The sequence below is a fragment of the Flavobacterium aquatile LMG 4008 = ATCC 11947 genome (assembly GCF_000757385.1).
Classification (GTDB): Bacteria; Bacteroidota; Bacteroidia; order Flavobacteriales; family Flavobacteriaceae; genus Flavobacterium; species Flavobacterium aquatile.
On sequence record NZ_JRHH01000002.1, the window covers coordinates 461,371 to 519,041 of the forward strand.

Annotated in this window: 53 protein-coding genes (1 of these 53 running past the window's edge); 16 read left to right on the plus strand and 37 right to left on the minus strand. The window is 33.3% G+C overall.

The window, feature by feature from the left end:
• A protein-coding gene (locus LG45_RS05050; RefSeq protein WP_035124989.1) for an RrF2 family transcriptional regulator crosses the window boundary here: on the plus strand, window positions 1-425 show its 3' portion. 10 nt of this gene lie to the left of the window's left edge; 425 of the gene's 435 nt are visible here — the last part of the coding sequence; the start codon falls outside the window, past its left edge; it ends in the stop codon at window positions 423-425.
• 81 nt (window positions 426-506) lie between these two features.
• On the opposite strand, the gene LG45_RS05055 is transcribed toward LG45_RS05050, so the two are convergent.
• The 3 genes from LG45_RS05055 to LG45_RS05065 all read right to left on the minus strand — a co-directional run bounded on the left by LG45_RS05055 (window position 507) and on the right by LG45_RS05065 (window position 2,988).
• A complete protein-coding gene (locus LG45_RS05055) occupies window positions 507-1,061 on the minus strand; it encodes a fasciclin domain-containing protein (RefSeq protein ID WP_035124990.1) in 555 nt (184 codons plus the stop codon).
• A gap of 65 nt (window positions 1,062-1,126) precedes the next feature.
• Window positions 1,127-2,401, minus strand: a complete 1,275-nt coding sequence (locus tag LG45_RS05060; protein ID WP_052087496.1) for a hypothetical protein — start codon at window positions 2,399-2,401, stop codon at window positions 1,127-1,129.
• Complete coding sequence (locus LG45_RS05065) at window positions 2,401-2,988, minus strand: Crp/Fnr family transcriptional regulator (RefSeq protein WP_035124991.1); 588 nt, start codon at window positions 2,986-2,988, stop codon at window positions 2,401-2,403. The genes LG45_RS05060 and LG45_RS05065 overlap by 1 nt, the downstream gene beginning before the upstream one ends.
• A gap of 144 nt (window positions 2,989-3,132) precedes the next feature.
• On the opposite strand from LG45_RS05065, the gene LG45_RS05070 reads away from it, so the two are divergent.
• From LG45_RS05070 to LG45_RS05080, 3 genes are all read left to right on the plus strand, one after another.
• Window positions 3,133-3,510 (plus strand): hypothetical protein, encoded by a 378-nt coding sequence (locus tag LG45_RS05070; protein WP_081932042.1) that lies wholly within the window; start codon window positions 3,133-3,135, stop codon window positions 3,508-3,510.
• A gap of 166 nt (window positions 3,511-3,676) precedes the next feature.
• Window positions 3,677-4,531 carry a hypothetical protein gene (locus LG45_RS05075; RefSeq protein ID WP_035124992.1) on the plus strand — a complete coding sequence of 285 codons (855 nt, stop codon included), beginning with the start codon at window positions 3,677-3,679 and terminating at the stop codon, window positions 4,529-4,531.
• 61 nt (window positions 4,532-4,592) lie between these two features.
• Window positions 4,593-6,614 (plus strand): TonB-dependent receptor plug domain-containing protein, encoded by a 2,022-nt coding sequence (locus tag LG45_RS05080; RefSeq protein ID WP_035124993.1) that lies wholly within the window; start codon window positions 4,593-4,595, stop codon window positions 6,612-6,614.
• A gap of 564 nt (window positions 6,615-7,178) precedes the next feature.
• On the opposite strand, the gene LG45_RS05085 is transcribed toward LG45_RS05080, so the two are convergent.
• Complete coding sequence (locus LG45_RS05085) at window positions 7,179-7,496, minus strand: Cif family virulence factor (protein WP_035124994.1); 318 nt, start codon at window positions 7,494-7,496, stop codon at window positions 7,179-7,181.
• A gap of 20 nt (window positions 7,497-7,516) precedes the next feature.
• Window positions 7,517-8,311, minus strand: coding sequence for an SDR family oxidoreductase (locus LG45_RS05090; RefSeq protein ID WP_035124995.1), 795 nt, complete (start codon window positions 8,309-8,311; stop codon window positions 7,517-7,519).
• 122 nt (window positions 8,312-8,433) lie between these two features.
• On the opposite strand from LG45_RS05090, the gene LG45_RS05095 reads away from it, so the two are divergent.
• Together LG45_RS05095 and LG45_RS05100 are read left to right on the plus strand one after the other, a co-directional pair.
• Entirely contained in the window at window positions 8,434-8,802 is a 369-nt protein-coding gene (locus tag LG45_RS05095; protein ID WP_035124996.1) for a winged helix-turn-helix transcriptional regulator, read from the plus strand.
• 15 nt (window positions 8,803-8,817) lie between these two features.
• On the plus strand, window positions 8,818-9,729 hold the full coding sequence (locus LG45_RS05100; protein ID WP_035124998.1) for a hypothetical protein: 912 nt from the start codon (window positions 8,818-8,820) through the stop codon (window positions 9,727-9,729).
• Window positions 9,730-9,822: 93 nt separating this feature from the next.
• On the opposite strand, the gene LG45_RS05105 is transcribed toward LG45_RS05100, so the two are convergent.
• The 5 genes from LG45_RS05105 to LG45_RS05125 form a co-directional block, all read right to left on the minus strand.
• Window positions 9,823-10,260, minus strand: coding sequence for a RidA family protein (locus LG45_RS05105; RefSeq protein ID WP_081932043.1), 438 nt, complete (start codon window positions 10,258-10,260; stop codon window positions 9,823-9,825).
• 55 nt (window positions 10,261-10,315) lie between these two features.
• Window positions 10,316-11,224 (minus strand): alpha/beta fold hydrolase, encoded by a 909-nt coding sequence (locus LG45_RS05110; protein ID WP_035125001.1) that lies wholly within the window; start codon window positions 11,222-11,224, stop codon window positions 10,316-10,318.
• Window positions 11,225-11,324: 100 nt separating this feature from the next.
• A complete protein-coding gene (locus LG45_RS05115; protein ID WP_035125002.1) occupies window positions 11,325-12,146 on the minus strand; it encodes an alpha/beta fold hydrolase in 822 nt (273 codons plus the stop codon).
• Between the two features lie 218 nt (window positions 12,147-12,364).
• Window positions 12,365-13,189 carry a helix-turn-helix domain-containing protein gene (locus LG45_RS05120; protein WP_035125003.1) on the minus strand — a complete coding sequence of 275 codons (825 nt, stop codon included), beginning with the start codon at window positions 13,187-13,189 and terminating at the stop codon, window positions 12,365-12,367.
• 107 nt (window positions 13,190-13,296) lie between these two features.
• On the minus strand, window positions 13,297-13,671 hold the full coding sequence (locus tag LG45_RS05125; protein ID WP_035125004.1) for a DoxX family protein: 375 nt from the start codon (window positions 13,669-13,671) through the stop codon (window positions 13,297-13,299).
• Window positions 13,672-13,767: 96 nt separating this feature from the next.
• Here LG45_RS05125 and LG45_RS05130 point away from each other — a divergent pair, with 96 nt between their 5' ends.
• A complete protein-coding gene (locus tag LG45_RS05130; protein WP_035125005.1) occupies window positions 13,768-14,112 on the plus strand; it encodes a winged helix-turn-helix transcriptional regulator in 345 nt (114 codons plus the stop codon).
• Between the two features lie 184 nt (window positions 14,113-14,296).
• On the opposite strand, the gene LG45_RS05135 is transcribed toward LG45_RS05130, so the two are convergent.
• Window positions 14,297-15,295: a GntR family transcriptional regulator gene (locus LG45_RS05135; RefSeq protein WP_035125007.1), complete on the minus strand. Its 999-nt coding sequence runs from the start codon at window positions 15,293-15,295 to the stop codon at window positions 14,297-14,299.
• 126 nt (window positions 15,296-15,421) lie between these two features.
• Here LG45_RS05135 and LG45_RS05140 point away from each other — a divergent pair, with 126 nt between their 5' ends.
• The 7 genes from LG45_RS05140 to LG45_RS05170 are packed head-to-tail and all read left to right on the plus strand — an operon-like array spanning window position 15,422 to window position 24,971.
• Window positions 15,422-16,474 (plus strand): aldose epimerase family protein, encoded by a 1,053-nt coding sequence (locus LG45_RS05140; RefSeq protein WP_052087497.1) that lies wholly within the window; start codon window positions 15,422-15,424, stop codon window positions 16,472-16,474.
• A 2-nt stretch (window positions 16,475-16,476) separates the two neighbouring features.
• Window positions 16,477-17,547, plus strand: coding sequence for a glycoside hydrolase family 53 protein (locus LG45_RS05145; protein WP_035125008.1), 1,071 nt, complete (start codon window positions 16,477-16,479; stop codon window positions 17,545-17,547).
• Between the two features lie 2 nt (window positions 17,548-17,549).
• A complete protein-coding gene (locus tag LG45_RS05150) occupies window positions 17,550-18,560 on the plus strand; it encodes a glycoside hydrolase family 53 protein (protein WP_035125010.1) in 1,011 nt (336 codons plus the stop codon).
• A gap of 4 nt (window positions 18,561-18,564) precedes the next feature.
• Window positions 18,565-20,997 carry a beta-galactosidase GalA gene (gene galA, locus LG45_RS05155; protein ID WP_052087498.1) on the plus strand — a complete coding sequence of 811 codons (2,433 nt, stop codon included), beginning with the start codon at window positions 18,565-18,567 and terminating at the stop codon, window positions 20,995-20,997.
• Window positions 20,998-21,034: 37 nt separating this feature from the next.
• On the plus strand, window positions 21,035-22,204 hold the full coding sequence (gene galK, locus LG45_RS05160; RefSeq protein ID WP_035125012.1) for a galactokinase: 1,170 nt from the start codon (window positions 21,035-21,037) through the stop codon (window positions 22,202-22,204).
• 42 nt (window positions 22,205-22,246) lie between these two features.
• Complete coding sequence (locus LG45_RS05165) at window positions 22,247-23,299, plus strand: UDP-glucose--hexose-1-phosphate uridylyltransferase (RefSeq protein ID WP_035125014.1); 1,053 nt, start codon at window positions 22,247-22,249, stop codon at window positions 23,297-23,299.
• Window position 23,300: 1 nt separating this feature from the next.
• Window positions 23,301-24,971 carry a sodium/sugar symporter gene (locus LG45_RS05170; protein WP_035125015.1) on the plus strand — a complete coding sequence of 557 codons (1,671 nt, stop codon included), beginning with the start codon at window positions 23,301-23,303 and terminating at the stop codon, window positions 24,969-24,971.
• 4 nt (window positions 24,972-24,975) lie between these two features.
• Here LG45_RS05170 and LG45_RS05175 read toward each other — a convergent pair whose 3' ends face one another.
• The 18 genes from LG45_RS05175 to aspS all read right to left on the minus strand — a co-directional run bounded on the left by LG45_RS05175 (window position 24,976) and on the right by aspS (window position 42,198).
• Entirely contained in the window at window positions 24,976-25,416 is a 441-nt protein-coding gene (locus tag LG45_RS05175) for a LexA family protein (protein ID WP_035125017.1), read from the minus strand.
• The gene (locus tag LG45_RS05180; protein WP_035125019.1) at window positions 25,407-26,681 is read right to left on the minus strand and encodes a Y-family DNA polymerase; all 1,275 of its coding nucleotides are present in this window, start codon (window positions 26,679-26,681) and stop codon (window positions 25,407-25,409) included. Before LG45_RS05180 ends, LG45_RS05175 begins: the two co-directional genes overlap by 10 nt.
• Window positions 26,682-26,797: 116 nt before the next feature.
• Window positions 26,798-28,177, minus strand: a complete 1,380-nt coding sequence (locus LG45_RS05185; protein WP_035125022.1) for an NADH-quinone oxidoreductase subunit N — start codon at window positions 28,175-28,177, stop codon at window positions 26,798-26,800.
• A 13-nt stretch (window positions 28,178-28,190) separates the two neighbouring features.
• Window positions 28,191-29,627 carry a complex I subunit 4 family protein gene (locus LG45_RS05190; RefSeq protein ID WP_035125025.1) on the minus strand — a complete coding sequence of 479 codons (1,437 nt, stop codon included), beginning with the start codon at window positions 29,625-29,627 and terminating at the stop codon, window positions 28,191-28,193.
• A complete protein-coding gene (gene nuoL, locus LG45_RS05195; RefSeq protein ID WP_035125026.1) occupies window positions 29,627-31,531 on the minus strand; it encodes an NADH-quinone oxidoreductase subunit L in 1,905 nt (634 codons plus the stop codon). Before nuoL ends, LG45_RS05190 begins: the two co-directional genes overlap by 1 nt.
• A 6-nt stretch (window positions 31,532-31,537) precedes the next feature.
• Complete coding sequence (gene nuoK, locus LG45_RS05200; RefSeq protein WP_035125028.1) at window positions 31,538-31,858, minus strand: NADH-quinone oxidoreductase subunit NuoK; 321 nt, start codon at window positions 31,856-31,858, stop codon at window positions 31,538-31,540.
• Complete coding sequence (locus LG45_RS05205; RefSeq protein ID WP_035125030.1) at window positions 31,858-32,370, minus strand: NADH-quinone oxidoreductase subunit J family protein; 513 nt, start codon at window positions 32,368-32,370, stop codon at window positions 31,858-31,860. The genes nuoK and LG45_RS05205 overlap by 1 nt, the downstream gene beginning before the upstream one ends.
• 2 nt (window positions 32,371-32,372) lie before the next feature.
• Window positions 32,373-32,918 carry a NuoI/complex I 23 kDa subunit family protein gene (locus tag LG45_RS05210; protein WP_035125033.1) on the minus strand — a complete coding sequence of 182 codons (546 nt, stop codon included), beginning with the start codon at window positions 32,916-32,918 and terminating at the stop codon, window positions 32,373-32,375.
• An 11-nt stretch (window positions 32,919-32,929) separates the two neighbouring features.
• The gene (gene nuoH, locus LG45_RS05215; RefSeq protein ID WP_035125034.1) at window positions 32,930-33,961 is read right to left on the minus strand and encodes an NADH-quinone oxidoreductase subunit NuoH; all 1,032 of its coding nucleotides are present in this window, start codon (window positions 33,959-33,961) and stop codon (window positions 32,930-32,932) included.
• On the minus strand, window positions 33,954-35,009 hold the full coding sequence (locus LG45_RS05220) for an NADH-quinone oxidoreductase subunit G (protein ID WP_035125036.1): 1,056 nt from the start codon (window positions 35,007-35,009) through the stop codon (window positions 33,954-33,956). Before LG45_RS05220 ends, nuoH begins: the two co-directional genes overlap by 8 nt.
• Window positions 35,010-35,093: 84 nt before the next feature.
• Window positions 35,094-36,461 carry an NADH-quinone oxidoreductase subunit NuoF gene (gene nuoF, locus LG45_RS05225; protein ID WP_035125038.1) on the minus strand — a complete coding sequence of 456 codons (1,368 nt, stop codon included), beginning with the start codon at window positions 36,459-36,461 and terminating at the stop codon, window positions 35,094-35,096.
• A 4-nt stretch (window positions 36,462-36,465) separates the two neighbouring features.
• Window positions 36,466-36,996: a complex I 24 kDa subunit family protein gene (locus LG45_RS05230; protein ID WP_035125041.1), complete on the minus strand. Its 531-nt coding sequence runs from the start codon at window positions 36,994-36,996 to the stop codon at window positions 36,466-36,468.
• Between the two features lie 81 nt (window positions 36,997-37,077).
• Window positions 37,078-38,313: an NADH dehydrogenase (quinone) subunit D gene (nuoD, locus tag LG45_RS05235; RefSeq protein WP_035125043.1), complete on the minus strand. Its 1,236-nt coding sequence runs from the start codon at window positions 38,311-38,313 to the stop codon at window positions 37,078-37,080.
• A gap of 63 nt (window positions 38,314-38,376) precedes the next feature.
• Window positions 38,377-38,904: an NADH-quinone oxidoreductase subunit C gene (locus LG45_RS05240; RefSeq protein ID WP_035125044.1), complete on the minus strand. Its 528-nt coding sequence runs from the start codon at window positions 38,902-38,904 to the stop codon at window positions 38,377-38,379.
• 1 nt (window position 38,905) lies between these two features.
• Window positions 38,906-39,445 carry an NADH-quinone oxidoreductase subunit B gene (locus LG45_RS05245; protein ID WP_035125420.1) on the minus strand — a complete coding sequence of 180 codons (540 nt, stop codon included), beginning with the start codon at window positions 39,443-39,445 and terminating at the stop codon, window positions 38,906-38,908.
• An 11-nt stretch (window positions 39,446-39,456) separates the two neighbouring features.
• Window positions 39,457-39,822: an NADH-quinone oxidoreductase subunit A gene (locus tag LG45_RS05250; protein ID WP_035125046.1), complete on the minus strand. Its 366-nt coding sequence runs from the start codon at window positions 39,820-39,822 to the stop codon at window positions 39,457-39,459.
• Between the two features lie 204 nt (window positions 39,823-40,026).
• Window positions 40,027-40,227 carry a cold-shock protein gene (locus LG45_RS05255; RefSeq protein WP_035125048.1) on the minus strand — a complete coding sequence of 67 codons (201 nt, stop codon included), beginning with the start codon at window positions 40,225-40,227 and terminating at the stop codon, window positions 40,027-40,029.
• Between the two features lie 219 nt (window positions 40,228-40,446).
• A complete protein-coding gene (gene aspS / locus LG45_RS05260; protein WP_035125421.1) occupies window positions 40,447-42,198 on the minus strand; it encodes an aspartate--tRNA ligase in 1,752 nt (583 codons plus the stop codon).
• Window positions 42,199-42,371: 173 nt separating this feature from the next.
• Here aspS and LG45_RS05265 point away from each other — a divergent pair, with 173 nt between their 5' ends.
• Both LG45_RS05265 and LG45_RS05270 read left to right on the plus strand, forming a co-directional pair.
• Window positions 42,372-43,370, plus strand: a complete 999-nt coding sequence (locus tag LG45_RS05265) for a TlpA family protein disulfide reductase (RefSeq protein ID WP_035125050.1) — start codon at window positions 42,372-42,374, stop codon at window positions 43,368-43,370.
• Between the two features lie 191 nt (window positions 43,371-43,561).
• On the plus strand, window positions 43,562-43,909 hold the full coding sequence (locus tag LG45_RS05270; RefSeq protein WP_035125051.1) for a toxin-antitoxin system YwqK family antitoxin: 348 nt from the start codon (window positions 43,562-43,564) through the stop codon (window positions 43,907-43,909).
• Between the two features lie 182 nt (window positions 43,910-44,091).
• Here LG45_RS05270 and LG45_RS05275 read toward each other — a convergent pair whose 3' ends face one another.
• The 8 genes from LG45_RS05275 to LG45_RS05310 form a co-directional block, all read right to left on the minus strand.
• Window positions 44,092-46,809: a T9SS-dependent M36 family metallopeptidase gene (locus LG45_RS05275; RefSeq protein WP_035125053.1), complete on the minus strand. Its 2,718-nt coding sequence runs from the start codon at window positions 46,807-46,809 to the stop codon at window positions 44,092-44,094.
• A 79-nt stretch (window positions 46,810-46,888) separates the two neighbouring features.
• Entirely contained in the window at window positions 46,889-48,232 is a 1,344-nt protein-coding gene (locus tag LG45_RS05280; protein WP_035125422.1) for a deoxyguanosinetriphosphate triphosphohydrolase, read from the minus strand.
• Between the two features lie 40 nt (window positions 48,233-48,272).
• Window positions 48,273-48,722: a GNAT family N-acetyltransferase gene (locus tag LG45_RS05285; RefSeq protein ID WP_089046965.1), complete on the minus strand. Its 450-nt coding sequence runs from the start codon at window positions 48,720-48,722 to the stop codon at window positions 48,273-48,275.
• Between the two features lie 7 nt (window positions 48,723-48,729).
• Window positions 48,730-48,951: a hypothetical protein gene (locus LG45_RS05290; RefSeq protein WP_035125055.1), complete on the minus strand. Its 222-nt coding sequence runs from the start codon at window positions 48,949-48,951 to the stop codon at window positions 48,730-48,732.
• Between the two features lie 255 nt (window positions 48,952-49,206).
• The gene (locus LG45_RS05295) at window positions 49,207-51,660 is read right to left on the minus strand and encodes a ribonucleoside-diphosphate reductase subunit alpha (RefSeq protein ID WP_035125057.1); all 2,454 of its coding nucleotides are present in this window, start codon (window positions 51,658-51,660) and stop codon (window positions 49,207-49,209) included.
• 286 nt (window positions 51,661-51,946) lie between these two features.
• Complete coding sequence (locus tag LG45_RS05300; RefSeq protein WP_035125059.1) at window positions 51,947-52,924, minus strand: ribonucleotide-diphosphate reductase subunit beta; 978 nt, start codon at window positions 52,922-52,924, stop codon at window positions 51,947-51,949.
• A gap of 416 nt (window positions 52,925-53,340) precedes the next feature.
• The gene (locus tag LG45_RS05305; RefSeq protein WP_035125061.1) at window positions 53,341-53,976 is read right to left on the minus strand and encodes a hypothetical protein; all 636 of its coding nucleotides are present in this window, start codon (window positions 53,974-53,976) and stop codon (window positions 53,341-53,343) included.
• Window positions 53,977-54,194: 218 nt separating this feature from the next.
• Window positions 54,195-57,596, minus strand: coding sequence for a hypothetical protein (locus LG45_RS05310; protein ID WP_035125062.1), 3,402 nt, complete (start codon window positions 57,594-57,596; stop codon window positions 54,195-54,197).
• Window positions 57,597-57,671: the final 75 nt, after the last annotated feature.

Consider the following 57,671-nt stretch of genomic DNA (forward strand, 5'->3'; position numbering starts at 1 on the left):
AGAGTTGTGAATATGGAATAAGAGCTACTATTTTTATAGCTTCACTATGTTATAATGACACAAAAGTTGGGATAAAAGAAATTGCTCAAGAAATAGATTCTCCAATGGCTTTTACAGCAAAAATTTTGCAAGTATTAGTTAAAAATGATATCATTAAATCGAGTAAAGGAGTACGTGGAGGATTTATGGTTTTAAAAGAAGATTTGAAACGCATAACACTGTCTCAGATTGTTGTTGCAATTGATGGAGATTCGGTATTTTTAAGATGCGGATTGGGATTAAGTAATTGTTCAGAAGATCATCCGTGTCCTGTTCATGAAAAGTTTAAATTTGTAAAGCAAGATTTAGCTTTCATGTTAGAGAATACTACACTTGAAGAGGTATCTATAGGGATAAAAAAAGGAACAACTTTCTTAAAATATTAAAAAAAAAGCGTGAAGTACAACAATTCACGCTTTTCTGGCTTAATTAAAAAAGAAAAACAATATTTGAATTAATAATTGATTTTATTTAGGTAAAAGTACATCACCAATAACATGAATTATTCCATTTCCTGTAGGAATTGAAGCAACAATTTCTGAACCATTTACAAAAGTTTTATCATCTTTTTTGGTGATTTTAACTTTTCCTCCGTAAACCATGTCAAACTCTTGTCCGTCATTCATGTATTCAATTTTCAATGTTCCAACATAAGTATGATACCCTAAAATGTTTTCTAAATCACCTTTTTTCTCTGGTTTTAACAAACCTTCAACAGTTCCAGCAGGTAATTTATCAAAAGCTGCATTTGTTGGTGCAAAAACCGTAAATGGACCAGCATTACTTAACGAAGTTACTAATCCTGCCGCTTTTACAGCAGCTACTAATGTGGTATGATCTTTACTTCCGGCGGCTGTTTGAACAATGTTTGGTGTAGAAGTTTCGTCCACAACATTTTCTTGTCCACCCGATGTAACTTCGGTTGTTTCTGATGTCGCTTCAGTAGCAGCTTGATCACTTTGTTTGCAACCAATAGCCATAAATAAAATGGCCAATAACAATGATTTAATTGATTTTTTCATAATATATACTTTCAAATTATATATACAAAGTACCTAATTATGAAATAGTTATTTTATGAGTACAATCATAATAACGGAAGATTTTTAACTTTTTTTATGGAATAAAAAGCAGTGATTCCGATACCAATAACTAAAACAATTGCAGCTCCAAATAACATTTCGTTCACATACGGAATTGGAGTGTAGCTAAATGAGGCAACACCTTGAATAGCAAGAATTATTTCGTTTAACAAAACACCTATTGAGAAAGTAATTACACCAATTTTTATTTGTCTATTGAAATGAATCAAGTGATTGGCATAAACATAAAAAAGTAAAAACAAACTAATAATTGCCAATAAAACTAAGTGCAAATAAGCGATTACAATAGGTCTAAAACCAAAAGCTAATGTACTTAATACAGGAATTGTCGAACCCAATTGAAGCAGAAATTTTATACTCAATGCACAAGCGACAAAAAGCAAAATATAACGCAAAAAGAAAGGAAAATTGTACAGAAACTCTCTTTTTGTTTTGATAATTATAATCAAAAATCTAAACCAAGCATAAACTTGAATAAATGCTGCCACAACAGTAATAAGGTAAATCCAAATTGGCAAATCCCACCAAAGAGTTGATAAAAAATAGGCAGGAATACAAGATGAAAAGAACAACCAAAATGCTCTTTTAAAAAATGGATTTTCAGATGATTTTAATTGTAAAAAAGAGAATAATAATCCCATGCAAACAAAGAAAAACCAACCATTATATTGAAAGTGCAAATAATAATAGATGGATGCTAAATATTCATTCTGAAGAATGTTTTTTGAAATCATCATATAAGCCAAAGCAAATGTACCGAACGATGAAATCACATTGAAAAATAAAGCTGTTTTGAACCAATTTTTAGATAAATCATCATCAGAAATTAATTTTAAATCTTTTACGAAATAATAAGCAAAAACACAGGATACTATAATCGAAGATGTCGAAAAAATTATAGAAAATAATCCATAACCTTGAATGATAAAAAACACCAACATTCCATAAGCACAAATCAAATTGGCAGATAATATTGAATTGTATTTTTTAAAAAATCTATTTTCTATTTTCTTTTCTCTATTGTCATCCTGAGCTTGTGGAAGGACTTTTTTCTTCTCTAAAAAAACAATCATCAACACCATCAAAGTATGACTAATCCAACCTGAAAAGGCAAAATGAGAATGAGAATGTTGTAAATGTTTTTGGTCAAAAAAAGGAAATTCAAATCCAATTTTGTAACGCATTAGAAGCCCGATAAGTGCTACAATTAATAAATTTAATAGTGAAAATTTCAGCCAAAACTTGCTGTTTAAATGCATTAGAAATAGATTTTATGATTATTATTTTCAATTTTGTTGGCTGCTTTCAATTTTGCAAAAGCTCTAATTACCGTTTCTACTCGTAAGCCAGTGAAATTGGCTATTTCCTGTCTTGTAAATGGCACTAATTCTTTTATATCACCATTACCTTTTTTGTGTGCATTTAAGAATGCTAAAATTCTAAATTCAGGTTTTTGATTGATGATGTCTTTTGATGTTTTTGCCTTTCCGTGAAGACGTTTTGCCATTAATATCAAAAAATGCTTTTGAATGGAAGGATACTCATCTAGAATCTTCAAAAATTTTTCTTTAGAAAGTTTAATGATTTTACAATCTTGAAAAGCAACAGCAGTTGCAGGATATTTCTCGTCAATAAATAATGGTGGTTCACCAAAACTTTGTCCGTTACAAAAATGTCCTTGTGTAAACTCTTTTCCTTCATCGTTAGAATTAAACATTCTAACACAACCTTCAACAACTTGATAGTAGAAATGAGCTACTTCATCTTCACTAATTATTATATCATTTTTCTTGTATTCCTTGGCAATAGCGCCCCAAGTATACAGTAAATCTAAATCTATTTGCATGATTGAAACAGTGTGTTTTAAGTTAAAAAAAGCATTGTTTAAAAGCGATTTTAACTTATGGATACAAAATTACTTTTTATAAATTTACTAAAAATATGACCACAATCATATAAAATTGCTTTTTTCTCATTGTAAATTTGCCTAATGAAAAAAATACTAATCATAGTAATCCTTTCAATTTTTCTAAAACCAATTCTTCCGGTTATAGATTATATTGTTAATTATGATTATATCTCTAATGTTCTTTGTGAAAACAAAGCTAAACCAGAACTTAAATGTAATGGTAAATGTCATTTAATAAAAGAGTTAGCAAAAGCATCAAACGATGATAAGCCCATCAATTCAGACAAAAAAAATAATTTAATACAAGAAGTCGAGCTTTTATTCTGCAATGAAATAGCAGAAATATCCTTTAGACAAATTTATTTTCATAATAAAACTTCCATTGGTGACAACTATGCCAACTTATACTTTCACTCGGTAAGTTGTTCCGTTTTTCATCCGCCCACAATTATTTCTTAAACACTATAATAAGTCTTATTTAGCTTAAGCTTATCTCAAAAATCAAATTACTTCAAAATTGAATTTAATTTTCAATTCATAAAAATGAATTGACAGGATTTTTATATCCTAAATTGATTAAAAAAAATCTTTTAGATTCATCGTATAATAAACTTTAATTAAAAAAATGAAAACTATTTTAAAAAATATATTTACCATTCTAGTCATGGTAATAGCTCTTACCTCATGTTCAAATGATGACGAAAATACAAATCCAACAGTGAACGAATTGGATGGACTGACAAAGTTTAAAGAAATTACAAATACTACGCATACTATTGAGTTATATTCTCATACAGGAGCAACAGTTCAAGGTTATAATGAAATTAAATTAAGGATTAAAAACAACGCTAACAATCAATATATAAAAAATGCAGAAGTTACTTGGATGCCAATCATGCACATGGCTATGATGAATCACTCCTGCCCAAAATCTACAGTTGAAAAAATTTCAATGGATGGAACTTTATATGAAGGATATATTATGTTTCAAATGGCTCAAAACACTACTGAATATTGGGATTTAAAAATCGATTATACAATTGATAATGTAGATTATACAATGACTTCTGTAATTGATGTCCCTGCTTCTGCAAAAAGAACTGTTAATACTTTTACAGGATCTGATGGTGTGAAATATTTGGTGGCTTATGTTGATCCTCATCATCCAAAAGTAGCTGTAAATGATTTAGTTGTTGGTGTTTGGAAAATGCAAGATATGATGACGTTTCCTGTTGTTGATGGTTATACTGTAAAAATTGACCCAAGAATGCCAAGCATGGGAAATCATAGTTCACCAAATAATGTAAATGCAACTCAACCAACGACAGGCAATTTATACAAAGGAAAATTATCACTTACAATGACAGGTTATTGGAAAATCAATCTTCAATTAGCAAAACCTGATGGCACAATTCTTAAAGGTGAAGAAATTACAGAAACTGTTACATCAAGCAGTATTTATTTTGAAATAGAATTCTAATTGAATTATTATAAAAAAGTCAAATTCAATTCTGTTTTTGACTTTTTTAATTTTTACTCTAATGAAAAAATTACTCCTTTCAACTTTTTTAATGCTTCTTTCCACAATTATTTCTGCTCAAGACACGAATAATAGCATAATGAAAGAGCAATCAAAAAAAGATACCATAAAACCAATTCAAATGCAAGAAGTCATAGTAATTGGAAAAAAAGCACAACTATCAGATAAGCAATCAAAAACATTAACATCAATAGACGACTATTTACAAAAATCTGCAAAAGTTGACATGATAAAGCGAGGTGCTTACGCTTGGGAACCAATTATCAATTCTATGCCTACTGAACGTACTCTAATAACCATAGACGGAATGAGAATTTTTGGTGCTTGTACTGACAAAATGGATCCAATAACATCTTATGTAGAAGTATCTAATCTATCTGAAGCTACTATTTGTTCAGGTCAAGAAGGTGCTTGTTTTGGAAGTACAATTGGAGGTTCAATTGACTTAAAAAGAAACAAAAATAACTTCGGAAATAAAAAATGGAATTTTAATATAAATTCAGGTTTTGAAACCAACAATCAACAAAATATCATTGGAACAGCCATAAATTATACAGATGATTTATTTTATGTTGATACCGATTTTATGCTGCGAAATGCAGAAAATTACACAGCAGGAAATAATAAAGAAGTTTTATTTTCTCAATTCAAGAAATTGAATTTTTCATTTACATCAGGTTTTAAATTAAGTAAAAACAAGTTGATTGAAGGTTCGTTAATTTATGATAAAGCTACCGATGTTGGTTATCCTGCTTTACCAATGGATGTTTCCATTGCAGAAGCAATTATAACTTCTTTAAAATATGAGTACATCCCATTAAACTCTATTGTAACTAATTGGGAAACAAAACTTTATTTTAACAAAATAATGCATAAAATGGATGATACAAAACGACCGTTTGTTCCAGTTCACATGGACATGCCAGGTTGGAGTAAAACCTATGGATATTATTCAAAAATTAAAGCTAAATATAATAAACACAACTTATTACTAAACTTAAGTTCATTTTATAACAAATCACTTGCCGAAATGACCATGTATCCAGCTGATCCAAATGAAAATCTGATGTTTATGCTAACTTGGCCTGATGTTGTAACTTTTTATAATGGATTATTTATTGAAGACTATTATGATTTAAACTGTCATTCAAATATAAAAGTTTCAGCTTCAATTGGTAATCATTATAATAAAATAGAAAGTGAACTTGGATTAAATAGTTTGCAAATTCTTTATCCTGAAATGGAAGCACAAAAGACCCGATTTTTAAAAAGCTTTTCTGGAAATTATAATTCTTCCAAAAATGGATTTGAGTATGGATTTGGTGTAGCTTATGGAGAAAGAGCACCTTCAATAACAGAAGCTTATGGCTTTTACTTGTTTAATAGTTTTGAGAATTATGATAATATTGGAAACCCAAATTTAAAAAACGAAACTTCAATAGAAGGAAATGCTTTTGTTGGTTTAAAAAAAGAAAAAATTAACCTAAAAATTGCATCATCATATTTTCATATTTCCAATTATATTGTCGGAAAACCTGATACTAGCTTGATCCCAATGACAATTGGTGCAACAGGAGTAAAAATTTATACAGCACTTGATTATGCTACCATTTTCAATATTAGTTTAACTTCTGAAATCAAGTTTTCTAGACAATTAAAATGGAATTCGCAGTTAGTTTACAGTAGAGGAAAAGACTTTAAGAATGTGAATTTACCTTTTATAAGTCCTGTAAGCTACTTAACATCATTGGCATATTTAAAAGAAAAATTTTCAACAGAAGTTGTTCTTCAAGGAAATGCAAAACACACTAATTTTGGAGCTATATATGGAGAAGACGAAACGCCTGACTATGCAATAATTAGCGCAAATTTCGGTTATAAATTCAACATTAATAATAATAAATTAATCACAAAATTTGGAGTTGAAAACATTTTTGATTCTTATTATTCAACATTTTCCGATTGGAACAATTTCCCTAGACAAGGAAGAAATTATTTTGTAAATCTATCTATAAATTTATAAAAAGTACGACTAAGAATTTAAGGCAATTGTAATCCTACTTTTAATAAAGGATATTTTTAATGAAGTGATGCGCTTTTTTATCAAAAAGTAAATCACTTTATTGATTTTTACCAAACATTTTTCTCTAAGATTGATAGAAAGTTACTGTCATGTTTAATAATGTTTTTATCAATAAGCTTCTAAACTCACATCTTCACTTTTTTTAGCAAAGGGTGTCAAATAATAGAATGTTAAGGTTAAAGAGATCTAATGCTATTTAAATATGATGAATTGATTGTTTAGATAGTAAAGTATAATTGCGGGTTAAACTATATTTATAAAGTCTATAAACTTATCAAAATCAATCAACAATTGGTTAGATATTTTGACTGATTCGTGTACTGTACTTGACTCACTGCTTTTTAAGTAGTGAGTTTTTTGTTTTTTAGAATCACAACCTTCTTTAAATGAGCTTGTTAGAGTAAATAAACTGTTAACTTTACTGGTTCGATTTTGTAGAAGTTTTTTTTAATTAATTCTCTATCTTTTTTTAGGTTACTTTGAAAAAGATAAGTACAGATTTTTTTAAACAATTTTTAGGGATTGAATTTGCTGATTGACAATTTCAAATTCATAAGTCAATACAAGTGGACTTCCTGGAAAGTTTCCAGAAATTTCAGCTTTCAAGATTTGATTTATTTCAGAATATTCAATAGGTTTCATGGTAACTTGATAGGTCTCATAGGCTTTTTTTATCCAACTTCGAATTGCAGCCTTTCCATTGTGTGTTTTTCCTTCGTCAAAAACTGTTGCTGTTTCTGAAAAACAATTGGCATAAGCATCACTATTAAAATGACCTTGAGCATGAACTAAATCTGTAATTACTTTAGGTAAATTTTTCATATTATTTTTATTTTGAATTATTAAATTGTTGGTATGGTTCCGCCATCGATTACATATTCAGTTCCTGTCAAATAATTGGCTCTTGGCGATACTAAAAAACCAACAAGTTCAGCAATTTCTTCTGGTTCTGTTGGTCTACCCATCGGAATTCCTCCTAAAGCATTCATTACGCTTTGAGTTGCTTGCTCTAAAGTTATATTGGAGCTTTCGGCAATGCGTTCCATCATGGCTTTAGATGCTGTTGTATTAATCCAACCAGGAGAAACCGTAAGCACTCGAATACCTTTTGAAGCAACCTCATTAGACAATCCTTTGCTGTAATTGATTAATCCGGCTTTTGCAGCAGCATAAGGCAAAGTAGAATCATATAATGGTAACGTTCCTTGAATAGAAGCAATGTGAATGATTACACCACTTTTTTGTTCAATCATTTGAGGTAAAAAACCACGATCTAATCGAACTGGAGCAAGCAAATTGCTTTGAAGTGATTTCAACCAATCTTCGTCGTTTAAAACCGAAAATCCTCCAGCTTTGGTTTCAGAACCACCCAAATTGTTAACTAAAATGTCTAGTTTACCAAATTGTTGTAAAACTTCATCAACTACTTTTTTTGTGCCTAAAGAAGTAGTTAAATCTGCAGCAATAAAATGTAGTTCTTTATTGTGTTGATCTGGAAGATTTCTTGCTGTAATGATTACTGTGGCACCTGCCGCTTCAAGTCGTTCTGCGATGGCTTTTCCAGCTCCTTTTGTTCCACCTGTTACCAAAGCAATTTTTCTTGATAATTCATTGTTGAAATTAAATGTTTTTTCCATTGTTTATTTTTTGTACAAAATTGGGATATATATCAATATCAGTCAATTACGGAAATACGATTCACATAGGGATAAATTTTTCCCCTATTGTACGTTTTAGAACATTGCTGTATTTTTGTATTATGTATGAAAGAAAAACATTACCTAATCTGAACTGCGGTTTAGATTTGATCGGAGAAGTGCTTTACGGCAAATGGAAAATGCGTTTGCTCTGGTTTATCAATGAAGGACACCAGCGTCCAAGCGAATTACAACGTAAAATTCCAGATGCTTCTCGTAGGGTTTTGAATATACAATTAAAAGAATTAGAAGAGCACGAATTGGTATCCAAAATCATTTATCCAGTAGTTCCACCAAAAGTTGAATATTCCTTAACCGATTTTGGTAAAACTTTAATTCCTGTAATTTCGGCTATCGGAAATTGGGGTGATGCAAATGAAGAACGTTTGCGGTCACTTATTTTAAAGCGTCTAGAATCTTATAATCAATAAAAAAGTAGTTCAATAATGAAAAAGAAACTTATCCTTTATTTTATAAATATTGTAATGTTTACTTCACTTTCTGCTCAAAAAAAAGTTAATGATGAGACTAACTTTTATAAAAATCGAATTGCTTTAGCTCCAGAAACTGTTTTTAAAAAGTTTTTTGACGCTGGGATGAATCCGACCAATCATGTGTTGAGCGATTCAGAACAAGAAAAAATAGGAGTGGCATTTTCATTACTACCTCCGTTACATATAAAGATTCTTAAAGAAAATTTGCACAGTATTAGTTTTATGGATAACATGCCTAATACTGCATTGACTTCGCCAGTAGCATCAGCAGATTCTATTAAAAAGTTTAACATTACTTTTAGAGCCGGAATTTTGAATGAAACTATTTCAGAATGGGCTACTTGGAAGGAAAAATCATTGTACTATGTATCTGCTAATCCAACATTAGAAGTAACCATTGATGCTGGAAATTTAGATGCTTTTGTCTATGTATTATTACACGAGGCAACTCATGTTGTGGATGCTGTTCTAAAACTAACACCTCATGCGGAAGAAGATGAAAATTTGGTTCAACATACAGCATATACCAAAGATATATGGCTATTATTCAATAGTCCAATGGCGAAATTTACAAATCCTACATTAGAAAAAACACGTTTCAGAAGTGGTAAGGTGCAGCCTATTATATCAGTCAAAGAAACATATGATGAACTTGAAAAGACTCCATTTGTATCCCTATATGGAATGGCTTCTTGGTATGAAGACATAGCAGAATTAGTAACTATTTATCATCTTACTACTAAGCTAAACCAACCTTTTGTAATTTATCTCAAAGAAAATGGTGAAATTAAGTTAAAATTTGAACCAATGAAGAACAAGCTAGTAAAGAAGCGATTGAAGCAATTGGATGTTTTTTATAGTTAATTGTACTTGTGTTAACTATTTATTTTTTAATAAATTATGTTTTTCTAAATCTTTTCATTCAAAGTGATTTGATCTTTAAGCTGAATTTGTAACTTATTTTTTTACCGCAATACATTCAATTTCAATTCTGGCATTCTTTGGTAACGCAACAACAACAATAGTGCTTCGGGCAGGAAATTGATCTGAGAAATGCTTAGTGTATATATTATTGACGGTTTCAAATTGATTGATGTCAGTAAGGAATATGGTTGTTTTTTTTATATGGTCTAAATCAGAACCATTATCTTTAAGAATCACTTTTAAATTTGCGAAAATCTGAATAGTTTGCTCCTCAATTCCTTCTTTTAAAGCATTAGTAATCGGATCTATACCAATTTGTCCGGAAACAAAAATCAAATCTTTGTGAAGCGTAGCATAACTGTAGGGTCCAATTGGTTTTGGTAATTGAGTTTCTTTAGTAACTGCCAAATTATGAGTACTGTTACAAGAAACTAGTATTATTAAACTAAAAATGCAGCTAAGATATTTCATGAGTTTTAAGTATAAAAAAAGGCTGATTTTTTATCAGCCTTTTCGGTTTCTATTATTATTTTATAAAATTTAATAATTCGGTATTGAATTTTTCTAACTCTTCAATGAATAGTGCATGACCACTTTTTTCGAAAGGTACTAATTTGGAGTTTTTAATGCCTTTGTTCATTTGTTCTGCCAACTCATATGAACAAATTTTATCTAATTTACCATGTAAAATAAGCGTTGGAATTGTAATTTTTTTCAAATCGTCACGCAAATCACTATCTCGTAACGTTTTTAAACCTTCAGCCATGGCATAAGGAGAAGCTTGTGCCTGAATGGTTCCCAACCAAGCACCTTGTCCAGCTGAAACGCTTGTTTCAGTAGCTGGGAAAATAGTTCCGAAGTTTGCTAATAATTGTGGTCTGTTGGTATTGTTTAAATTAATCAAACCATTTACATCCTCTTTGGTCCAAAAACCATAGTTGAAATCGGCTCTTTTAGTCCAAATTGGTCCTGCTGCGCCAAATAATGCCATTTTAGAAACATGTGCTGCTTTATATTTTGCCACATAATGTATTACGGTTGCTCCACCCATTGAGAAACCACCAATTGTTGCTTTTTCTATTTTAAGTTGGTCCAAAACTACTTTGATATCGTCTGCGAAAACATCATAATTGTATTTTCCTGCTGGTTTGTCTGATAACCCGAAACCTCTTAAAGTAATGCCAATTACTCTGTATCCTTTTTCTATAAAATAAGCATATTGATATTCGTACATCGCATCGCTTAATGGCCATCCATGAATTAAAACTATTGGTTGACCTTCGCCTAAATCTGTCACATGTAGTTTTACATTTTTTTCTACTTCTACATATTCTGCTCTACCGAAAGATGCAGGTGTTCTTTTTTCTTGTGAAAATGAAACAGTGCTAGTTAATACTGTTGTAAATAATCCGATTGCTAAAATTAAATTTTTCATGATTTTAAATTGTTAATTGTTATTTGATAAAGCAAAGTTCAAGCGAAAAGCTTTGGTAATCAATGGACGCTTTTCGCTTTACATTGCACTTTTTTCCTTGTTATGCATTAATAAATTCAAGAATGTCTTTGTTTATGGTTTCGGCCTCTGTAGTTGGCATACCATGAGAGAAGCCAGGATAAATGATTAGCTTTCCATTTTGTAATAATTCGGCAGCTTTTACAGCAGTAGTTTCATAAGGTACAATTTGGTCGTCATCGCCATGCAATACTAAAACCGGAATGGTCACACTTTTTAAATCTTCTGTAAAATCAGTTTCGGAAAAAACCTCTATACAATCGTATTGTGCTTTGATGCCGCCCATCATTCCTTGTCTCCACCAATTGTCTTGAATACTTTTTTTAATTTCTGCACCTTCGCGGTTGTATCCAAAGAAAGGAATAGTCAAATCTTGATAAAATTGAGCTCGGTTATGTCGTGTGTTGTAGCGAATGTCATCGAAAACTGACAAAGGCACACCGTTTGGATTGTTTTCGTCGGCAATCATATACGGAGTGATGGCACTAATCAAAACTACTTTGGCTACGCGGTCTTTTCCGTATTGTGCTACATAACGAATAGCTTCACCGCCGCCTGTTGAATGACCTACGTGAATTACGTTTTTCAAATCTAAAAATTCTACTAATTCAGCTACATCGGCAGCATAAGTATTCATGTCATTTCCTTGGAATGTTTGCGTAGAACGGCCATGTCCGCGTCGGTCGTGAGCAATTACTCTAAATCCTTTTTCCAAAAAAAACATCATTTGAGCATCCCAATCATCTGATGATAATGGCCAACCGTGGTGAAAGAAAATTGGTTGTCCTTTTCCTAAATCTTTGAAATAAATTTCTGTTCCGTCTTTTACTGTAAACTTGTTCATAATTTTAATTTTAAATTGTTAGTATTATTTTGATAAGGCAAAGTTGCGTCAAATTGCAAAGGGCAACAATGGACTGTTTTCTCTTTGAATTGCACTTTTTTCCCTTTATGCAAAAACAGGGTGAATTTTGATGGTTTAAAGGAAGTTTTGAGACCAATTAAATAGAAAAAGCACGACAATAATGCCGTGCTTAACTTATAATTTTAGTCTATTTAGCTTTAAAATTGCTTTCTAAACGAAACTGGAGATAAACCTGTATGTTTAGAAAAGAAACGAATGAAATAGGCATCGTCTTCATAATTAAGACTGTATGCAATTTCCTTAACCGTCATTTTTGTATGAGCTAAAAGACGTTTACTTTCAAGTATTATCCGATCTTTAATAATATCGTTTGGAGTGCTTTTACTAATTAATCCTATTTTTTTACTGAGATTTTTTGGAGTTACAAATAATAGTTCGGCATAATCGGCAACCGTATGATGTGTTTTGTAATGTTGTTCAACAAGTTTGCTGAATCTTCTCAAAAATTGAACATCATTGTGTTGTGTGCTTTCTGCCAATTGGTGTTGTTGTTTCCAAATTCGGGTGGACTTAAGAATGATGAGTTTTAATAATATCCGAAGCATTTCTTCAGTGCTTGAATCTTCATTATTCATTTCTGTTTTGATTTCTTGAATGACAGCTTGAACATCCTTAGATTGATTATCATCTAATTTAATAAATGGAATTTCAAAAACATTATTGTACAATATACCATCGCAAGCCACTTCTTGATCGTGTATTTCAATGCAATAAAAATCTCTATTGAAGTAAATTAACTCACCATTAATTATTTCACATGGTTTTACTATCACTTTTGGGTTAATAAACAGAAGCGTATCTGTTTCCATGGTAAACTCTTGAAAATCAACTTGAATAGTGGCATTTTTAGAAATAAATAGAATTTTTATATGTTCTGCAATTGAATTGAATGTAGTTTCTTCTATCGCTTTTTTACTGAATTCAATATTCCCGAATTGTTTATATGAAAATTCTTTTAGCATAATTTGGTTTATGTTGGTGAATTCAAAGTTAATTATAAAAGTAATTCAACGTGTTTTTTAACCTAACTGTTTTCTGCGTTTTTAATCATAAGTATGCAACTCTTTTTTTAATTTTTATTCCCAAGTATACGTTGTTTTAATTCTGGAAAACGAAGGAAAGCTGTAATCCATAATATCGTTTGAATACTAACCGCCATCGATATCGGTTGTTGATGTTGTAAATGCGTTGCAATAGCTCCACCCAAATAAGCTATTAATAACATTGTTCCCAAAACTCCTGTCCTTGGAATAACGAAAAGTACTAACGAAATGATTTCAATAATTCCGATGAAACGATAAGTGCTGGCATCAATTCCCATAGAAGCAGCTTGAGCCAAGGCTGTATCGTTTTGTGTAATTTTCATGAAGGCACTCATTGTAAATAATAATACTAAAATGATGGTTAATATCCATCCTGCAATTTTGATTGTTTTTTGTGACATAGTTTTAGTTTTTAAATTCAGATACAAATTTCAAAATATATACTATACCTTTGTTATCTGTTACAAAAAGGATAGTACTTACAAAAAGAATAGTATATGAATAATCACACAGTTGAAAGTTGCTCTAAAGCTAAAATGGCCATAAGAGATACGTTGGATGTAGTAGGAGGGAAATGGAAATTAGTTCTTATTTCTGTATTGCAAAGTGGTAAAAAAGGCTTTAACGAATTATCTAGAGAAGCAGGAATTTCTCCACGTATTTTGTCTAAAGAACTCCACGAAATGGAAATGAACGGATTAGTTAGTCGAACTGTTTGCCATACTAAACCTATTACGGTTCAGTATGAATTAACAGCCTATAGTCAAACCTTGAACGAAGTTTTAATAGCTATGCAAAAATGGGGTCATTTGCACAGGCAAAAAATTATTTCCAGAGAATAATTTTCTAATTAACATGCTAAAAATCGGTGAATATTAAAAATTGATAAAAACTGTAATGTTGTCTTTTATTTTTTTTTTAATGAACTACTAAAACTGATAAAAGCCTCAAATTAAATAGATATTTCATAAAATATTTTTGTGTAATTCTTCGCCTTGATGAAAAACTTCAGTAATTATGTATTTTTTATATCGATTTCCTAATAATTAAGGTGTTTCTATTCTCAATTTGGTCTTTTCTTCCTTTCAAAATCATAGTTGCCAATAATTGTCCCATTTCTTTAAAATCGGTTGAAATGGTAGTAATTCCGTTTTCTACAATCTTCTTTAATGGCGTTTCATTGTAGGATATAATTCCGTAATCGCTACCTAAAATTAATTCTTGAAATTTCGATTGCTCAATGACATTCACTAAGTCTCGATCGTCTGGAATGATATAAACTTCTCCTTTTTTTATTGTTCTATTTTTAAATTCGGTAATTATTTCATGCTTAAAATGATGGTCTAAGCAGAATTTCTCGAAGCCAATTTTCATTCCTATTGGCTCTCTAAATCCAGGAAAAATCAAAATTAGTTTTTCATATTTATCAATCAAGTTCTTTCCTTTTGATAAACCATCGTAAATATCTTTTATAAAATTTTGATGTACCGATGGATAATCTTTTAAGTCATTATTAGTTTGGTCTAAAATGTAAACATCTTGCTTTGGTAATATTTTTATAATTTTTGCAGCATCCATTAAATTGGTCGGCATGATGATGTATTTGGAGTAGTTTCCATTACTTTCATTAATCAATTTCTTGAACATTTCAATATTAAAATGGTGAAAGAAAATGTCAATTTGTGCCGAATTGTTTATACTTTCCAAAAACGAATTATACAGGTCTTCTTTAAAACTATTAAGTTCATCGAACAAGAGAAAGATACGTTGCTCAAAACTAAATTCAACACTTTTTACATAATAGCCTTTTCCTAAAATGGCATAAATAATTCCGCGTTTTTTGAGTTCATCATAAGCCAACAAAACAGTATCTCTAGAAATTGAAAACTCCAAACTTACTTTATTCACTGATGGAAGTTTGTCGCCTCTTTTCAATCGATTTTCTGCAATAGCAACTTCTATTGAGAGTACAATTTGCTTGTATTTTGGAAGCGATGAATTGCTGTTGATACTTATTATTTTCATTGTACTTAGTAAATCTAAATTAGCGAAATCGATATAACTGGTGGCAAGATACAAATAAACTAGTAGGTAGTGGTATGGTTAAATAACATTAAATCCTATTTTTGTTAACACATTGATAAAATAGCTATGCAAAAAAATCATTATTCACAAATAGAAACACCTGTTTTTAGTAAATTCTTCGGAAATCTTCCTGACGGAAATGAGGTTTTGCTATTTACTTTATGTAATAAAAACGGAGCAGAATTATCTGTTATGAATTATGGTGCAACTATTACATCTCTTAAAATCCCAATTTCGGAAACAAAAAAAGTAGATGTTGTTTTAGGATTTGATACTCTTGATGATTACATAAATTCATTCGATTTACCGAGTGCACCATATTTTGGAACAACCGTCGGACGATTTGCAGGTAGAATAAATAACGCTCAGTTTTCGCTCAATGACAAGAAAATACAACTAAATAAAAACCATGGAAGCCACAATATTCACGGAGGAAATGATGGTTTTAGTAGAAAATTTTGGAAACTTATTTCATCTGCAGAAAATGATAATCCATCAATAACTTTTCAATACATAAGCGAAAATAATGAAGAAAATTTCCCAGGAAAATTAACCGCAAATGTTACTTACACTTTAACAGATAGCAACGAATTAATTGTAGATTATTCGGCAATTTCTACAGAAGATACGGTTATTAATTGTACGCAACACAGTTATTTTAACCTTGATGACCAAGCCGATACTATTGCAAATCAAACGCTTTTCGTGAATTCGAAACAAATTCTGGAAACAACATCAGAGAATATTCCAACAGGAAATTTCGTAAATTTAGAAAATCATAAGTTTGATTTTTTAAATCCTAAAAATGCTCCAAATCAAATTGATAACACCTTTGTTTTAGAACATAATAATGAAGTTAAAGCATGGCTTTTTAGTGAAAAAAATAATTTAAAAATGTCAGTTTTTACCAGTCAACCTGCTGTTCATATTTATGTTGGTGGCAATTGTTTCAATCAAATAAAAGGAAAAGAAAATGCAAATTATCATGCTCAAAGCGGAATATGTTTTGAAACACAAAATTATCCCGACGCACCAAATCACAGGCATTTTCCGAGTGCAGTCTTGAGAAAAGGTGAGACATATCATCATAAAACTACATTCAAATTTGAAAATATATAATTATGAAAAAGATATTTATTTTAATGCTAAGTGTATCAGTTGTTGCTTGCTCATCAAGTGATTCAGATACGCCAACGCCAACGCCAGTTCCAGACGATTTTATAAGAGCAGTTGACGTTTCCTTTTTGCCCTTAATAGAAAGCGAAGGAACTATTTACAAACATAATGGCACGGCTCAAAATGCATTGACAACTCTAAAAAATGCTGGATGTAATACTGTGAGAATCCGACTTTGGAAAAATCCTACCGATGCGGTTTCAAGTTTGCCCGAAGTAAAAGCATTGGCCGTTAGAGCAAGACAAGCCGGACTTAAAGTTTGGGTAACTGTTCACTATTCCGATACTTGGGCCGATCCTGGTGCACAAACTACTCCAGCAGAATGGCAAAGTTTGAGTTTTACCGATTTGAAAACCGCTTTCGCAAATTATACTTCAACAATTCTAACTGAAATTCAACCTGATATTTTTCAAATTGGAAACGAAACCAACGATGGATTGTTGTGGCCACAAGGAAAATTATCTACCAATGAAGCGCAGAGTTTGCAATTATTTCAAGCAGCAAGCGATAAGATTAGAAGTCAGTCGCCAACTACTAAAATCATGTTGCATTACGCAGGAACTTCGGGTTCTGATTGGTTTTTTAATAAAGTAAGCAGTATAAGTTACGATTACATCGGACTTTCCTATTATCCAATTTATCACGGAAAAAATCTAACAACGGTTCAAAACACTATGAATTCGTTGGGTTCATTGCACAATAAAAAAGTGATTATCGCCGAAACTTCTTATCCGTTTACTTTAGGATATAACGATTTTACTAATAATGTTTTAGGATTAGACAATCAATTAATTCCAGAATATCCAGCAACTAGTGAAGGTCAAAAAGCATTCATACTTGCAATAAAAAATTTGGTAAAACAAAGTTCTCACGGTATCGGATTTTGTTATTGGGGTGGCGAATGGGTTGCTTTTCGCGGACCAACTTCAACCAATGGATCGCCTTGGGAAAACCAATCGCTGTGGGATTTTAACAACAATTCGCTTCCAGTTATGGATGCTTTTAGTCAAAATTAATTATGAAAAATATTCTAAAAATAATAGCGCTTTCTGTTTTATTCGCCTCTTGTAAAAGTTCTAAATCGGCTTTCGTAAAAGGTGCCGATGTAGGTTGGTTGCCTCAAATGGAAGCCACAGGATACAAATTTTATGACCAAGACGGAACCGAAAAAGAATGTCTTCAATTACTAAAAGATAGAGGAATGAACTCTGTTCGACTTCGCGTTTGGGTAAATCCAAATGATGACAAAGCAAGCGGACATTGCAGTAAAGAGGAAACGGTAGCAATGGCATTACGTGCGCAAAAAATGGGAATGCGAGTGATGATTAACTTCCATTACTCCGATTCTTGGGCCGATCCTGCAAAGCAAAATAAACCTGCTGCATGGAAAAATCACAGTTTTCCAGAATTGCTAAATGATGTTTACAACCACACTTTTGAAGTAATTTCAGCTCTTAAAAATGCTGGTGTAACTCCAGAATGGGTACAAGTTGGAAACGAAATCCCAGGCGGAATGATGTGGCCAGAAGGAAGTACAGACAACTGGAATCAGCTCGGGCAACTTTTAAATAAAGGGTACGATGCCGTAAAAGCAGTAGATAAAAACATCAAAGTAATCGTTCACGTTGACGAAGGAAATAACAATGCCAAATTTAGAACTTTCTTCGATAATGCCACAGCTCAGAAGGTTAAATATGACATCATCGGACTTTCATACTATCCATATTGGATCAAAAAAGATTACACAGAAACCATCGCCGATTTAGAATTCAACCTTAACGATATGGTAAAACGTTATAATAAAGATGTGATGATTGTTGAAGTTGGAGGTGAAGATGACAAAATTCAGAACACTTATGAATTATTAAAAGCTACAATTGAAGCAGTTAAAAAAGTTCCAAATAACAGAGGTTTAGGAGTTATGTATTGGGAACCACAAGGTGCAAGAAGCTGGAGTCATTACGCATTAAGCGCTTGGTTAGAAAACGGTCAGCCTTCACCAGCATTAGATGCTTTTAAAGAAAATTAAAAATATGCAAGTAAATATTTCATATAAAATCGGTAAACTATCAATTCTTATTCTTGGTTTATTTTCTAGTTTCTCGAGTATAAACGCACAAGAAAAAATTAGTTTAGACGAAGATTGGAAGTTTCATTTTGGTCACGCTTCCAATCTGGATAAAGATTTCGATTACAGTAAAACAGCTTTACTTCACAAATCAAATGTGTTCGCAACAACCATTGTAAATCCAAAATTCGTTGATACCACTTGGAAAAAAATCAACGTTCCACATGATTGGGTTGTCGAACTTCCTTTCGTGAAATCGGAGCAAGTTGAAATGGACAGTCACGGTTACAAGCCAGTTGGCGGCGCTTATCCAGAAACAAGTATTGGTTGGTATCGCAAACATTTCACCATTGAAAAATCCAGAAACAATAAACGATTCGAACTTCAATTTGACGGAATTTATAGAAATGCCGAAATTTGGTTCAACGGATTTTACGTCGGAACAAATTTTAGTGGTTACGTTGGAAATTCATACGATGTTTCCGATTACATAAATTTTGAAGGTGATAATGTAATTGTTGTTCGAGTGGATGCCACACAATATGAAGGTTGGTTTTATGAAGGCGCTGGAATTTACAGACATGTATGGCTGAACATTACAGATAAAGTCTTCATTCCAGAAGACGGCATTTTTGTGCATTCCAAAGTTAAGGGCAAAAATGCAGAAGTTACTATTGAAACTACGATTCAAAACAACAATTTAAAAAACTCCAACTGTTTTGTTTACTCTTACATCACGGATAGAAACGGAAAAATATTAGCCAAAACTTCCAAACAAAAAGTAGCACTAGGAATTCGTAAAGATTTTACCCTCAAGCAAAAATTAAACTTGAATAATGCACGACTATGGTCATTAGAAGATCCGTATTTGTACAGAGTTATTTCCGTAGTAAAGTCTGGAAATCAAATTGTGCATCAAACAAAAACTCGCTTCGGAATAAAAACAGTGCAATTTGATGCCAATAAAGGGTTTTTCTTAAACGGAAAGAAAATCAAAATTCAAGGCACAAATAACCATCAAGATCACGCCGGAATTGGTAGTGCATTACCCGATTATATGCAATATTATCGCATAAAATTGTTGAAAGAAATGGGTTCCAATTCGTATCGAGCAAGTCATAATGCGCCAACTCCAGAACTTCTAGAAGCTTGCGATAGCTTGGGAATGCTGGTTCTTGACGAGCAACGTTTGTTAAACAGCAGTCCAGAATATGTCGATCAATTCAAACGATTAATTAAACGCGATAGAAATCATGCTTCCGTTTTTTTGTGGTCAATAGGAAATGAAGAACAAAACATTCAAGGAAACGATTACGGAAAACGAATTGCCCAAACACTTCTAGCGATTCAAGAAGATTTAGATCCAACGAGAACTTCAACTTACGCTGCCGATATGGCTAACGAATTCAAAGGTGTAAATGAAGTGATTCCAATACGCGGATTCAATTATCGTGAGTTTGCAGTTGCCGATTACCATCGCGATCATCTTAATCAACCTTTACTTGGAACCGAAATGGGAAGTACTGTTACGACAAGAGGAATTTATGAAAAAGACAGCATTAGAGCGTATGTTCCTGACCAAGATATAACGCATCCTTGGTGGGCAAGTAAAGCCGAAACTTGGTGGAAATTGGCAGCCCAAAATGACTATTGGCTTGGCGGTTATGTTTGGACCGGTTTCGATTATCGTGGCGAACCAACACCTTATAAATGGCCGAACATCAGTTCGCATTTCGGGATTTTAGATGTTTGTGGTTTCCCAAAAAACATTTATTATTACTATAAAAGTTGGTGGACAAATGAAGATATTTTGCATATTTCACCACATTGGAATTGGCCAGAAAAAGTAGGAAAACCAATTGATGTTTGGGTAAATTCCAATGCCGATGAAGTAGAACTTTTCTTAAACGGAAAAAGCCTCGGAAAGAAAACCATGGAGAGAAATAGTCATTTGCAGTGGAATGTAACTTACGAACCAGGCACTTTGGAAGCCATTGGTTACAAGAATGGAAGAAAGCTTACTACAAAAGTCGAAACTACAAATCATGCTACGAAAGTGGTAGCAGTTGCTGATAAAACCACAGTTTTAGCTGACGGAAAAGATGGTGTTGTAGTGAACGTTTCCATAGTCGATGACAAAGGTCGTGAAGTTCCAGTTGCTGATAATATGGTGAAGTTTTATATCTCGGGCGATGCTAAAATAATAGGAGTAGGCAATGGCGATCCAAGTTCGCACGAACCAGATAAATGCGCTGATGGAACTTGGCAAAGAAGTGCTTTCAACGGAAAATGTCAGGTGATTATTCAAGCAGGAAAAAAGATTGAGGACTTGAAATTAGAAGTAAAATCTAATGGATTGAGTTCAACTGTAGTGGAAATTAATCAAAAAAATAAATAGAAACTGAATCAATCCTGAAGCTTCGGGACAGCATAAAATGAAAAAAAAATTAATACAAAATACCACGGAACATTTTGAAAAATCCTTTCAAAATAAACCACAACATATTTTCCTTTCACCAGGAAGAATTAATATTATTGGTGAACACGTCGATTATAATGACGGATTTGTTTTGCCAGCCGCAATTAATAAATACGTGTGTATTGCAATTTCACCCAATACAAATTCCGATTGTACAATTATTGCTAAAGATTTAAACGAAGTTTTTGAGTTTAATTTGAATGATAATTTGGTGCCAAATCCGACTATGTGGATTAATTACATTCTTGGTGTTTTGCAACAATTAAAGGAACAAAAACAATTTTCAAACGGATTTAATGCGGTTTTTAGTAGCACAATTCCTATTGGTTCCGGACTTTCATCTTCGGCAGCTGTCGAATGTGGATTTGCATTTGCGTTAAATAAAATGTTTAATTTAGGTTTTTCCAAAGAAGAAATTGCACTCATCGGACAAAAATCGGAACATACTTTTGTTGGTGTAAAATGTGGCATAATGGATCAGTTTGCATCGGTTTTTGGCAAGAAAAATAAAGTCATCAAATTGGATTGCAACACATTAGAATACGAATACCACAAAGCCGATTTCAAAAAATATTCGTTACTTTTATTGGATAGTAATGTAAAACACACCCATTTAACATCAGGTTACAACGATAGAAGAAACGAAGTAGAACAAGGACTAGCCATCATAAAACAACATTTTCCTAAAGTAAAAACTTTCCGAAATTGTACAGAAGAAATGGTGAATTCGCTACAAAATGAATTGGGTGAAACCATTTTTAAAAGATGTCATTTTGTTGTAAAAGAAATCCAACGTGTTCAGGATGCTGTTAATGCCTTATCAAATTCTGATTTCAATAAACTAGGAGATTTAATGACCCAAACACATCACGGTTTGTCTCAAGAATATGAAGTAAGTTGTGATGAATTGGATTTTTTAGTCAATGCTGTAGCAAATGAAACTTCGGTTTTAGGAGCACGAATGATGGGCGGAGGTTTTGGCGGTTGCTCAATAAATCTAGTCGAAAAAGGTTCAGAAAATGCATTAATCGAAAAAATTTCTGAAGAGTATCGTTCCAAATTTGGCATCGAATTAAAATCATATAAAGTAAAAATATCAAAAGGTACATCAGAATATAAAAATTAAATCATACCACTGAATTCGTGTAATTCGTGTCAAAAAAATATCATGCAAAACTTCAACCATAACGAACATCCACACAGACGATATAATCCGTTGCTAGACGAATGGATATTGGTATCACCACATCGTGCCAAACGTCCGTGGCAAGGGCAAAACGAAAAAATTGCCGAAGACAATCGTCCTGAACACGATGAAAATTGCTATTTATGTTCGGGAAATGTTCGATCAAATGGTATAAAAAATGAAGTTTACACCGATTGTTACGTATTTGAAAATGACTTTTCCGCTTTATTAAAAGAGGAAGTTTTATTCGAAAATAATTCGAAACCATTATTCCAACAAAAACCAGAGCGCGGAATAAATAAAGTAATCTGCTTTTCGCCAAAACACAATTTGACCTTACCAGAAATGGAAGTTTCAGAAATTGAAAAGGTCGTAAAAACTTGGAAGGAACAATACATTGAATTGGGAAGTCAGGATTTTATCAATTACGTACAGATTTTCGAAAATAAAGGAAGTGTAATGGGTTGTAGCAATCCGCATCCGCACGGACAAATTTGGGCGCAATCGTCATTGCCAACCCAAGTAGAAAAAACGCAAAAAAACCTTCGTTCGTACTACGATAAAAACCAAACGAGTTTGTTAAAAGATTATTTAGATGAAGAATTAAAATTGCAGGAACGCATTGTAATTGAGAACAATCATTTTGTAGTTTTGGTTCCGTTTTGGGCAACTTGGCCTTATGAAACTATGATTATAAGCAAAAGACATTTTGGAAATATCATCGCTATGAGTAATGATGAAACCACAGCTTTTGCCGAGATTGTAAAAGATATTACGGTAAAATACGATAATTTATTTGAAACTTCTTTTCCGTATTCATCAGGAATTCATCAAGCACCAACCGATAGAGTAGCGCATCCCGAATGGCATTTTCATATGCATTTTTATCCGCCATTATTACGAAGTGCAACGGTAAAGAAATTTATGGTAGGTTATGAAATGCTAGGCGAAGCACAACGCGATATTTCACCTGAGCAAAGTGCTAAGATTTTAAGGGAATTACCAAACCAACATTACAAAACTAAAACCAACTAAAATGCAGACTTTAGCAACCAACGATTATATTGTATTTTTTCTCTATTTCGTAATTATTGTAGGTTACGGATTGTGGATTTACAACAGAAAAAAGAAAGAACAAACGTCAAGTAAAGATTATTTTCTTGCCGAAGGTTCACTAACTTGGTGGGCAATTGGTGCGTCTTTAATTGCCAGTAATATCAGTGCCGAGCAATTTATTGGAATGAGTGGAAGCGGATTTAAAATGGGTTTGGCGATTGCAACTTACGAATGGATGTCGGCAATAACGCTTGTTCTTGTTGCTGTTTTCTTCATGCCAGTTTATCTCAAAAATAAAATTTCGACGATGCCTCAATACCTAAAACAAAGGTACAACGGAAACGTAGCAATGATTATGGCGGTATTTTGGTTACTCTTATATGTTTTGGTAAACTTAACATCGATTTTATATTTGGGAGCTTTGGCTATTAGTAGTATTTCTGGTTTGAACATCACTTTTTGTATGATTTTCTTGGCGGTTTTTGCAGTGATGATAACGCTTGGCGGAATGAAGGTAATTGGTTATACCGATGTGATTCAGGTGTTTTTCTTGATTTTAGGTGGATTGATTACAACGTATCTAGCTTTAAATTTAGTAGCTACAGAATTTGGATCTGATGGAGTTATTAATGGATTTAATTTAATGCGTGAAAAAGCTGACGATCATTTTCACATGATTTTCGATAAATCAAATCCGAATTATATGGATTTACCAGGACTTTCGGTTTTAATTGGCGGAATGTTGATTATCAATTTGAATTATTGGGGTTGTAATCAATACATCACACAACGTGCTTTGGGTGCCGATTTAAAAACTGCGCGTAGCGGAATTTTATTCGCCGCTTTCTTAAAACTATTAATGCCAATTATTGTGGTTTTACCCGGAATTGCAGCTTATGTTTTATATCAAAACGGACATTTTCAAACCGAAATGTTACAAGACGGAAGTTTAAATCCAGATCGAGCGTATCCAATTTTATTGAATTTATTACCAGTTGGATTAAAAGGACTTTCTTTCGCAGCATTGACAGCAGCAATCGTTGCTTCTTTAGCAGGAAAAGCAAATAGTATTGCCACGATATTTACATTAGACGTTTATAAAACCAAGCTAAATGTTGATGCCGACGAAAAGAAACTAGTAAAAATTGGAAAGCTAACCATTGTGACTGCAATGATTATCGCTGTTGTTGTGGCACCTTTTTTAGGAATTGACAAAAAAGGTGGATTTCAATACATTCAAGAATATACAGGGTTTGTAAGTCCGGGAGTCTTTGCGATGTTTATTTTGGGATTCTTCTGGAAAAAAACTACTTCCAATGCGGCGTTGTTTGCAACAATTGGAGGATTCATATTTTCTATTATATTCAAATTTATGCCAGCATTTGTAGATTTATCGCTCTTGAATTCGATGGGATTTGCAGTTCCAAATGCTGATGGCGTTTATGAAATTCCGTTTATTGATAGAATGGGATTTGTATTCTTACTTTGCGTTATCGGAATGTACTTTATTAGTATGTATGAAACTAAAAAAGGAGTTCAAACTAATGGTCTTGAAGTAGATAAAACGATGTTCAAAATGTCGCCAAGTTTCACTGTAGGAATGCTTGTCATTGTTGCTGTTACGGCGGCTTTATATACAGTTTTCCGGTAGAAAATTATAGATTTTTAATTACATAAGTTACAATTCCCCAAATTATCAACTCATTTTCGTCTGTGACTTTAATGGGTTGGTAATTTTTATTTTCAGGCAGTAAATACATGCAGTTTTCTTCTGTTTTTATACGCTTTACAGTAAATTCACCATCAATAAAGCAAACTGCAATTTTGTTATTTTGAGGTTCTAAACTTCGATCAACAACTAAAATATCCTTGTCATTAATTCCTGCATTTATCATCGAATTTCCATTCACTTTTATATAAAATGTAGCTAGTGGATTTTTACATAATTCTTTATTCAAATCAATACCACTTTCCATAAAATCGGTTGCAGGCGATGGAAATCCAGCAGAAACGCCTTCTTTTATGTAAGGTATTTTCAGTTCGCTTTCTAATTCAGGACGAAAGAAAGTTAAAGATAGTTCTTTTTTTAATGACATTTTATTTCTAGAATTTCGTTAAATCTTGTAGTGAATCTTGGTGACAAATGATTTTGATTCATATTCCAAGTTAAACCTAAATTTTGTGTTCCTAATTTTACTTTTCGATCTCCAATTTTAGTATTTAGAAAATCCATCGCTTTCATAATTGCTAAATGTTTCGGATTTTCTTCTTCAAATAATTGAAGTTGTTTTTTATCTTCATCAATTAATTCGGTAACGATTACGCCAGCTTTTTTGAATTTTATGCCTTCATTTCCTTTGTATAAATCTTTAAGCATGGATATAGCAACATTTGAAATTGTCAAAGTCGAATTGGTTGCATAAGGCAAAGTAACCGCTTTGTTGAAATAATATTTTTGCGATTCATACTTGTGTTTGTCGATGACTAACATTACAATTATCGTTTGACAACATGATTTTTGTTTGCGTAATTTCTCGGTACAAACCGCAGAAAAAGTTGCCACGCGTTCTCGCAAATCGTCAAATTCTGAAATTTGTTTGGGAAAACTTCTGGTAGTTGCAATACTTTTTTTCTGCTCACGAATGGGTTCCAAATCTAATACTGATTTTCCTTCTAATTCATACTTCAATCGCATACCGATAACGCCCATTTCTTTTCTAATCCAAGCTTCGTGTTGCGGTTTGGTAAAATCATAAGCGGTGAGAATATTGTGTGCTATCATTTTTTTTCTCAGTCGAAAACCAATTCCCCAAACATCTTCAATCTTGGTCCATTTTAAAGCTTTGATTCGTTTTTCTTCGGTGTCAATTACATAAATTCCTTGTGTTCTGTCTTGAAATTTTTTGGCAATTCTGTTGGCTACTTTTGAAAGTGCTTTAGTTGGTGCAAATCCAACACATACCGGAATTCCAACCCATTTTTGCACACGACTTTTCATCTGAATTCCATAATTATGATAATCAGAAACAGACATTCCGTCAAAATTTAAAAAGGCTTCATCGATGCTATAAATTTCAACATTAGGCGTAAATCCTTCTAGAATTTTCATCACACGATTACTTAAGTCGCCATACAGAGGATAATTGGATGAAAAAACTTTGATATTTTTCTCTTTCAGAAGTTCTCGAATTTTAAATTCTGGCGCACCCATCGGAATACCTAAATCTTTAGCTTCGTTACTTCTTGAGATTACACAGCCGTCATTGTTAGACAAAATAACAACCGGCTTTCCAATAAATTGAGGTTGGAAAACGCGTTCGCACGAAGCATAAAAATTGTTACAATCGACTAAAGCATACATCTTGTAAAATTAGTCAATAATTGAATTTCACAATTGTTAAATCGGTCGATTGTTGATAAATAAAAAACCACCAAAATTGCTTTTGATGGTTTGAATATTTTTGAAAATTTAGTTTTTTAATTTATCAAATTGGTAACTAAAGATGGATACAATCCGATGATGATGTTTAATACAATTGAAATTACTCCAACAGCATAATATACGAATGGAGTTGCTTGTTTTTCCTCTGTAGCTTCTTTAGTGTACATTGCTAAAATTAATTTGAAATAGTAACCAACACTAATAATTGAGTTGATTACACCTGCAATTACTACCACTAAATATTCTGCTTTTATCGTTTGTGTAAACAACATGAATTTCGCAAAAAAACCAGAGAAAATTGGAATTCCAGCCATAGAAAGTAACGAAGCGGTAAGTACAGCAGCTAATAACGGATTTGTTTTTCCTAAGCCGTTGAAGTTGATAATATCTTCGTTGTCTTTGTTTTTTGTAACATAAATGATTACGGCAAACGAAGCCATTCCGGCAAGAGCATAAGCAGAGGTGTAATATAATAATGTGCTTGCGGCGTTAGTCAAACTCAATAATGCCATCAACATAAAACCAGCGTGAGAAATACCAGAAAACGCCAACATACGTTTCACATTCTTTTGACGTAAAGCCATGATATTTCCAACAGTCATCGATGCAATTGATACAATTACAATAATAATTTCGAAGTTATACGTTAATCCAACAGTTAATCCGCTTAATAATTTATATAATGTTGCCATTGCTACCACTTTAGCAAGTGTGCTCATTAAAGCCGTTGTTATTGCAGGCGAACCTTCGTAAACATCTGGTGCCCAAAAGTGAAAGGGTACGGCAGCAATTTTAAATAACATTCCGATAATCATTAACGTAATTCCAATTGGAAACCAAATTGGTAATCCAGCACCTTGAGATAAAGCATAGATTTCGGCTACATCAAAATAACCAGTTGCACCATAAATTAAACAGATTCCGAAAAGTATAATTCCGGATGCAAATGAACCCATTAAGAAGTATTTCATACCGGCTTCATTACTTTTTAAATCCAATCGTTTGCTCGCTGCTAAGATGTAAAGTGCGATAGAAAGTATTTCAATTCCTATAAAAAACATAGATAAATTTGAAAACGAAACCATAGCAACTGCTCCAGCTAAAAGGAATACTTTTATGGTAATAAAATCGGATATTTTCGTTTGATGATCCTTATAAACATCATGACTTAATGCTATTAAAAAGATAGTAAGTATGATAAATAATGACGAAAAACCAGCTGAAAATTTGTCAAAAACAATCATGCTTTTATATTGTTCGTCGATTGAACTATCGATAGACCAAAGATTTAGTGTGATACCAAGAATGGCTAATAGACCTACAATTGTTACTGGAACAAGTGCTTTTCTAAGGTTAAATATTTCTGCTAAAAGGCAAAATACTCCGAGTGCTGATATTGCTATTAATGTTTGCATTGGTAGTACTAAATTATCTATTTATATGAATTAAAATATCTTTTATTGCTGGATTCACCAAATCGGTAATTGGTTTTGGATACAATCCGAAGAATAATAAGAAAGCAATTATAATTACTAATGTAATGATTTCATTTGTTGTAATTGAAGCAAAAACTTTGGTATTAGTTTCTCCTAACATTACATTTTGAAACATTTTTAACATGTAGTAAGCACCAAGAATAATGGTTGTTCCACCAAAAACGGCAAACCAAATATTAACTTGAGATAAACTGTATAGAACTGTGAATTCTCCAACAAAGTTGTATGTTCCAGGTAACGCAACTGATGCTAATACCAAAATCATAAACAACGATGTGAATTTTGGTGATTGAGATCGAATTCCACCCATGGCACTAATTTCTCTAGTTTCATATCTTCTGTGAATAATTTCGGCAACAAAGAATAATCCAACGATTACAAATCCGTGAGCTATCATTTGATAAACTGCACCGTTTAATCCGTCAAGAGTTAAAGTATAACATCCAGCGGCGATTAATCCAACGTGAGCTAAAGAAGAATAAGCTAATAATTTCTTTAAATCTTTTTGACGTAACGCTATAATAGAACCATAAATTACACCAGCAATACTTAGTCCAATCAAATAAGGCATTAATGTTTTTGCAGCTTGTGGAGCAATTTGTATTTGCCAACGAATAACGCTGTATAATCCCATTTTTAGCATGATACCAGATAACAGCATGGTTCCAACAGTTGGTGCTTTTTGATACACTTTTGCCTGCCAAGTATGAAAAGGTATAAGTGGAATTTTAATAGCATATGCCAAGAAAAATGCTGCAAATATCCAAAACTGTTCTGTTGCTGATAACCTTAAATTGAAAAAGTCGCCTAATAAAAAATTGTTTGTTTTTTGATACAAATAGGCAAAGGCAACTAGCATGAATAAAGAACCAGCTAATGTGTAGATGAAGAATTTTACCACAGCTTTTTTACGTTTATCTGCGTCGCCATTACCCCAAATTAATGCTATAAAATAGATTGGAATTAATGCCAATTCCCAGAAAATATAATACAATAAACCATCAACAGCAAGGAAAGTTCCTGTCATAGCAAACGACATAAACAATACTAAAGCATAAAAGCTTTTAGCGTTAGAATAAGTGTTACCCAATGATGAAAAGATGATTATTGGTGTTAATGCAGTTGTTAGTAAAACCATTAACATTGATAAACCATCAGCTTGTAGTGCTAAATATACTTTTGGATATTCCATCCATTCGCCAAGGTAGTTTATAGTTTCTCCTTTTGAAAATTCGTTTAAAAGGTATAATGAAACTCCAAGAGTTGCAACGCTAAAAAATAGCGCCACTTTTGATGCTAGTTTATCACCAGAAAAGTAGGTTGCAATTGCTCCAACTAAAAGTAAAATTAATATAGTAGTTACATCCATTATGCTATGTTTTGAGCTAAAAATAAATAAATAATTATGGCACATACACCAATTACAAAGGCAAATAAGTATAATCCGATACTTCCCGTTTGTAATTTTCTACCTTGATTTGATAGTCCGTTTGCAACAGTTCCAAATCCGTAAACAACTTTACCAAGCGCTGGTTCTAGAGTTGTTCTAAAGAAATTTGACAATCCGTTTAGCGGTTTTACAATTAAGAAAGTATAAAATTCGTCAACGTAATATTTGTTGTAAATTGTTTTAGAAAATCCAGTTATTGCACTATCTTCTTTTGGAACAAAGGCTTGTTTGATGTATTTAGAATATGCCCATCCAATTCCGATAATTGCACCAGCTAAGGCAACTGCCATCAACATATATTCTTGAGTTCCAAGTGCGTGATGCTCATATTTGGTAACTAAAATTGGTTCTAAAAAATGATTTAGCCAATTGCTTCCTGGTAAGTTAATTGCTCCACCAATTGTAGCTAAAGCCGCAAGAACAATCAATGGGAAAGTAATTAAACTCGGACTTTCGTGTAAGTGGTGTTTTTGTTCTTCTGTTCCTCTAAATTCTCTAAAGAAAGTCAAATACATTAATCTGAACATATAAAAAGCAGTCATGATTGAAGCAATAGAAGCTACAACCCACAATACTTTTGCGAAAGCAATATGATGATTTTGGAAAGCAACCAGTAAGATTTCGTCTTTAGACCAGAATCCTGCGAAAGGAAAAATACCAGAAATAGCTAAAGTTGAGATTAACATTGTAGCAAATGTAATTGGCATTACTTTTCTCAATCCGCCCATTTTTCTCATATCTTGTTCACCATGTAACGCGTGAATCACAGATCCAGACCCAAGGAACAAACAAGCTTTGAAGAATGCGTGTGTGATTACGTGAAAAACAGCAACATTATACGCACCAAGACCTAATGCAAGGAACATTAAACCTAATTGTGAAACGGTAGAATAAGCAAGTACTTTTTTAATATCATTTTGAAGTAATCCAATTGAAGCCGCAACTAAAGCAGTTAACGCTCCAACTACTGCAATTATTTCTTGAATGTAAGGAGTTAAATCGAATAAGAAATTCATTCTTGTAATCATGAAAATTCCAGCAGTTACCATTGTTGCTGCGTGAATCAATGCCGATACTGGAGTTGGACCAGCCATTGCATCAGGTAACCAAGTGTAAAGTGGTAATTGTGCCGATTTTCCGGTTGCACCAATAAACAAACATAAGGTTGCGACACTAAGAAGTGCATTTCCGCTATTAGTTCCGCCTAAAACAATTTCTTTTAATTCAACAAAATCTAAAGTTGTGAATAAAGATGCGATGATAAAAATTCCGATAAGGAAACCTAAATCACCAATTCTGTTCATAATAAAAGCTTTTTTAGCTGCATCATTATAATCTTGGTTTTTATGCCAAAATCCGATAAGTAAGTAGGAGCAAAGTCCAACGCCTTCCCATCCGATAAACATTACTAATAGGTTGCTTCCAATTACAAGTGTAATCATGAAAAAGATAAACAAATTTAAATAAGCAAAAAACTTATGTAAATTCTCATCATCATGCATGTAGCTGATAGAGTATAAGTGAATTAACGATCCAATTCCGGTTACAAATAATAACCATAATAGTGATAATTGGTCTAATAAAATTCCGAAATCTAATTTGAAATTACTAACAGTAATCCAATCAAACAATTTAACTTGAATGACTTTTCCTGTTTGATTTAATTGCATAAAAAAGAAGATGCTCATAGCAAAAGAAACAACAACGGCGATTGTTCCGATGGTTCCAGAGACATTTCTGCTTATTTTTTTTCCGAAGAAAACATTAAATAAGAACCCAACAAATGGGGTTAATAATAAGAGTAAAACTAAACTATTCTCCATTAGGGATTATCCTTTTAAGTTTTTTAAATTAGCGATATCAATCGAACCTAAGTTTCTAAAAATAGATACTAAGATTGCCAAACCTACAGCAACTTCGGCAGCGGCAACAGCCATTGAGAAAAATACAAATACTTGTCCTTCGGCATCTTGATGATAGGTTGAAAAAGCAACAAACAACAAGTTTACAGCATTTAACATGATTTCAATTGACATGAAAACGATAATGGCATTTCTTCTGTACAACACGCCAAAAACTCCAATACAAAAAAGAAGTACCGAAAGGAAAATGTAGTTTTCTATACCAACTATATCTAAAATATTATTCATTATTTATTTGTTTTTTCTTTTTTAGACAATAAAACAGTTCCAATCATGGCAACCAATAAAAGCACAGATGCAAATTCAAACGGAACCATATATTCATTAAGTAAAATTTTACCTAATTTTTTAATTGATTGAAAATCCTCGCCAGTTGTATCATAATCGCCAACGATAGTTTTAGAATTTATGAAGATTGTTATTAAAACCGCACTTAAAACACAAAACACTACAATCGCACCAAGACGTGTAATTCTGGGTTTATGAACTTCATCTTCTTTATTTAAATTCATCAACATGATGGTGAATAAAAACAAGATCATGATAGCTCCAGAGTAAACAATAATGTGAACTATTGCTAAAAATTGTGCATTAAAAAGTAAATAATGACCTGCAATTGAGAAGAAACAAATCACCAAATAAATGGCACTGTGAATAGGGTTCTTACTATAAATTGTCAAGAATGCTGTTGACAATGTAATTGCCGCTAAAACGTAAAATATGATAAGTATTGCAGACATAATTAATTTAATTTTTTAGTATTTGCCATAGCCATTTCTAGAGGCATTACTAATTTATCTTTTCCGAAAATAAAATCTTCTCTGTTGTATTGAGCAGGAACTAATTCTTTAGATATAGTTAAATAAATTGCATCTTTCGGACATGCTTCTTCGCACAATCCGCAGAAAATACAACGCAACATATTGATTTCATAAATAGAAGCATATTTCTCTTCTCTGTACAAATGTTCTTCACCTTTTTTACGTTCTTCCGCCTTCATAGTGATTGCTTCTGCCGGACATGAAAGTGCGCACAATCCACAAGCAGTACAATTTTCTCTTCCTTGTTCGTCACGTTTCAACATGTGTTGACCACGATAAACTGGACTAAAAGGACGTACTTGTTCTGGATAATGAATCGTTGCTTTTTTCTTAAAAAAGTGTTTGATGGTAATCCATAAACCTTTAAAAATGGCAATGATGTACAATCGTTCTAAAAAAGTCATTTCTTTATTAGAAACTTGTTTTTTCTTGCCTGATAATGATATACTTTGTATCGATGCTGACATAATTTCGTTTCTTATTTGAAAGCTAAAATGCAAATTCCTGTTATAATAATATTGACAATAGAAAGTGGAATTAAAATCTTCCAACCTAAATTCATCAATTGATCGTATCTAAATCTTGGTATTGTCCATCTTATCCACATAAAGAAAAAGATGAAGAAACATAGTTTTGCAAATAAGGCAAAAATACCAATTACGTTTCCAATATTAACACCCCAATTTTCTACAGCCCAACTCATACCTGGATAGTTGTAACCACCAAAATATAAAACGGATATTATCGTTGCTGAGATAAACATGTTAGCATATTCAGCAAATAAATAGAATCCCATTTTCATGGAAGAATATTCCGTATGGTAACCACCAATTAACTCCGATTCACATTCTGCTAAATCGAAAGGTGTTCTGTTAGTTTCCGCAAAAGCACAAATTAAGAAGATAAAGAATCCGAGTGGTTGGTAGAAAACGTTCCAATCCATTCCTGCTTGTTGCACAGAAATTTCTTTTAAACTTAGTGATCCTGTCATCATCAATAAAGCAATTATTGATAATCCCATGGCAACTTCATAAGAAACCATTTGAGATGCCGCACGAACCGCACCCATTAATGAGAACTTATTGTTTGATGCCCATCCACCAATCATAATTCCGTAAACTCCTAGGGAAACAACTGCAAAAACGTATAATAATGCGCTATCCGTATCGGTAGCTTGCAAGATTACAGTTCTTCCAAATAATTCTAATTTATCACCCCACGGAATTACAGCACTTGTCATTAAAGCCGTACTCATTGCAATTGCTGGTCCAACAAAAAACAGAAATTTATTTTTAGTATTAGGTTCAAATTCTTCTTTGGCGAATAATTTCATACCATCAGCAAGAGGTTGTAATAATCCTCCCCAACCAGCACGATTTGGTCCAACTCTATCCTGAAGATAAGCCGCAACTTTACGTTCTGCCCAAGTAGAATACATTGCCATAATCATTGTTATTGCAAAAATAACTACAATAAAAATGCTTTTTTCTATGATAAAGGCACTATCCATTTTTCTTTGAGTCTATTAAATTTCCGTCAATTTTTTCATTGTAATCAATTTCAGACATACTGATTTTTTTACGATCGATATCTCTTCCCATCAATATTCCTTTTTCTGTTTCAATTACCACTTTATCCATTTTACGTGTATAATTGTTTTGATTGATAACAGAATCTTTTTCAAATCTTCTTGGACCTTCAATTACCCAATCAGAAACTTCTTTTTTGTCAAAACGACAAGTGTTGCAGATAAAATCTTCAACTTCATGGTATTCGTCTTTTCTTGCAGTAACTCTTTGAATTTCGTCACCAAACATCCAAACGGTTGTTTTTCCACAACATCCTGGAGTGGTACATTCTCTGTGTGCATTGAATGGTTTGTTGAACCAAACTCTAGATTTGAATCTAAAAGTCTTGTCCGTTAAAGCTCCAACTGGACAAACATCAATCATATTTCCAGAGAATTCATTGTCAATTGCAGCAGAAACACAAGTGGATATTTGTGAATGATCACCACGATTTAAAACTCCGTGAACTCTTCCGTCTGTTAATTGATCTGCTACTTCTACACAACGTTGGCAAACGATGCAACGGTTCATGTGAAGTTGAATTTTGTCACCAATATCTTCAGGTTCGAAAGTTCTTTTTTCTTCAATGAAACGAGTTTCCGATTTTCCGTGTTCGAATGATAAATTTTGCAAATCACATTCTCCAGCTTGATCACAAACCGGACAATCTAATGGATGATTTATCAAAAGGAATTCGGTTACTGCTTTTCTAGCTTCGGTTACTCTTTCAGAAGATTTGCTTGCTATTTCCATACCGTCTTGACAACCAGTAACACAGGATGCTACTAATTTTGGCATTGGTCTTGGATCGGCTTCGCTACCTTTTGTAACGTCCACTAAACAGCAACGGCATTTTCCGCCTGTTCCTTTTAGTTTAGAATAATAACACATGGCTGGCGGAACTGATTCTCCACCAATCATACGAGCAGCTTGCAGGATTGTTGTTCCAGCTTCTACTTCTATTTCTTGACCGTCTATGGTTACTTTCATTGTAAATTTGTTTAAAAGTTTAAAAGTTTAAAAGATTAAGTGTTTCCACTTCGTACTTCCAACTTCTAACTTCGTACTTTTAAATTATACTGTTTGCTTTGCTACTAAATGCTTCACTTTTTCAAATGGCTCATTTACAAAGTGATCTCTATTTCTTACTTTTTCTGGGAAACGAATGTGGTATTCAAACTCGTCTTTGAAATGACGAATTGCCGCAGCAACTGGCCATGAAGCCGCGTCACCTAATGGACAAATCGTATTTCCTTCAATTTTAGATTGAATACTCCATAATAATTCGATGTCTTCTTCGCGTCCGTGACCGTTTTCAATTCGGTGTAACACTTTTTCTAGCCAACCTGTTCCTTCACGGCATGGCGTACATTGTCCGCAAGATTCATGGTGGTAAAATCTTGAAAAATTCCAAGTATTTCTAACGATGCAAGCTCTATCATCATAAACAATAAATCCACCTGAACCTAACATGGAACCAGTTGCGAATCCACCATCAGAAAGACTTTCGTATGTCATTAAACGGTCTTCACCAGCGGCAGTTTTGTAAATTAAATTGGCTGGTAAAATTGGCACCGAACTTCCTCCAGGAACTAATGCTTTCAATGGTCTGTCGGTTTGCATACCACCACAATATTCGTCAGAATTCATAAATTCGTAAACAGAAACACCCAATTCAATTTCGTAAACACCTTGATTTTTGATGTTTCCAGATGCTGAAATTAATTTGGTTCCAGTAGAACGACCAATTCCAATTCCTGCATAATCAGCACCAGAATTATTGATAATCCAAGGCACAGCAGCAATTGTTTCTACGTTATTTACTACAGTTGGATTTTGCCAAAGACCTTTTACAGCAGGAAATGGTGGCTTCAATCTTGGATTTCCACGTTTTCCTTCTAGTGATTCAATCAATGCAGTTTCTTCTCCGCAGATGTAAGCTCCGCCACCAATTTGAACAAAAAGTTCTAAATCGTAACCTGAACCTAATATATTTTTACCCAAAAATCCAGCAGCTTTTGCTTCGGCGATGGCTCTTTCTAAAATTTTGTAAACCCACATGTATTCTCCACGAATGTAGATGTATGAAAGGTTTGCTCCAAGCGCATAACTTGATGTAATCATTCCTTCTATTAAAAGGTGAGGAATGTACTCCATTAAGTAACGGTCTTTGAAAGTTCCTGGTTCTGATTCGTCAGCATTACAAACTAAATGTCTTGGATTTCCCGATTTTTTATCGATAAAACTCCATTTCATTCCAGCTGGAAATCCTGCACCACCACGACCACGAAGCCCAGAAGTTTTTACTTCTTCAACCACTTCGTCTGGCGTCATTTTTTTCAAGGCTTTTTCTACTGATGCGTAACCGCCTTCACGACGATATACTTCATAAGTTTTAATTCCTGGAACGTTGATTTTGTCTAATAATATTTTTCTTCCCATGATACTATTTATCGTGTAAAGTGATTTTTCCTTCTTTGCAATCAGACACTAACTGATCGATTTTTTCTTTGGTAAGATGTTCTTGGTAGAAATCACCCAATTGCATCATTGGAGCATATCCACAAGCACCAAGACATTCCACACCGCGAACTTCAAACATCATATCTGCCGTAGGTTCGCCTACTTTTACTCCCAATTTATAACAAGTGTAATCCATTAAATCTTCTACTCCGTTTTGACAACAAGGAGAAGTTTGACAGAATTCGAACATGAATTTTCCAATAGGACGTTGGTTGAACATCGTGTAAAAAGTTACAACTTCATACACTTCAATATTTTGAATTTGAAGAATTTCGGCTACTTTATTTTGCAATTCAATACTCAACCAATTGTCGTGAGCATCTTGAACTTCATGCAAAACTGGTAATAAAGCCGATTTTTGTTTGCCTTCAGGATAATGACTAATCAATTCATTGATGCGGTTCATCAACGATTCGGTTATGTTTATCTCTTGTTTTATATGTGATCTTTCCATTTTTGTTATTTTAAATTTTGAATTATAAATTTTAAATGTTTTGAATAATTTATAATTTAAAATTCATCATTTATAATTTCATTATGCGTCTAATTCGCCTGCAATTACATTTAAACTTGATAATATTACGATAGCATCTGATAACATTCCGCCTTTAATCATTTCTGTATAAGCTTGGTAGTAAATGAAGCAAGGTCTTCTAAAGTGTAAACGATATGGTGTTCTACTTCCGTCAGTTACTAAATAAAATCCTAATTCACCATTTCCGCCTTCTACTGGATGATAGATTTCTGCTACTGGAACTGGAACTTCACCCATCACAATTTTAAAGTGATAAATTAAACTTTCCATGTTGTGGTAAACATCTTCTTTTGGAGGCAAATAATAATCGGGAACATCAGCGTGAATTGGTCCTTCTGGTAATTTTGCTAATGCTTGTTTGATGATACTTAAACTTTCCCAAACTTCGGCATTTCTAACACAGAATCTATCATAAGTATCACCTGATTTTCCTACTGGAACATCAAATTCAAAATCTTCATAAGAAGAATAGGGTTGTGCTTTTCTAACGTCATAATCAATTCCAGCAGCGCGCAAATTTGGACCAGTTAAACCGTATTGCATAGCGCTTTCAGCAGTAATTGGTCCAACATTAACTGTTCTATCAATGAAAATTCTATTTCTTTCGAAAAGGTTTTCAAATTCTTTCCAAGCAACTGGGAAATCGGTAAGGAAAACATCTAATTTTTTGAAGGCTTCTTCCGACCAATCTCTTTCGAAACCACCGATTCTACCCATATTTGTTGTTAAACGAGCGCCACAAATTTCTTCGTAGATTTCGTATACTTTTTCTCTAAATTGGAATACATAAAGGAAACCTGTATAAGCTCCAGTATCAACTCCAAGGATTGAGTTGCAGATTAAATGATCTGTTATACGAGCCAATTCCATTACGATAACTCTTAAATATTGAGCACGTTTTGGAACTTCAATTTCAAGTAGTTTTTCGACTGTCATCCACCAAGCCATATTATTAATAGGAGAAGAACAGTAGTTCATTCTGTCTGTTAACACGTTTACTTGATAAAATGGTCGATTTTCAGCAATTTTTTCGAATGCACGGTGAATGTAGCCAATTGTTGGTTCGGCATCAAGAATTTTTTCACCATCCATTAATAGGATATTTTGAAAAATTCCGTGAGTTGCAGGATGCGTCGGTCCTAAATTCAATACCGAAAGTTCGCTACCGTCTTCGTTGCGTTTCTGCTCTACAATTTTTGCATATCGATGCTCTGGTGGTAATAATAGTTCTGACATTTTATAATGTTGAATTATTTCTTTTATTTTTTTGTCGCACTTCGATAATGCTCCGTTTGACTTTTATTTATTTGTATTGGCGACAGTTCTTCCAAAGAATCTATCGTCTTTATCGGTTCTTCCGCTGTCTTCCATTGGGAATTCTTTTCGCATAGGAAACGACACCATCTCATCCATGTTTAAAATTCGTTTTAATTGTGGATGACCTTTAAAATTAATTCCGTAGAAATCATACGTTTCTCTTTCCATCCAATTGGAGCAAAGAAATAAATCGGTGATTGAGTCTACTTCTGGATTTTCATTTGCTAAAAAAGTTCTTACTCTAATTCTAACATTTTCAACCCAATTATGTAAATGGTACACCACTTCAAACTGATGATTTTCATCATTGTCTGGAAAGTGAACACCACATAAATCGGTAAGGAAATGGAAATTTAAGTCTTGATTTTCTTTTAGGAATTGAATTACTTCATGTACTGTTTCTGAAGTAGCTTCGAATGAAAAAACATCTCGTTGCATTTCAAAATTTAGAACATGATTTCCAAATTTTTGTGATAGTTTTTCTTGTATGTAAGCTGTTTCTAAAGCCATATTATAGGTTATAAGAAGCTAATAATTCTTTATATTCTGGAGAATTTCTTCGGCGAACCGATTCGTTCTTTACTAATTCTTGTAATTGCATTACGCCATCAACAATTTGTTCTGGTCTTGGAGGACAGCCTGGAACGTAAACGTCAACTGGAATTACTTTATCAATTCCTTGTAAAACAGAATACGTATCGAAGACTCCACCAGAACATGCGCAAGCTCCAACAGAAATCACCCAACGAGGTTCAGACATTTGTTCGTATACTTGACGTAAAATTGGTGCCATTTTTTTAGAGATTGTTCCCATCACCATTAGCATATCTGCTTGACGAGGAGAAAAACTCACACGTTCAGAACCGAAACGAGCCAAATCGTAATGTGATGCCATCGTTGCCATAAACTCAATTCCACAACATGAAGTTGCAAAAGGTAAAGGCCAAAGAGAATTAGCACGTGCTAATCCAACAACATCGTTTAATTTTGTGGCGAAGAAACCTTCACCTGTAACACCTTCTGGTGCATCAACCATTTTTGTTTTTTCCATAGCAGTAGTATTTATTCCCATTCAAGTGCTTTCTTCTTGATAATGTAGAAGAAACCAATTAAAAGCAACGACATAAAAATAACCATTTTAATCATTCCGTCTACACCTAATTCCTTGAAGTTCACAGCCCAAGGATATAAGAATATTACCTCTACGTCAAAAAGAACGAAAAGGATCGCCACTAAGAAATATTTTACTGAGAAAGGAATACGTGCATTACCAACAGATTCGATTCCGCATTCGAAGTTTTTATCTTTGTTTTTGGAATGTCTTTTTGGACCTAAAAAACTAGAGCCAATAATAGTTAAGACAACAAACCCAACAGCCAAACCTGCCTGCATAACGATTGGTAAATAATCTAATTGATTGGATTGCATAGTGCTAATATTTAGACGTAATAAAAATAGCCACAAATATACGTTGCAATATTTAAATCTCAAAAGTGAAAGGGCAAACGTTTGTTATTTATATCTTAAAAACCAATTATTTAAAACAATTCTAAATAAAAAAGTAAGATATAAAAAAACGTCCCGATACTATCGGGACGTTTGACCATTGAGGTAATCAAAAAATAATATATATTAGTCTTCGATTACAGCTACTTGAGCTGCAACTTTACCTTTTCTTCCTTCTTCTTCTTCGTAAGAAACTTTATCACCTTCGTTTAGTGACTCAGCTCTAATACCTGTTGCGTGAACGAAAATGTCTTTTCCATTTTCATCATCTGTAATGAATCCGTAACCTTTTGATTCATTGAAAAATTTAACTGTACCTGTGCGCATTGTTGTAATAATAATTATTAATAATTGTCAAAGATATACTTATTTCTGACATAGCAAACAAAAATTAAATAAAAAGTTAAAATAGTAACAAAAAAATAATGTTGTAACGGAGTGATTTTCAAGTAAATATTTGAATTATCATCAAAATTGAAATAAAAAAGCAACTATTTATGAATTTTTAAATAGTTGCTTTCTAATACGTTGCGAATTTGATATAAATTACTTTAGCTCAACTTTTATATGTAATTCCTTTAATTGTGCGTCATCAATTGTTGAAGGTGCATCGATCATTACATCTCTTCCTGAGTTGTTTTTTGGGAAGGCAATAAAATCACGAATCGTCTCTTGTCCGCCAAGAATTGCTACTAATCTGTCCAATCCAAATGCCAAACCTCCATGCGGTGGCGCACCAAATTGGAACGCATCCATTAAAAATCCGAATTGATTTCTCGCTTCTTCTTCGGTAAATCCTAAGTATTTGAACATTAACTGTTGTGTCGCTTTATCATGAATTCTGATAGAACCACCGCCAATCTCATTTCCGTTTAATACCATATCATAGGCATTAGCTCGAACTTTTCCAGGATTTGTTGCTAATAACTCCATATCTTCTGGTTTTGGCGAAGTAAATGGATGGTGCATTGCGTGCCATCTTCCAGATTCTTCATCCAATTCTAGTAAAGGGAAATCTACAACCCAAAGTGGTGCAAATTCTGCTGGATTTCTCAAGCCTAATCTTGTTGCTAGTTCCATTCTTAAAGCAGAAAGTTGCGTACGAGTTTTGTCTGCTGGACCAGAAAGGACAAAAATCATATCTCCAGCTTTTGCACCAGTAATTTCTGCCCATTTCTTCAAATCCTCTTGATCGTAGAATTTATCAACCGATGATTTATAAGTTCCGTCGGCTTCACATTTTACATAAACCATTCCAGATGCGCCAACTTGAGGACGTTTTACCCAGTCAATTAAAGCATCAATTTCTTTTCTTGTGTATGCTGCACAATTTGGAGCGGCAATTCCAACTACTAATTCAGCTGCGTTGAAAACTGGAAAATCTTTCTGTTGAGCAACTTCGTTTAACTCACCAAATTTCATATCAAAACGGATATCTGGTTTGTCATTTCCGTAAGTTTTCATGGCATAATCGTAGGTAATTCTTGGAAATTTCTCTACTTCAATGCCTTTTATTTCTTTTAGTAAATGACGTGTTAATCCTTCAAATACATTTAATATATCTTCTTGTTCTACAAATGCCATTTCGCAATCGATTTGTGTAAACTCGGGCTGTCTGTCGGCACGTAAGTCTTCGTCACGGAAACATTTTACAATTTGAAAATATTTATCCATTCCGCCCACCATCAATAATTGTTTGAACGTTTGTGGTGATTGTGGTAAAGCATAAAATTGACCTTCGTTCATTCTACTTGGAACTACGAAATCTCTTGCGCCTTCTGGAGTGGATTTAATCAAATAAGGAGTTTCCACTTCACAGAAATCTAAATCTGATAAATATTTACGCACTTCCATCGCTACTTTGTGACGAAAAAGTAATGAGTTTTTTACCGGATTTCTTCTGATGTCCAAGTAACGGTATTTCATTCTAATGTCTTCACCGCCATCGGTTTCGTCTTCAATAGTGAAAGGTGGCGTTAAAGCTGCGTTAAGAATTGTCATTTCTTTTACAAGAATTTCAATTTCACCTGTAGCCATATTTTTATTTTTGGCTTCACGCTCAATAACAGTTCCTTTTACTTGAACTACAAACTCTCTTCCAAGTGTTTTAGCCAATTCAAAAACCGATTTTTCTGATCGACTTTCGTCAAATAACAATTGTGTAATTCCATAACGGTCGCGTAAATCTACCCAATTCATGAATCCTTTATCTCTTGATTTTTGAACCCAACCGGCAAGCGTAACTTCTTGATTGATATGCGAGGCGTTTAATTCACCACAATTATGACTTCTATACATTTGGAATATTTTTTTTATTACATACAATTCGACCTTTGGTCTCGGGTGCAAAAGTAAAAAACTTAAATCAATTATATAAGGTAAAATTGAATTGAAATTTTTTGTTAATATTTTAAATGTAATTCAGAAAAAAAGTACATTTGGTTCTCAAAATTAATTTAAAAACAAAATTTATGAAAAATGTAGTGTTTATTTTCATTGCTTCTATATTTTCGAGTATCGGTTTTGCTCAAGGAACTGTTTCGATTAAAGCAGATATTGCTAATAGAAACGGTGATATTTTATTTATTAAACAAGGTAGAATGATTGTTAAAGAAATAAAAGCGGATGATAAAGGAGCTTTCAATGGTTCATTCGATATCAAGAAAGATGGAATGTACACTTTATTTGATGGAGCAGAATACGCAACCTTATTTTTAAAAGGTGGCTATGATTTGAAAATTAAAATGGATGCATCAAAATTTGACGAAACATTAACCTTCAAAGGTAAAGGTGCCGACGAAAATAACTTTTTAGCGCAACAAGCTGTTGAATCTATGAATTCTGACGAAGATAAATTGTTGGAAATGAATGAAGCTGATTTTGCAAAAGCAATGGAGACCAAAAAAGTGTCTAAAACGGAGAAATTAGATAAATCAAAATTAGATGTCTTATTGGTTGAGACTTTAAAAAAGAACATTGATGCTGAACAAAAAGGTTTGACAGATTATTATAAAGAAATTCAAGCCAACAAAAAATTCAATAATACGGTTGCTCCAGATTTTGACTATTTAAATCATGCTGGCGGAAACGTTAAATTATCTGATTTAAAAGGGAAGTATGTTTACATTGACGTTTGGGCTACTTGGTGTGGACCATGTAGAGCAGAAATTCCTTTTTTAAAGAAAGTAGAAGAACAATATCACGGAAAAAACATTGAATTTGTTAGTATTTCTGTTGATGTCTTAAAAGATTTTGAAAAATGGAAAACGTTTGTAACTGAAAAAGGTTTAGGCGGAACGCAATTATTTGCTGATAAAGACTGGAAGTCTGATTTTGTTAGAGCATTTAATATTAACTCGATTCCAAGATTTTTATTGATTGGGCCTGATGGTGTTGTGATTGATGCAAATGCAAGTCGTCCTTCTGATCCAAAATTGGTAGAAAAGTTTGATTCTTTATTGAAATCGTAAGAAAACACTTTTTAAATAGTTATCGAAAACCCAACGTCTTATCCTTTAAGACGTTGGGTTTTTTAATTATTTTAAAAATTCCAATGTTAAGTTTTTATCCAATGTTACCAAATTGTTAAGCAAAAGTTTGCATAGTGTAAATTAATTGTTACATTTGTTATGTTAATATGAATAATTAAAAAACCTACACTATGAAAAAATATGTAATTATGGCGGCGTTGTTGGTCTCAGGATTAACATTCGCTCAAGAAGGAAAACCAAAATTGGAAGAAGTTGACGGAATGGTAAAAGCTACTTATTATTATGAAAATGGTCAAGTTCAACAAGAAGGTTTTTTTAAAGATGGTAAACTTGAAGGAAAGTGGGTTTCTTATAATGAAAACGGATCTAAAAAAGCAATTGCAGAATATACAAACGGCGAAAAAACTGGAAAATGGTTTTTTTGGAATGATAAATCTCTTGCCGAAGTAGATTATTCAGAAGGTACTATTGCTTCTGTGAAAAGTTGGAATAAAGAAGCTATCGCTGATAAAAATTAGTTTTATTATTTAATTCAAATGAAAAAGGTTCATCTAATAAAGTAGATGAACCTTTTTTTGTGGCATTAATTTAGGGAAAGCGTTTGTTGAAATTTATTAGTATTTAATATTTCAATGAGTTTTAATAAAAAAGGTTCGTCAGATAAAGACGAACCTTTTTTGTAAAATATATTTATTGTTTCTTATTTGATAATTACTTTCTCAGTATAAGTAGTTGTATCAGCAGTAACTTTAATAATATACATTCCAGATGATAAGTTATTAAGGTTGATAGATGCTTCAACATTAAAATCATTATTTACATTGGAGTAAACCGTTCTTCCGTTAATGTCAATAACATTTATTGACGCTTTACCTGTAAAGTTGTTTATTCTAATGTTTAATAAACCATTTGTTGGATTAGGATATACATTGAATAAATCTTCTTTTTCAAAACTATCAGTATTTAATGCTGTACAGTTTGCACCTGGAGAAAAAGCAACAAAACTTTCTACTTGGTCGCCACTATTGTTGTTACTTCCTGATGATGCGCCTTGACCAACGCCTCTTCTTCTAAAAACTTCGGTAATTAAACAATAATCTTCTCCGCCGGTTGTAGCTTGATCTGCTGCAATCAATGCATCTCTACCAGCAACAATTCCTGGATTACATGGTTGTAATTTTAGAGCATCCAATACTAAACGCATAACTTTATTATTTCCACCTGTTCCAGTATAAACATTAGAATCAAAACCATATTTTTGAATATATGCCCAATTTAAATCCCATAAAGTTGTTGCCCAAAAATCTCCAATAACATATCTATAACCCGTGTCTCCTGCTTCAGTAGGTATTGGAATATTAGAGTCATTAAAAGTTAATGGATTTATACTCATGTCGGTAGAATATGGATAACTTCTTAATCCAGATCCTGTAGTTGGTTGGTTTAAAGCAAAAGTAGCTACACCTTTTGGTGTTGTACCAACATCACCAGCTTTTAACTGCATCATTAACATAAACCAATCAGACCAACCTTCACCCATTGCTTCAAAGTTATTTAAACAGCCACTGTTTGCTGGTCCGCCAGCTAATCTTGTAGAAATACCATGACCATATTCGTGAGCAACAATTCCGTTGTCAAAATCACCGTCTGTGTTTATAAATGGTGCTTCGCCTAATTGGATTTTACCATTTACAGTTTCGGTCTTTATTCTAGCAATAAGAGGATATCCTACAGCTTTAGTTACACTTATTGCAGGAATTGTAATTGTTGCATCTGCTCCAGACATATTAATTTCTGCTGGAACTGTTTCAGATGGGTCAACATTATTAACAATTATAACACCTGTTGCGCCAGCATTTTGGGCATTTTTTACTTTTTCTATAAAGGTACATGGTGTTCCACCTAAAGCTTCTGCTAATGATCTTCTAATAACTACAATATTTCCATTAATTGCGGCTGCATTAACAGCAGCTGCACAAGCATCACAGTTATCAGTTTCTCCTGGATCTGGAGTTCCATCATCGTATAAAACCAAATTTGATTGAATTAAATTTGGTGCAATAGGAATATCAACATGACCAGGATTAAAAACATTATCTCTAGCTATTCTAGATCCAGCAATATCTGCAGGAGAATTTATGTATAAAGGTTGAATTGGAGCCGCATAACTCCACAAGAACATTTGCATTCTTGGTCTATTTCCGTCAGTAGGAGTCGAAAAGTTTGCATTATTTAAATTTTGTGGTGTTGCCGATGCACCGTCTTGTGCATCTGCAAAAACAGCATCACCGCCAATTGTAACAGTTCCACCTTTACCATAGTTGTTTTGTTGAAAATTACCATTTATTTCATTAAATCCATATTGATACCAAACGTCGTGCATCATGTTGTTCATGTAGAATAAATTGGTAATTGCAGCATTCAAGTAAGTTGATGGTTGTGTATTTGTTCCGCCATAAGGAAAATCAAAGCTTAAAGTTAAACCTCCACTTGGTGAAGTTCCTGTTCCGTTATTTCCATCTAAGTCATCTTGCGCTTGAACATTGTTTCCTCTAGTTATTGTATATTCATTTCCAACAACTCCATTTGTATCATGCCATCCGTAAGGAGAAGCCTCTACGTTGTGAGGATTTGTAATTAATTGTCTAGCAATGTGGTTAGGACTTTCATAGTTAAATGGTATAACTCTATAAGATCCAGATTGTACTTCCAGTAAACTTGAAGTTGTTTCTTTAAATAAGTTAAGGCTTGCAGCACTTTCTTTCATCGGAGAACAACTTGCACTATGATTATGATTTTCTCCAAAAGAACAGGATATCACCATGTCATTTTTCTCTAAAAGTTTACCATCTAATGCATCAATTCTTACATGCCAAAGGTGTTGATGCCCAGGAATATCAATTACATAATCCCAAGCTAATCTTAATTGATTGTCTGAAGTTAATTGATATACTAATTCTGCAGAAATTTCATCTTCAGTATTGTTAGAAATTCTGAAATTTTTTAATTCTTTTGTTTCTAAAATTGTATGAGTATTTGATGAAGTAATGTTCAACAAATTTTTAGCGCTAAACAATCCTTCAAGTACAGATAAAGTAGGTGTTGTTGTGTTTACTTTAGTAGTAATGTTTGAAACAAACTGACTGTGAATGTTGATTACTTCATCATTTTTAACCCAAACATTGGCAACAGCATTAAAAATTTCAATTCCTTGATATCTTTGTTTTAGGTAATAATTGTGAATGTTGGTACTTTCAGATGTAGCTTCACTTTCAATAATCCAATCATTTACATCAGCACTAGTTAACTCTAACTTTGTTAAGTTCGCGTTAAGATAAGTTTGTATTTTACTTCTTGTGGCTTGAGAAAAAACCGAGCCTGTAATCAATAGAAGTAACAATAGATAATTTTTTTTCATTTTGGTATAGTTAAATTATGGTTAGCAAACTTAATTTATTTTTTAAGTTTATGCAATTTTTTTATTGAATATCAGATTTTTAACTTTTGTTTGATTGGATGGTTTTAAATAATTCTAATGCCTTTCCATCCGTTAACATTGATACATAATGACAAATGTGTTGCAATCTATCATAAACGGTTTCTTTTTCATATTGATAACGTTCTGGTAACAATTTCAATATCAGATTATCGTAATTACTTGCCGTTCCGTTTGCTTTCTTATTATAGGCATCACAAAACGTATCTAGTAAGGTATTGATAATTTTGTAACCCATAATTTCCTTATGAATTACCTCCTTACTTTGATATACGTTTTTTACACTTATTTGGATGATATCATTCATCTGAGCTTTGTATTTAGACTTGTCGGTTATTGCGTAAGGAAATTCGCCTTTTAAAATGGCTTCTTCGTTTTCAATAAAGACATTCACAGCATCATTGATTAAATTTCCGATAGCCAATGCGCGCAAATAACTAATTCTGTCTTCTTTTGTAGTAAGAGAATTGTATTTAGATGTATCAATAGAATCTTTAACCAGTTTTATCAAATATTCCAAAGCAAAATCTTCCGAAACTAATCCAAGGTTTATTCCGTCTTCAAAATCGATTATTGTATAACAAATATCATCGGCAGCTTCAACCAAATAGGCAAGTGGATGACGTTCGTAACCAATATCGTTGCCTGATTTATTAGGAATCATTCCCAATTCGGTAGCCACTTCTTTAAAAAATTCTTTGTCTGATTGGAAGAAACCGTATTTTTTATCGGCGATATTTTGCGTTGGTTTTTTTGGCAAACTCTCTTTTGGATATTTCATAAATGCACCAAGAACGGCGTAAGTCAAGCGGATGCTGCCTTCAATTCCTGGACGTGAACTTGTTAAAACAGAAAATCCATTGGCGTTTCCTTCAAAATCTATTAAATCCTGCCATTCTTTATCCGACAATTGGTGTTTGTATTTTTGTCCGTTTCCGATAGAAAAATATTCGCCAATGGCTTTTTCTCCTGAATGTCCGAAAGGCGGATTTCCAATATCGTGCGATAAAGCTGCTGCTGCAACAATAGCACCAAAATCATTGGCTTGATACCCATGAATAGACTGTAAATGCGGATATTTCTCAATAATTTTTTTTCCAACTAATCTTCCTAAGGAACGTCCAACAACCGAAACTTCTAAACTATGAGTAAGTCGTGTATGTACAAAATCGGTTTTTGACATAGGAATAACTTGCGTTTTATCTTGCAAACTTCTAAAAGCCGCCGAAAAGATAATTCGATCATAATCTACTTCAAAACCCAATCGCGTGTCGTCTTGTTCAATTCGCAGACGTTTCCCTTTGTCGCCTTGTCGTTTTAAAGATAAAAGTTGTTCCCAGTTCATCATGGAATGTGAAATATTAGATATTAAATTTTAGATATAATCAAAGTGATTTTTTCATGCAAATGCTATTTTCAACTCCGATGTATTGACCGTAATTTTCGGTTATAACGTAACCTAGTTTTTGATACAATGAAATGGCGTCTTTTTGCATAAATCCTGTTTCAAGAACAGCAATTTTGTAGTTTTCTTCAGTTGCCCAAAGTTCCAAGTCAGATAAAATTTTAGATGCAATTCCTTTTCCTCGAAATTGTGGTAAAGTGTACATTCTTTTCATTTCTACTGTTTCAGAATCGTATTCTTTGTATGCGCCAATTCCAACTGCAGTTTCGTTTTCATAAACAATAATGGCATTTTTTAATGCACTCGATTTGTTGAATTGTGCATAGAACGCATGATCTTCACCATCAAGAATTGCCAAAAAAGCGTCTAACTCTATTACGAGTTTTTCAAAATCAGGATTATCAGATGTTGTTCTTGTAACCGTAATCATTGTGGTTTTATTCTTTATCGTTGGCTAAGAAAAAGACTCTCGATTTTTTAGGATATTGATTGTAGCTTTTGTCACTAGGATTTGCAATTACCGTTTTGATATTGATTTCATCTCCTAATTTAAAATTTTTCTCAACCAATTGATAATCCAATAGATATTCGCCACAGAAGTAATTTCCGTCGTTGTCTTTTTCTATAATTCCTGTATAAACTCCTTTTTCTTTTGACATTTTGTTATAATTTGTTTCAAATATACGAATTGAAATTTAAATTCTGATTTTTAGTCGTGATTGCAATGGAAAGCATTATGCAGGAAAACGCTATTTTTTCTTGGCAAAAAAGAGCGACCATAGAAGCTCCTTTTTTGTATTAGAAAAAAAGTGTTTTACAAATAATCTTGTAATGGAAAGCGGGAATAACTTCTAATAAAAAAACAGCCATCAAATTTGACGACTGTTTCTATATTCTATTCTCTATGTTCTAAATTAAGAACCACACATTTCACATTCCTCCGGACCAGAATTTTTAGCCAATTCAATCATCGCTCTATATTCCTCAGCAGACATTTCTACTGGTTCGTTTAGAACTGCGATTGGTTGTAATTTTTCGGCAATTGGTTCAGAAACTATTTGAACTGTTGGTTGCTCTTTTACTTCAATTGGTTCTGCTTTTTTGTCATTGTTTAATGTAAATTTGATGGCATCCACCGCAGCTTTTGTTCTCAAATAATACATACCGGTTTTCAAGCCGCTTTTCCAAGCATAGAAATGCATCGACGTTAATTTAGAATAATTGGCATCTTGCATGAACAAGTTCAACGATTGCGATTGATCTACAAAATAACCTCTTTGACGACTCATGTCAATAATATCTTTCATCGACATTTCCCAAACGGTTTTGTACAATTCTTTCAAATCTTGCGGAATATTCAAGTCTTGAACTGATCCGTTGTTACGCATTAATTGTTGCTTTAGGTCTTCGTTCCATAAACCTCTATTTACTAAATCTTCTAATAAATGTTTGTTCACAACGATGAATTCTCCTGAAAGCACGCGACGTGTATAAATGTTAGAAGTATAAGGTTCGAATGCTTCGTTGTTTCCTAAAATCTGAGAAGTCGAAGCTGTTGGCATTGGCGCCACCAAAAGTGAATTTCTAACACCATGTTCCATAACTTCTTTACGTAAACTTGCCCAATCCCAACGACCAGAAAGTTCTTCGTCTTTAATATTCCAAAGATTGTGTTGGAATTCTCCTTGCGAAATTGGTGAACCTGCAAAGCTAGAATACGGACCTTCTTCTTTAGCCATTTCCATAGATGCGGTTACAGCTGCAAAATATAATGTTTCAAAAATTTCCTGGTTTAATGTTTTCGCTTCGTCGCTTGTAAACGGCATACGCAACATAATGAATGCATCTGCCAAACCTTGTACACCAAGACCAATTGGACGGTGACGTTTGTTAGAATTTTCGCCTTCTTTTACAGGATAATAATTTCTGTCAATTACTTTATTTAAGTTTCTTGTTACGCGTTTGGTTACGGTAAACAACAAATCGTGGTTGAACTTTCCGTTTTCCACAAACATTGGTAACGATAATGAAGCCAAATTACAAACTGCAATTTCATCTTTCGATGTAAATTCCATAATCTCAGTACACAAGTTCGATGAACGAATAGTTCCAAGATTTTTCTGGTTTGATTTTCTGTTGGCTGCATCTTTGTACAACATATAAGGAGTTCCAGTTTCAATTTGAGATTCCAGAATTTTCTCCCATAATTCGTGCGCTTTGATGGTTTTTCTTCCTTTTCCAGCCGCTTCGTATGAAGTATAAAGTGCTTCAAATTCTTCACCGTGAACATCATACAATCCTGGACATTCATTCGGACACATCAATGTCCAATTGCCGTTTTCTTGTACGCGTTTCATAAATAAATCGGAAGTCCACATCGCGAAGAATAAATCTCTTGCACGCATTTCTTCTTTTCCGGTATTCTTTTTCAAGTCTAGGAATTCGAAGATGTCAGCATGCCAAGTTTCAATATAAATAGCAAAACTTCCTTTACGTTTTCCACCACCTTGATCTACGTATCTTGCAGTATCATTGAAAACACGCAACATTGGAACAATTCCGTTTGAAGTTCCGTTAGTTCCACGAATGTAACTTCCAGTTGCACGAACGTTGTGAATAGAAAGTCCAATTCCTCCAGCCGATTGCGAAATTTTAGCCGTTTGTTTCAACGTGTCATAAATTCCGTCAATACTGTCGTCTTGCATTGCCAATAGGAAACAAGAAGACATTTGAGGTTTTGGAGTTCCTGCATTGAACAGCGTTGGCGTTGCATGCGTAAAGAATTTTTTCGACATCAAGTCGTAGGTTTCAATAACCGATTTTAAATCGTCTAAGTGAATTCCAACCGAAACACGCATTAGCATGTGTTGTGGACGTTCAACGATTTTACCGTTAATTCTTAATAAATACGAACGTTCTAGTGTTTTAAATCCGAAATAATCGTAGTTGAAATCACGGTTGTATATAATGTGTGAATTTAAAAATTCAGCGTTTTCCTGAATAACTTTATGTACTTCTTCCGACAAAAGTGGTGCCGATTGACCGTTTCTTGGATTTACATAATGAAACATTTCGTTCATAGTTTCCGAGAACGACTTATTGGTATTTTTATGCAAATTCGAAATCGCAATTCTTGCCGCCAATTGAGCATAATCTGGATGAGCAATCGTCATTGAAGCCGCAGTTTCTGCCGCAAGATTATCCAATTCCGACGTAGTAACGCCATCATACAATCCTTCAATCACGCGCATGGCTACTTTTACAGCATCAACTAAATCATTTAAACCATAACATAGTTTTTTAATTCTATCCGTGATTTTGTCAAACATTACTGGCTCTTTATGGCCATCTCTTTTTACTACGTACATACTTTTTTGTTTTTGTGAACTAGAAAATCCCTTCTCTACTTCGGGTTATTTGTAATCTTTTTTGCCACAAAGGCGCTAAGTCGCAAAGTTTTCACTTTACTTTTTTTGTTTTTAGAAGCTCTTCCAGCTTTCCGCTATATCTTTTTCAATTGCCTTGGGAGGCAATTAAAAAAGGATGCCGCTGCAATCTGGGCTAGACCACTTCAATGGTTTGGGTTCTCTTGTAATCTTTTGTAATAATTTTATTCTTCGTGCCTTGGTGTCTTTGTGGCAAAAAGGCGAGAAATTAAAAATCGGCGTCGAAACTAATTTTTTGTGCTTCGCTATCGGTGTTCATAACCCCAGCTTTTTGGTATTCGGCCACTTTTTTCTCAAAGAAATTGGTTTTTCCTTGAAGTGAAATCATGTCCATAAAATCGAATGGGTTCGATGTATTGTATTCTCTGTCGCAACCTAGTTCTACTAAAAGTCTATCGGCAACAAATTCTAAATATTGCGTCATTAATGTCGCGTTCATTCCGATTAAAGAAACCGGAAGCGATTCTGTTATGAACTCTCTTTCAATATTTAAAGCGTCAACAATAATCGTTCTGATGCGTTCTTTTGGAACTTTGTTAACTAAATGGTGGTTGTGTAAATGCACAGCAAAATCACAATGAACACCTTCGTCACGAGAAATTAATTCGTTAGAAAAGGTTAATCCTGGCATCAATCCACGTTTTTTCAACCAATAAATAGAACAAAATGCACCAGAAAAGAAAATTCCTTCAACTGCTGCGAAAGCAATTAAACGTTCAGCAAATGAATCTGATTCAATCCATTTTAAAGCCCAATCTGCTTTTTTCTTAATTGCAGGAAAAACTTCTAAGGCATTAAATAACTGATCTTTTTCTGCTTCGTCCTTAACATATGTATCAATTAATAACGAATAGGTTTCGCTATGAATGTTTTCCATCATGATTTGAAAACCATAAAAGAACTTTGCTTCAGCATATTGTACTTCATTTACAAAGTTTTCAGCAAGGTTTTCGTTTACAATTCCGTCAGAAGCTGCAAAAAAAGCAAGAATATGTTTGATGAAATATTTCTCATCATTGTTCAATTTGTTATTCCAATCGTTTAAGTCTTGCGATAAATCAATTTCTTCTGCAGTCCAAAAACTTGCTTCCATTTTTTTGTACCATTCCCAAATATCGTGGTGTTTGATTGGGAAAATCACGAAGCGATTTTTATTTTCTGACAAGATTGGTTCTATGAAGCTCATTATGTATGTTTTTTAAGATATTTTTAACTTATTTCGAGAGTTACAAAGATTGGAATTTTTAAATGAAAATGAAAGTCAAAGTTATTGACAATCGGCTTTAGTTTTTAACAATGTGTAGGAATACTACTAATTTTTACTTTTTCGTAACTATTTGTTTAACAATTGTTTACAAACGTTAAATTTTCAAAAAACCCTTAGTTATAAGGCTTTAAAACTATTTTTAGGCAAGTTTTCGTAAAGTTATTTCGAAGTTATTTTCGTGATTTTGATAAACAAAAAAAGCAGTTTTCTGATGTAGAAAACTGCTTTTTTATAATTGTGCAAAATGTCGTTTAATTCACTAAAAATTATTCGTTTTTACTATCAAATTCGTAAAAAATTGTGCTTAAAACGAATTGATTTTGGATAAAGTTAATTTATTCTTCTGCGTCTCTATCAATATAGGTTTTGTTTCCGTTTTTATTGATGTAGTATTTTCCACCTTTTGGTCCAGTGAATACTTTTTTACCTTTGTATTTTCCGGTTGCTTTATCGGCAACTTTTTTCTCAGCAGCTTTTGAAGCAGCCGTTTCTTTTAAATCTTCCTTCTCTTCAGTAGCTGTTTTTTTAACTTTTGCAGTCGTTTTATTAGCTGTTGCTTTAGCTTTTCCTTCAGTTGATTTGGCTTTTCCGGTTGCAGAAGCTGCATTTTCTTTTGCGTCTTTGGTAGCTTTTGCAGTTTTAGTTTTTGCATCGGCTTTCGCTTTTGTTGCTTTTTCTTCTGCGTCTTTAAAACGTTTGTCTGGCGTTCCGTCTTTTTTTAGTTTTGTTGCTTTTTCTTCTGTTTGTTTTTTAGTTTTTGCAGTTTTTGCTTTGGCGTCTTTCTCTACTTTTTTAGCTTCTTTTTCGGCATCTTTTTTAGCTTTTGCCTTTTCAGCTTTTAGTTTTTCCGCTTTTGCTTTTTTCTCTGCAACTGCTTTTTCAGTTTTAGCTTTTGCTTTGTCGGCAACTTCTTGTGCATAGAATGTGTTTGAGAATACAAATACACAACATAATAGAATTAATTTCTTCATCGGGATTTCAGTTTAAATTATTTTATAAGTTAAAATTAATGAATTTATTTCAACAAATACCATTCCAAATCAATTAGTTGTAGTACTCATTCTACAAAAAATAAAATGATTTACTTTCTAGCCCTGATGCAAGAATTGTTTGAGCTCTCCCGATTTTTCGGGAAGCGAGTTCTTGCAGCAGGAATAAGGATTACTGATAAAGCCCGAACGATTCGCTCCTAAAAAAAAGCACGTAATTGTACATTTCCAGTGTGAATGGTGTCGCTCGTGTCTGATTTTCGACCTTGATAATTGATGTTGATGTCTAAATATTCGGTGAGGTTTTTTTGCAAAAGCAATCGCCAAGTGCTGTTTTTGCCCGATTGCAAACCTTCAAGCATTTGGAACGCAACAGGCGAAAGTTCGTCGCCGGTGAAGTCATTATTATATAGTGAGAATTCGCCGTTGGCTGTAAATTTTTTGCTACTTGAATAATTAAAGGACAATCCGAAGCGTTGTTGTTTTAAAGTTTCTTGCAAATTGATGGTGTTTTCTTTGTTTTTGAATTCGTAGAAAAGCGACAAACTTTTGTTGTTTGAAAACAGATAAGAGATTTTTGGCTCGATGGTGTAAATGTCTAATTCGAAATTTCTGGTTGCGTAATTATCCGAAATACTTTCCGATTTTGAGCTGGAAGTATCTAAATTGAACAACCAACTTTTCTTTAATAAGTGCGCATATTGCAACTGATTGGAACTCGTGCTGTTTTCTTGCGAACCGATAGAAAGCAGATTTTTGACTTTGCTTTTTAAGAAAGTGTAGGTCAACGAATGCTTTTGTTTACCTCGATTGTAGAACAAACTGTTTCTAAAATTGGTATTTAACCCAAGTAAATTATCCTCACTCGATGAAAACGGATTGAGATTGAAATTGTCTGAATCGCGTTCTATTTTTCGGTCTAATAGAAAGGACGTTTGGTTGTAAAAATAGGATAGGAGTTTGGTGAATCCTTTGTTATTTGTCCATTTTGAGGGATTTAATGTAACCGATTGTGAGAACTTATTTTGATGGGTTTTTACGAAAATTTGGTTGGGTAAAAACACACGAACATACTTGGCTTGATCGGGAAATGGTGCGATTTCAAACTCCTGTAACTCTTGAATTCCGTTGTTGTTGTAGTCGTTCCACATGTAAACGCCCTGACCCGGATTGACTTCTAAGTACGTGAATTCTTGTTGTGCGATGGTTCCAGATGCGGTTTCGTAGGCAGTTGTAGTTTGAATTAACTGGTTGAAAAAGTTGTCGTTATATAACAATCTCGAGTTCAAAGATGGTTCTGCTGGACGCGATGCATCGGTGAAAATTAATCGGCGGTAATTGACAAAAAGTGATAAATTGGTTTTTTGATTCTGAATCAATTTCGACTTTAAATAATAGGAATTGGAAGAGTTTACGCGTTGTAAATTTCCGAATTGCAAACTGTCATTTATTCTATGCAAATAACCAATTTCGGCATATACTTTTGTGCTATCACCTCGACCTAAAAAGGCGCCATATTCTGAAAATCGCTGACTTAAGGCAGTGAATTGATTGCTAACAACTAGTTTTTCTTGGTTGTCTTCGAGATTGAAACTTCCGCCAACCCAATTTTTCTTGAAATGGTATTTGGCTCGAGTTTGATTGCGAAGAAACGTAGTGTTTGAAATGTCTCCAGAACTTTTTAAATAACTGCTGTTTTGTTGGATAGTGACATTTTTATGTTTGAATATTCCTTGAACAATATGGCGAGTTCCCGAAAAGGAATCGGAGAAGTCTAATTTTTCCAACTGGTATTTGGCAGTTCCTTTTTCTTTAAAATCGAAATTTAAACCGGTAATTAACAAACTTTGATTCCCCGAAAACGTAGTTAAATTCCAATCGCGATTGAATTCTATATTGAATAATCGTTCTATTGTTTTGAAATTTTCTTGAACTAATTGGAAGTTTGCGAACGCATCAATCTCGAATTTACCTGAAAACAAGCGTTGTTTGGCATTGATTTTTGTGGCAATTCCTTTGTTGTTATCATCGTCAATTGTGGAATATAAGTTTAAATCGTTGTTGCTTAAACCCAATTCGAAATCGACGAAAGTCTTTTCAGATGGATTGTATTTTCCTAAAATGGTTGCAATCTGAATTTTTGTTGGCGCAATTAAACGTGTAATTGGCTCGTAGTTTCCTTGCGGAACTCCGGCAATTGGAGCGACATATTCATAAATTTTACCGATGGCGTTGTTATTTGCCAATATGTAATTTCCTAAATTGTTTCCAACTAAGGAGAATCGTACATTAAATAAGGTTTCGGTTTGGTCATTGGAATATTCAAAAACTTCGATGCCGCCAATAGTTATTTTACGGTAGAGAATTTTATTTTCTGAATAGGCATCTTCATAAGCTGAAGGCGCATTCATTTGCGTAACATCATCACCAGCATTTTGAAGAATGGCAACTTGTTCTGTTGATAAATTTTGTTGCAAAGGTTGGTTTTTTACATCATTTTCCGAATATAAAAATCCGCCAATAGACCATTTTTCGGTTTCGTGGGTTGCGCCACCATAAGCTACAAATCGGGTGAAGTTTCTATCTGAATATTGGTATTCGATTACGATTCGCATTTCCGAAGTAATTGGAAAAAGCGATGTAAACACAATTTCTCCTGCATTGTAATCGATAATATAGTCGTTGTTTTCTCCACGTTTTAATAAAATTCCGTTTACAAAAACACGTTCTGAACCCGAAATCACTAGCACGTACAACTCACCATTATTGCCACGAAGTTTATACGGACCTTGATTTCCTTCTTGACCTGTGAAATTACTTCGCGCGTATTGACCACGAACAACCGCGCCGGAAGCAAAAACTTCGGTTTTATTTTCTGGAGTTCCAAAGCTGAAACGTGTAGATAAGCCTTGAACTTTTTTATTGAAATTTAAAAACTTAGACTGTCGGTTTTCAAGAAATAAATCGCCTGCTCGAATGTTCCATTTATCGGTGAATAATTCGATAAATATTTGATCAAACTCGTCTAAGGTTTGCGAATATCCTCCATCTTGCAGCGGAATATTGCTGTCTTGAATGGAAGCTCGAAGTGAGATTTTATCTGAAATTTTACCTGTAATTTGCAAATCGAGATTGGAATTTACGGTTGAATTTTGATTGTTTCCAACAGTAATTCCACGTGTGATACTTCCTGAAGTGTTCAATCCGTCGAAGGGTTTGAAGGTTTTGAGATTGTCTCTTTTTACGGAGTATAAATTTCCGGCTTCGTTTGGAACCACTCTATTTTCATCATAAATGGAATAGGTTTTAGTAAGAAATTCGGGAAATTTTAAATATCGAACTGTAAGTGAATCTTGCGAAACATAGTCGTTTTTGAAAATTAATTTTGCAGTTTGAAAATCGACTTTATAATAGGACGAATCGATTTCGTTTCCTTCTGAATTTAGGATTTTGAAAAATGACTTATTGATGCTGACTTTATCGAGTGTAATGGTATCTTTGGAAAAAGTAACTTTTTTGTTTTTGTATGGCGTTTCTATTTCTTGAGCAAAAAGGCTCGAAAAACAGAACAGCAACATCCATAAAAAACTCTTTTTCAACATAAATAGTATAACTCTTAAATGTCAAAAGTAGTATTTATAATTGGAAAAAAATGATGGAATTGTAACGCAATTTTG

Excerpts from the sequence above, each read along its gene's own strand:
- LG45_RS05055 (WP_035124990.1), bottom strand. The coding sequence starts at position 1,061 with ATGAAAAAATCAATTAAATCATTGTTATTGGCCATTTTATTTATGGCT.
- LG45_RS05060 (WP_052087496.1), bottom strand. The coding sequence starts at position 2,401 with ATGCATTTAAACAGCAAGTTTTGGCTGAAATTTTCACTATTAAATTTA.
- LG45_RS05065 (WP_035124991.1), bottom strand. The coding sequence starts at position 2,988 with ATGCAAATAGATTTAGATTTACTGTATACTTGGGGCGCTATTGCCAAG.
- LG45_RS05070 (WP_081932042.1), top strand. The coding sequence starts at position 3,133 with ATGAAAAAAATACTAATCATAGTAATCCTTTCAATTTTTCTAAAACCA.
- LG45_RS05075 (WP_035124992.1), top strand. The coding sequence starts at position 3,677 with ATGAAAACTATTTTAAAAAATATATTTACCATTCTAGTCATGGTAATA.
- LG45_RS05080 (WP_035124993.1), top strand. The coding sequence starts at position 4,593 with ATGAAAAAATTACTCCTTTCAACTTTTTTAATGCTTCTTTCCACAATT.
- LG45_RS05085 (WP_035124994.1), bottom strand. The coding sequence starts at position 7,496 with ATGAAAAATTTACCTAAAGTAATTACAGATTTAGTTCATGCTCAAGGT.
- LG45_RS05090 (WP_035124995.1), bottom strand. The coding sequence starts at position 8,311 with ATGGAAAAAACATTTAATTTCAACAATGAATTATCAAGAAAAATTGCT.
- LG45_RS05095 (WP_035124996.1), top strand. The coding sequence starts at position 8,434 with ATGTATGAAAGAAAAACATTACCTAATCTGAACTGCGGTTTAGATTTG.
- LG45_RS05100 (WP_035124998.1), top strand. The coding sequence starts at position 8,818 with ATGAAAAAGAAACTTATCCTTTATTTTATAAATATTGTAATGTTTACT.
- LG45_RS05105 (WP_081932043.1), bottom strand. The coding sequence starts at position 10,260 with ATGAAATATCTTAGCTGCATTTTTAGTTTAATAATACTAGTTTCTTGT.
- LG45_RS05110 (WP_035125001.1), bottom strand. The coding sequence starts at position 11,224 with ATGAAAAATTTAATTTTAGCAATCGGATTATTTACAACAGTATTAACT.
- LG45_RS05115 (WP_035125002.1), bottom strand. The coding sequence starts at position 12,146 with ATGAACAAGTTTACAGTAAAAGACGGAACAGAAATTTATTTCAAAGAT.
- LG45_RS05120 (WP_035125003.1), bottom strand. The coding sequence starts at position 13,189 with ATGCTAAAAGAATTTTCATATAAACAATTCGGGAATATTGAATTCAGT.
- LG45_RS05125 (WP_035125004.1), bottom strand. The coding sequence starts at position 13,671 with ATGTCACAAAAAACAATCAAAATTGCAGGATGGATATTAACCATCATT.
- LG45_RS05130 (WP_035125005.1), top strand. The coding sequence starts at position 13,768 with ATGAATAATCACACAGTTGAAAGTTGCTCTAAAGCTAAAATGGCCATA.
- LG45_RS05135 (WP_035125007.1), bottom strand. The coding sequence starts at position 15,295 with ATGAAAATAATAAGTATCAACAGCAATTCATCGCTTCCAAAATACAAG.
- LG45_RS05140 (WP_052087497.1), top strand. The coding sequence starts at position 15,422 with ATGCAAAAAAATCATTATTCACAAATAGAAACACCTGTTTTTAGTAAA.
- LG45_RS05145 (WP_035125008.1), top strand. The coding sequence starts at position 16,477 with ATGAAAAAGATATTTATTTTAATGCTAAGTGTATCAGTTGTTGCTTGC.
- LG45_RS05150 (WP_035125010.1), top strand. The coding sequence starts at position 17,550 with ATGAAAAATATTCTAAAAATAATAGCGCTTTCTGTTTTATTCGCCTCT.
- galA (WP_052087498.1), top strand. The coding sequence starts at position 18,565 with ATGCAAGTAAATATTTCATATAAAATCGGTAAACTATCAATTCTTATT.
- galK (WP_035125012.1), top strand. The coding sequence starts at position 21,035 with ATGAAAAAAAAATTAATACAAAATACCACGGAACATTTTGAAAAATCC.
- LG45_RS05165 (WP_035125014.1), top strand. The coding sequence starts at position 22,247 with ATGCAAAACTTCAACCATAACGAACATCCACACAGACGATATAATCCG.
- LG45_RS05170 (WP_035125015.1), top strand. The coding sequence starts at position 23,301 with ATGCAGACTTTAGCAACCAACGATTATATTGTATTTTTTCTCTATTTC.
- LG45_RS05175 (WP_035125017.1), bottom strand. The coding sequence starts at position 25,416 with ATGTCATTAAAAAAAGAACTATCTTTAACTTTCTTTCGTCCTGAATTA.
- LG45_RS05180 (WP_035125019.1), bottom strand. The coding sequence starts at position 26,681 with ATGTATGCTTTAGTCGATTGTAACAATTTTTATGCTTCGTGCGAACGC.
- LG45_RS05185 (WP_035125022.1), bottom strand. The coding sequence starts at position 28,177 with ATGCAAACATTAATAGCAATATCAGCACTCGGAGTATTTTGCCTTTTA.
- LG45_RS05190 (WP_035125025.1), bottom strand. The coding sequence starts at position 29,627 with ATGGATGTAACTACTATATTAATTTTACTTTTAGTTGGAGCAATTGCA.
- nuoL (WP_035125026.1), bottom strand. The coding sequence starts at position 31,531 with ATGGAGAATAGTTTAGTTTTACTCTTATTATTAACCCCATTTGTTGGG.
- nuoK (WP_035125028.1), bottom strand. The coding sequence starts at position 31,858 with ATGAATAATATTTTAGATATAGTTGGTATAGAAAACTACATTTTCCTT.
- LG45_RS05205 (WP_035125030.1), bottom strand. The coding sequence starts at position 32,370 with ATGTCTGCAATACTTATCATATTTTACGTTTTAGCGGCAATTACATTG.
- LG45_RS05210 (WP_035125033.1), bottom strand. The coding sequence starts at position 32,918 with ATGTCAGCATCGATACAAAGTATATCATTATCAGGCAAGAAAAAACAA.
- nuoH (WP_035125034.1), bottom strand. The coding sequence starts at position 33,961 with ATGGATAGTGCCTTTATCATAGAAAAAAGCATTTTTATTGTAGTTATT.
- LG45_RS05220 (WP_035125036.1), bottom strand. The coding sequence starts at position 35,009 with ATGAAAGTAACCATAGACGGTCAAGAAATAGAAGTAGAAGCTGGAACA.
- nuoF (WP_035125038.1), bottom strand. The coding sequence starts at position 36,461 with ATGGGAAGAAAAATATTATTAGACAAAATCAACGTTCCAGGAATTAAA.
- LG45_RS05230 (WP_035125041.1), bottom strand. The coding sequence starts at position 36,996 with ATGGAAAGATCACATATAAAACAAGAGATAAACATAACCGAATCGTTG.
- nuoD (WP_035125043.1), bottom strand. The coding sequence starts at position 38,313 with ATGTCAGAACTATTATTACCACCAGAGCATCGATATGCAAAAATTGTA.
- LG45_RS05240 (WP_035125044.1), bottom strand. The coding sequence starts at position 38,904 with ATGGCTTTAGAAACAGCTTACATACAAGAAAAACTATCACAAAAATTT.
- LG45_RS05245 (WP_035125420.1), bottom strand. The coding sequence starts at position 39,445 with ATGGAAAAAACAAAAATGGTTGATGCACCAGAAGGTGTTACAGGTGAA.
- LG45_RS05250 (WP_035125046.1), bottom strand. The coding sequence starts at position 39,822 with ATGCAATCCAATCAATTAGATTATTTACCAATCGTTATGCAGGCAGGT.
- LG45_RS05255 (WP_035125048.1), bottom strand. The coding sequence starts at position 40,227 with ATGCGCACAGGTACAGTTAAATTTTTCAATGAATCAAAAGGTTACGGA.
- aspS (WP_035125421.1), bottom strand. The coding sequence starts at position 42,198 with ATGTATAGAAGTCATAATTGTGGTGAATTAAACGCCTCGCATATCAAT.
- LG45_RS05265 (WP_035125050.1), top strand. The coding sequence starts at position 42,372 with ATGAAAAATGTAGTGTTTATTTTCATTGCTTCTATATTTTCGAGTATC.
- LG45_RS05270 (WP_035125051.1), top strand. The coding sequence starts at position 43,562 with ATGAAAAAATATGTAATTATGGCGGCGTTGTTGGTCTCAGGATTAACA.
- LG45_RS05275 (WP_035125053.1), bottom strand. The coding sequence starts at position 46,809 with ATGAAAAAAAATTATCTATTGTTACTTCTATTGATTACAGGCTCGGTT.
- LG45_RS05280 (WP_035125422.1), bottom strand. The coding sequence starts at position 48,232 with ATGAACTGGGAACAACTTTTATCTTTAAAACGACAAGGCGACAAAGGG.
- LG45_RS05285 (WP_089046965.1), bottom strand. The coding sequence starts at position 48,722 with ATGATTACGGTTACAAGAACAACATCTGATAATCCTGATTTTGAAAAA.
- LG45_RS05290 (WP_035125055.1), bottom strand. The coding sequence starts at position 48,951 with ATGTCAAAAGAAAAAGGAGTTTATACAGGAATTATAGAAAAAGACAAC.
- LG45_RS05295 (WP_035125057.1), bottom strand. The coding sequence starts at position 51,660 with ATGTACGTAGTAAAAAGAGATGGCCATAAAGAGCCAGTAATGTTTGAC.
- LG45_RS05300 (WP_035125059.1), bottom strand. The coding sequence starts at position 52,924 with ATGAGCTTCATAGAACCAATCTTGTCAGAAAATAAAAATCGCTTCGTG.
- LG45_RS05305 (WP_035125061.1), bottom strand. The coding sequence starts at position 53,976 with ATGAAGAAATTAATTCTATTATGTTGTGTATTTGTATTCTCAAACACA.
- LG45_RS05310 (WP_035125062.1), bottom strand. The coding sequence starts at position 57,596 with ATGTTGAAAAAGAGTTTTTTATGGATGTTGCTGTTCTGTTTTTCGAGC.